This is a genomic window from Bacillus sp. AFS073361 (assembly GCF_002567005.1).
Lineage (GTDB): Bacteria > Bacillota > Bacilli > Bacillales > Cytobacillaceae > Neobacillus.
In genome coordinates this window covers 57,672-115,342 of record NZ_NUZU01000015.1, presented here as the reverse complement: position 1 = coordinate 115,342, position 57,671 = coordinate 57,672, and the positions used below count along the sequence as shown (strand labels likewise).

General features: G+C 35.4%; 52 protein-coding genes, 1 pseudogene and 1 riboswitch (1 of these 54 only partly in view). Of the genes and pseudogenes, 3 read left to right on the top strand and 50 right to left on the bottom strand.

What is annotated here, in order from left to right; translation table 11 throughout:
• The 18 genes from COJ96_RS10340 to mgrA all read right to left on the bottom strand — a co-directional run.
• Positions 1–200, bottom strand: partial view of a Sip1-related alpha-galactosidase gene (locus COJ96_RS10340; RefSeq protein ID WP_180230049.1) — the beginning only. 1,954 nt of this gene lie to the left of the window's left edge; only the first 200 of its 2,154 coding nucleotides appear in the window; the start codon lies at positions 198–200; the stop codon falls past the left edge of the window.
• A 36-nt stretch (positions 201–236) separates the two neighbouring features.
• Positions 237–1,214, bottom strand: coding sequence for an ROK family protein (locus COJ96_RS10335; RefSeq protein WP_257148482.1), 978 nt, complete (start codon positions 1,212–1,214; stop codon positions 237–239).
• Positions 1,211–1,855 (bottom strand): D-sedoheptulose-7-phosphate isomerase, encoded by a 645-nt coding sequence (locus COJ96_RS10330; RefSeq protein WP_251457732.1) that lies wholly within the window; start codon positions 1,853–1,855, stop codon positions 1,211–1,213. Before COJ96_RS10330 ends, COJ96_RS10335 begins: the two co-directional genes overlap by 4 nt.
• A 27-nt stretch (positions 1,856–1,882) precedes the next feature.
• Positions 1,883–3,154: a four-carbon acid sugar kinase family protein gene (locus COJ96_RS10325; protein WP_180230048.1), complete on the bottom strand. Its 1,272-nt coding sequence runs from the start codon at positions 3,152–3,154 to the stop codon at positions 1,883–1,885.
• Complete coding sequence (locus tag COJ96_RS10320; RefSeq protein WP_098572858.1) at positions 3,151–3,822, bottom strand: class II aldolase/adducin family protein; 672 nt, start codon at positions 3,820–3,822, stop codon at positions 3,151–3,153. The genes COJ96_RS10325 and COJ96_RS10320 overlap by 4 nt, the downstream gene beginning before the upstream one ends.
• 2 nt (positions 3,823–3,824) lie before the next feature.
• Positions 3,825–6,251, bottom strand: coding sequence for an alpha-mannosidase (locus COJ96_RS10315; protein ID WP_098572857.1), 2,427 nt, complete (start codon positions 6,249–6,251; stop codon positions 3,825–3,827).
• A gap of 31 nt (positions 6,252–6,282) precedes the next feature.
• On the bottom strand, positions 6,283–7,200 hold the full coding sequence (locus COJ96_RS10310; protein WP_098572856.1) for a class II fructose-bisphosphate aldolase: 918 nt from the start codon (positions 7,198–7,200) through the stop codon (positions 6,283–6,285).
• 46 nt (positions 7,201–7,246) lie between these two features.
• Positions 7,247–7,906 (bottom strand): aspartate/glutamate racemase family protein, encoded by a 660-nt coding sequence (locus COJ96_RS10305; protein WP_098572855.1) that lies wholly within the window; start codon positions 7,904–7,906, stop codon positions 7,247–7,249.
• 78 nt (positions 7,907–7,984) lie between these two features.
• Complete coding sequence (locus tag COJ96_RS10300) at positions 7,985–10,021, bottom strand: YyaL domain-containing protein (RefSeq protein ID WP_098572854.1); 2,037 nt, start codon at positions 10,019–10,021, stop codon at positions 7,985–7,987.
• Positions 10,022–10,026: 5 nt separating this feature from the next.
• Complete coding sequence (locus tag COJ96_RS10295; RefSeq protein WP_098572853.1) at positions 10,027–11,319, bottom strand: amidohydrolase family protein; 1,293 nt, start codon at positions 11,317–11,319, stop codon at positions 10,027–10,029.
• A 111-nt stretch (positions 11,320–11,430) separates the two neighbouring features.
• Positions 11,431–12,711: an ABC transporter substrate-binding protein gene (locus COJ96_RS10290; protein WP_098572852.1), complete on the bottom strand. Its 1,281-nt coding sequence runs from the start codon at positions 12,709–12,711 to the stop codon at positions 11,431–11,433.
• 210 nt (positions 12,712–12,921) lie between these two features.
• Positions 12,922–13,812, bottom strand: a complete 891-nt coding sequence (locus COJ96_RS10285) for a carbohydrate ABC transporter permease (protein WP_098572851.1) — start codon at positions 13,810–13,812, stop codon at positions 12,922–12,924.
• A 62-nt stretch (positions 13,813–13,874) separates the two neighbouring features.
• The gene (locus COJ96_RS10280; protein ID WP_098572850.1) at positions 13,875–14,759 is read right to left on the bottom strand and encodes a carbohydrate ABC transporter permease; all 885 of its coding nucleotides are present in this window, start codon (positions 14,757–14,759) and stop codon (positions 13,875–13,877) included.
• Between the two features lie 107 nt (positions 14,760–14,866).
• Positions 14,867–15,886, bottom strand: coding sequence for a LacI family DNA-binding transcriptional regulator (locus COJ96_RS10275; protein WP_098572849.1), 1,020 nt, complete (start codon positions 15,884–15,886; stop codon positions 14,867–14,869).
• A 332-nt stretch (positions 15,887–16,218) separates the two neighbouring features.
• Positions 16,219–16,842 (bottom strand): YesL family protein, encoded by a 624-nt coding sequence (locus COJ96_RS10270; protein WP_098572848.1) that lies wholly within the window; start codon positions 16,840–16,842, stop codon positions 16,219–16,221.
• A gap of 30 nt (positions 16,843–16,872) precedes the next feature.
• On the bottom strand, positions 16,873–18,186 hold the full coding sequence (locus COJ96_RS10265; protein ID WP_098572847.1) for an amylo-alpha-1,6-glucosidase: 1,314 nt from the start codon (positions 18,184–18,186) through the stop codon (positions 16,873–16,875).
• Positions 18,187–18,323: 137 nt separating this feature from the next.
• Positions 18,324–20,774: an alpha-mannosidase gene (locus COJ96_RS10260; RefSeq protein WP_098572846.1), complete on the bottom strand. Its 2,451-nt coding sequence runs from the start codon at positions 20,772–20,774 to the stop codon at positions 18,324–18,326.
• 212 nt (positions 20,775–20,986) lie between these two features.
• Positions 20,987–21,979, bottom strand: a complete 993-nt coding sequence (mgrA, locus tag COJ96_RS10255; protein WP_098572845.1) for an L-glyceraldehyde 3-phosphate reductase — start codon at positions 21,977–21,979, stop codon at positions 20,987–20,989.
• Between the two features lie 155 nt (positions 21,980–22,134).
• Between mgrA and COJ96_RS10250 the strand changes: the two genes are divergently transcribed.
• The gene (locus COJ96_RS10250; RefSeq protein ID WP_098572844.1) at positions 22,135–23,196 is read left to right on the top strand and encodes a lactonase family protein; all 1,062 of its coding nucleotides are present in this window, start codon (positions 22,135–22,137) and stop codon (positions 23,194–23,196) included.
• A gap of 93 nt (positions 23,197–23,289) precedes the next feature.
• Here COJ96_RS10250 and COJ96_RS10245 read toward each other — a convergent pair whose 3' ends face one another.
• On the bottom strand, positions 23,290–23,439 hold the full coding sequence (locus tag COJ96_RS10245) for an anti-repressor SinI family protein (protein WP_257148481.1): 150 nt from the start codon (positions 23,437–23,439) through the stop codon (positions 23,290–23,292).
• 28 nt (positions 23,440–23,467) lie between these two features.
• Positions 23,468–23,551: riboswitch (cyclic di-GMP riboswitch) on the bottom strand.
• A 549-nt stretch (positions 23,552–24,100) separates the two neighbouring features.
• Here COJ96_RS10245 and COJ96_RS10235 point away from each other — a divergent pair.
• The gene (locus COJ96_RS10235) at positions 24,101–24,580 is read left to right on the top strand and encodes a VanZ family protein (protein WP_257148480.1); all 480 of its coding nucleotides are present in this window, start codon (positions 24,101–24,103) and stop codon (positions 24,578–24,580) included.
• Positions 24,581–24,616: 36 nt separating this feature from the next.
• Positions 24,617–25,321, top strand: coding sequence for a DUF421 domain-containing protein (locus COJ96_RS10230; protein ID WP_098572917.1), 705 nt, complete (start codon positions 24,617–24,619; stop codon positions 25,319–25,321).
• A 47-nt stretch (positions 25,322–25,368) separates the two neighbouring features.
• On the opposite strand, the gene COJ96_RS10225 is transcribed toward COJ96_RS10230, so the two are convergent.
• The 31 genes and pseudogenes from COJ96_RS10225 to COJ96_RS10080 all read right to left on the bottom strand — a co-directional run bounded on the left by COJ96_RS10225 (position 25,369) and on the right by COJ96_RS10080 (position 57,464).
• Positions 25,369–26,451 (bottom strand): nucleotidyltransferase domain-containing protein, encoded by a 1,083-nt coding sequence (locus tag COJ96_RS10225; RefSeq protein WP_098572842.1) that lies wholly within the window; start codon positions 26,449–26,451, stop codon positions 25,369–25,371.
• Positions 26,452–26,471: 20 nt separating this feature from the next.
• On the bottom strand, positions 26,472–28,280 hold the full coding sequence (locus tag COJ96_RS10220; RefSeq protein ID WP_257148479.1) for an ABC transporter ATP-binding protein: 1,809 nt from the start codon (positions 28,278–28,280) through the stop codon (positions 26,472–26,474).
• A gap of 19 nt (positions 28,281–28,299) precedes the next feature.
• Positions 28,300–28,755, bottom strand: a complete 456-nt coding sequence (locus tag COJ96_RS10215) for a signal peptidase I (protein WP_098572840.1) — start codon at positions 28,753–28,755, stop codon at positions 28,300–28,302.
• Positions 28,745–29,020 carry a PqqD family protein gene (locus COJ96_RS10210; protein ID WP_098572839.1) on the bottom strand — a complete coding sequence of 92 codons (276 nt, stop codon included), beginning with the start codon at positions 29,018–29,020 and terminating at the stop codon, positions 28,745–28,747. The genes COJ96_RS10215 and COJ96_RS10210 overlap by 11 nt, the downstream gene beginning before the upstream one ends.
• Entirely contained in the window at positions 29,017–29,802 is a 786-nt protein-coding gene (locus COJ96_RS10205; protein WP_098572838.1) for a hypothetical protein, read from the bottom strand. Before COJ96_RS10205 ends, COJ96_RS10210 begins: the two co-directional genes overlap by 4 nt.
• A gap of 88 nt (positions 29,803–29,890) precedes the next feature.
• Positions 29,891–30,151 (bottom strand): hypothetical protein, encoded by a 261-nt coding sequence (locus COJ96_RS10200; RefSeq protein WP_098572837.1) that lies wholly within the window; start codon positions 30,149–30,151, stop codon positions 29,891–29,893.
• 257 nt (positions 30,152–30,408) lie between these two features.
• Positions 30,409–31,125 (bottom strand): metallophosphoesterase family protein, encoded by a 717-nt coding sequence (locus tag COJ96_RS10195; protein WP_098572836.1) that lies wholly within the window; start codon positions 31,123–31,125, stop codon positions 30,409–30,411.
• Positions 31,126–31,567: 442 nt separating this feature from the next.
• Positions 31,568–34,216 (bottom strand): right-handed parallel beta-helix repeat-containing protein, encoded by a 2,649-nt coding sequence (locus COJ96_RS10190; RefSeq protein WP_142332980.1) that lies wholly within the window; start codon positions 34,214–34,216, stop codon positions 31,568–31,570.
• 133 nt (positions 34,217–34,349) lie between these two features.
• Positions 34,350–35,426, bottom strand: a complete 1,077-nt coding sequence (locus COJ96_RS10185; RefSeq protein WP_098572834.1) for an acyltransferase family protein — start codon at positions 35,424–35,426, stop codon at positions 34,350–34,352.
• A gap of 265 nt (positions 35,427–35,691) precedes the next feature.
• The gene (locus COJ96_RS10180) at positions 35,692–37,236 is read right to left on the bottom strand and encodes a lipopolysaccharide biosynthesis protein (protein WP_098572833.1); all 1,545 of its coding nucleotides are present in this window, start codon (positions 37,234–37,236) and stop codon (positions 35,692–35,694) included.
• Entirely contained in the window at positions 37,233–38,171 is a 939-nt protein-coding gene (locus tag COJ96_RS10175) for a glycosyltransferase family 2 protein (RefSeq protein ID WP_098572832.1), read from the bottom strand. The genes COJ96_RS10180 and COJ96_RS10175 overlap by 4 nt, the downstream gene beginning before the upstream one ends.
• Before the next feature lie 28 nt (positions 38,172–38,199).
• Positions 38,200–39,231, bottom strand: a complete 1,032-nt coding sequence (locus COJ96_RS10170; protein ID WP_098572831.1) for a glycosyltransferase — start codon at positions 39,229–39,231, stop codon at positions 38,200–38,202.
• Between the two features lie 187 nt (positions 39,232–39,418).
• Positions 39,419–40,618, bottom strand: coding sequence for a glycosyltransferase (locus COJ96_RS10165; RefSeq protein WP_098572916.1), 1,200 nt, complete (start codon positions 40,616–40,618; stop codon positions 39,419–39,421).
• Between the two features lie 18 nt (positions 40,619–40,636).
• Complete coding sequence (locus tag COJ96_RS10160) at positions 40,637–41,827, bottom strand: glycosyltransferase (protein WP_098572830.1); 1,191 nt, start codon at positions 41,825–41,827, stop codon at positions 40,637–40,639.
• Between the two features lie 55 nt (positions 41,828–41,882).
• Positions 41,883–42,305, bottom strand: coding sequence for an FAD synthase family protein (locus COJ96_RS10155; RefSeq protein ID WP_098572829.1), 423 nt, complete (start codon positions 42,303–42,305; stop codon positions 41,883–41,885).
• Positions 42,286–43,464, bottom strand: coding sequence for a CDP-glycerol glycerophosphotransferase family protein (locus COJ96_RS10150; protein ID WP_257148478.1), 1,179 nt, complete (start codon positions 43,462–43,464; stop codon positions 42,286–42,288). Before COJ96_RS10150 ends, COJ96_RS10155 begins: the two co-directional genes overlap by 20 nt.
• Before the next feature lie 71 nt (positions 43,465–43,535).
• Entirely contained in the window at positions 43,536–44,573 is a 1,038-nt protein-coding gene (locus tag COJ96_RS10145; protein ID WP_098572828.1) for a glycosyltransferase family 2 protein, read from the bottom strand.
• 84 nt (positions 44,574–44,657) lie between these two features.
• The gene (locus COJ96_RS10140; protein WP_098572827.1) at positions 44,658–45,008 is read right to left on the bottom strand and encodes a helix-turn-helix domain-containing protein; all 351 of its coding nucleotides are present in this window, start codon (positions 45,006–45,008) and stop codon (positions 44,658–44,660) included.
• 38 nt (positions 45,009–45,046) lie between these two features.
• Positions 45,047–46,228, bottom strand: coding sequence for a DegT/DnrJ/EryC1/StrS family aminotransferase (locus COJ96_RS10135; RefSeq protein WP_098572826.1), 1,182 nt, complete (start codon positions 46,226–46,228; stop codon positions 45,047–45,049).
• Positions 46,229–46,879 carry an acetyltransferase gene (locus COJ96_RS10130; RefSeq protein WP_098572825.1) on the bottom strand — a complete coding sequence of 217 codons (651 nt, stop codon included), beginning with the start codon at positions 46,877–46,879 and terminating at the stop codon, positions 46,229–46,231. It lies immediately after the preceding gene.
• Positions 46,876–47,490: a sugar transferase gene (locus tag COJ96_RS10125; RefSeq protein WP_098572824.1), complete on the bottom strand. Its 615-nt coding sequence runs from the start codon at positions 47,488–47,490 to the stop codon at positions 46,876–46,878. The genes COJ96_RS10130 and COJ96_RS10125 overlap by 4 nt, the downstream gene beginning before the upstream one ends.
• 34 nt (positions 47,491–47,524) lie before the next feature.
• Positions 47,525–47,668, bottom strand: a complete 144-nt coding sequence (locus COJ96_RS28560; protein WP_180230046.1) for a YwzD family small protein — start codon at positions 47,666–47,668, stop codon at positions 47,525–47,527.
• Between the two features lie 4 nt (positions 47,669–47,672).
• Positions 47,673–48,749: a UDP-glucose 4-epimerase GalE gene (galE, locus tag COJ96_RS10120; RefSeq protein ID WP_098572823.1), complete on the bottom strand. Its 1,077-nt coding sequence runs from the start codon at positions 48,747–48,749 to the stop codon at positions 47,673–47,675.
• 28 nt (positions 48,750–48,777) lie between these two features.
• Complete coding sequence (locus COJ96_RS10115) at positions 48,778–49,977, bottom strand: glycosyltransferase (RefSeq protein ID WP_098572822.1); 1,200 nt, start codon at positions 49,975–49,977, stop codon at positions 48,778–48,780.
• A gap of 3 nt (positions 49,978–49,980) precedes the next feature.
• On the bottom strand, positions 49,981–51,138 hold the full coding sequence (locus COJ96_RS10110) for a glycosyltransferase family 1 protein (RefSeq protein ID WP_098572821.1): 1,158 nt from the start codon (positions 51,136–51,138) through the stop codon (positions 49,981–49,983).
• Between the two features lie 28 nt (positions 51,139–51,166).
• Positions 51,167–52,240, bottom strand: coding sequence for an EpsG family protein (locus tag COJ96_RS10105; protein WP_098572820.1), 1,074 nt, complete (start codon positions 52,238–52,240; stop codon positions 51,167–51,169).
• Positions 52,241–52,311: 71 nt separating this feature from the next.
• The gene (locus COJ96_RS10100) at positions 52,312–53,196 is read right to left on the bottom strand and encodes a glycosyltransferase family 2 protein (protein ID WP_098572819.1); all 885 of its coding nucleotides are present in this window, start codon (positions 53,194–53,196) and stop codon (positions 52,312–52,314) included.
• A gap of 5 nt (positions 53,197–53,201) precedes the next feature.
• Entirely contained in the window at positions 53,202–54,311 is a 1,110-nt protein-coding gene (locus tag COJ96_RS10095) for a glycosyltransferase family 1 protein (RefSeq protein ID WP_098572818.1), read from the bottom strand.
• On the bottom strand, positions 54,296–55,447 hold the full coding sequence (locus COJ96_RS10090; protein ID WP_098572817.1) for a glycosyltransferase family 4 protein: 1,152 nt from the start codon (positions 55,445–55,447) through the stop codon (positions 54,296–54,298). Before COJ96_RS10090 ends, COJ96_RS10095 begins: the two co-directional genes overlap by 16 nt.
• A gap of 54 nt (positions 55,448–55,501) precedes the next feature.
• Positions 55,502–55,624 (bottom strand): annotated as a pseudogene (locus COJ96_RS10085) (UTP--glucose-1-phosphate uridylyltransferase); the annotation flags it as partial.
• Between the two features lie 13 nt (positions 55,625–55,637).
• Positions 55,638–57,464, bottom strand: a complete 1,827-nt coding sequence (locus COJ96_RS10080; protein WP_098572816.1) for a polysaccharide biosynthesis protein — start codon at positions 57,462–57,464, stop codon at positions 55,638–55,640.
• Positions 57,465–57,671 lie beyond the last annotated feature (207 nt).

Here is a 57,671-nt window from a genome sequence, read left to right as displayed (position 1 = left end):
TCATCATTATCGCTATAGGAAGAACGATATTCAGTATAAAAACCCAGATGGTCTTCTCCTGCGCTCTCTTCACTTGTTTTCAATTCTAAATTTTGAAGGGATTGATTTTCCAGATTAATAGACACTTGAATCTCGGAAAGAAAGGTTTTATTATTCAAACGGCATTGCAGCTCGTTATGATTTTGCTGGAATTGAAACATCGTATAACTCCTTTTGTTCATTTTTTGTTAAAGAACTTAACCGTTGATTTCTAGTCCATATTTGGCAACAGAAAGCGCTGCCAGGTCACCTACACTTTCTCCTAAGCCAGAAGGAACCACAGTACAAACATCGAGAGAATAAGAAAGTGCTTCCTTTCGAAGTTCTTCCATGACAATTGGCTTCAACAATGCTTCCTGGCGCAAATAAATGCTTCCAATGATAATTCTTTCTGGATTTAGCATATCCACTAATAAAGCCAGACCTCGACCTAATTTTTGTCCAACAATGCGGTAGATCTCAGTGGCAAACAGATCGCCTGCTTGAGCCGCTTCACCAACTGTTTTTGCTGTAATTGCTGCAATTTCATCTTGATTAGAACAAACAGAGGTCACTCTTCCCTGATTTAACCACTCTTTTGCCTTCATCTGTGCCAAGCGGGCGATTCCGCCGCCACTGCAGAAGCCTTCAAATGAGCCTGCCTTTCCGAATCCAATCGGACCATCATCCTCTAAACGAATATGCCCGACCTCGCCAGCGAAATCATTTGTTCCTGTATATAAACGACCATCCAAAATAAAACCTGCACCCATTCCTGTACCGAACGTTAGAAAAATCATGTTGTTCGTGCCTTTTCCTGCTCCCCATTTCCATTCAGCCAATGCACAGGCATTGGCATCATTTTGGAGAGAAACGGGAACTTGAAAACGTTCTTTTAATAGTGAAACCACATCAACCCGATCCCAGTTTGGTAGATTTGGGGGCGACAATATCAAACCCTTTTTACTATCAAGCGGGCCTCCACAGCTGATTCCTATGGCTTTCAGTTCCATTTCATTTTGTTCCTGCAATAACTTTTCTAACTCATCCATCATTGTTAAAAGGGCTGAGTCAGGTGTCCCCGGAGTAGGAAAGCTTTGCTTTGCCACTACCTTAATTCCTTTTTCATCTTCCACTCCTAATACAACGGCACATTTTGTACCGCCAATATCTAAACCGGCTAAAACGGGAATCATCCAAAAAACGCCTCCTCTAATAAAATACAAAGGGTATGGTAAATCGGGAGATGTCTTTCTTGTATATCAGGTGTGGAATCAAAGGGTACTGAAATGGTTACATCGCATAACGTTTTCAATTCTCCACCGCCTTTTCCAGTGAATCCAATGGTTACTAACCCAAGGGCTTTGGCAACCTTTACCGCATGATTTATATTTTTGGAGTTACCCGAGGTACTAAAGCCGATAAATACATCACCTGCTTTACCATATCCGTACACTTGTTGGGCAAAAACCATATCTGGGGCAACATCATTGGCGAATGCAGTCATGAGTGCTGAGTGACTTACCAATGAGATTGCAGGGAGAGCCCCTTGTAAATTTTCTCCCAGGTAGTAATCGCCACCTGAAAAAGAAGCTAGTTTATCTTTCATCTCTTGTGATAATGGACGTTTTGACATAAAGCCCTTCATTAATTCACCAACAACATGCTCACAATCAGCCGCACTGCCGCCGTTACCTGCTAATAACAGCTTTCTTCCTGACTGATAAGCCTGTTTAATCACTTCGAATGCTTCCTCTATACTTGTTTGGCATTCTACTAATTCCGGATACTTTCTAAATAGCTTTTCTAAGTTAGCATTCATTAAATTGGCATTCATTGCTACATCCCCTATTAAATGGTTAGTTTAATTTTCTTTCAGGTGCTTTATTGCCTTAGCAAAGAAATCCTTACTTCCAAAGCTTCCTGACTTCAGTACGAGCATCCGCGTTGGAGGATCTAACGTAATACATGAAGGAAGACCTGGTTCAATTTCTCTCCATACAGTCAATCCCTCGACGCCGAGCCGGCTGCAAACAGAAGCAGATGTTTCTCCTCCCGCTAATAACAATCGGTTAACTTTTGTTCTTTTTAATGTCTCATCTACTACAAACGCTAAGCTTTCAGATACCATTCTTGAAACGGAAGTATTGGTATAACCCAAACTTGTACCTAGTTGTTTTGTTTCTTGGACTATCTCTTGAATATTAGAGGAGTGAACAAGAACATCCTTGCCATCATTTAACCGCGTGACAAGATTCGTAATAAGTTCCTCTAAATGGGCATCCTTTTGATCCGAAAAAAGAATCGGTGATTTCATTTCAAAAACAGGAAGTCCGCGCTGTTTCATTTCTTCTACTTGATGAAAGGTTTGCGGCATCAAGCTGCCGGCCGCACACAATACCCCTGATTCCAATTTGGGGATGGAGATCGAACCAGTGCCTTTTTGAGCTTTGTTCATGACGAGGGCTAATTCTTCTGCAATCCCTGATGCACCACAAATAATTTTTTCATTCTTTATTGCTTTAGCAATGACTTGTAACGAAGACTGATCCTTGACATCAATAATTAAGTACTGGCAATGGGAGCGCATTGAATTAATTTTTTGTTTCAGTTTTTCACTGCCTTGTTCAACAATCTCATGATCAACTAGTTCCACTTTTCTTTCTGTCTGCGCTTGTAAAATTCCAACCAAATCCGAGCGATGCATCGGATGGACAGGATCATGACGAAACTCAGAATCTGCTAATTTCTTTCCATGAACAAAGTGCTGCCCATGTATCGTCGTTCGGCCGTTTTTAGGAAACCCAAGAACAATCACCGCAAATTCGCTTTCAAGCGCATCGAGCATTGCATCAAATTCCGCACCAATATTTCCTCTAAAAACAGAACAGGTCTTATTGAAAAATTGTTCACAACCAAGAGTCTGGAGACTTTTGGTACTTGCAAATACTTTCTCATAGGCCTCTTCAGTTTGATCCAGACGTGAGTTCGTATCGATGATTAATACATCTGGTGGGAACGTTCCCATTTTATTGCGAAATGGATAAGGAAATACTACTGTCTCCCAATCTGACTTTGCAAACATAATTCCAATATCATTTGCTCCGGTAATATCATCCGCAACGATTCCAATCAATGTTCCCACTTCCTTCTTGGCTTATATCCTGAATCCACAAGAAAACTTTGGACCTTTTCCTCAGAAAGTTCTTGAATGTGTACACCAGCTTTTTGCGAGATTACTAGCATTCGACATGCCATTTCTAATGTTTGCAATGCCATTTTTGCTTCTTTTAAGGAAGTATCGTAAACAAGAACGCCATGATTTTCTAATAGAAGAATGTTTGCCTTTTTCGCTTGTTCCCGAACAAGCTCACCAAGTTCCTTTGAACCAGGGTGTGCATAAGGCACCCTCTCAATCTTTTCCAAATAATACATGCCTTCAACAAACCATGACGAAGGAATTTCAATGTTTGAAGATGCAACCAATGTGCTATATAAAGGCGAGGCATGCAAAACAGCGCCAATCTCTGGACGAGTTTCATAGATAGCGAGATGCATCGGAATTTCCTTAGAAGGTTTTCTGCCACTGCCTATACCTTGGCCTGTTTCAATCGAACATTCGGCAAAATCCTCTAAATCCAAATCTCCTAAATACGTTCCGCTCGCCGTAATTAAAAACGAACTTTCCTCGGTTTTGGCACTGATATTCCCTGAATTCCCCCAGGCGAGCTCATATTGCATCATATATTTCCCTGTTTCTCTTAATTGCCTTTTTAAATCTTGTTTTTTATCGAAAATAACCATTGTTATTCATCCCATTCAATCAAATTTGTCTCTCTGACAGGTTCATTAATATTCTTGGGAATACGGAAGGTTTTAATTTCAGAAGGCTTAAAGACAGCCTTGAACTTCCGATCAAATTTTGGCAAGGTGATTTCTGCTTCCGTTGGCAGTTTATTTGTTTCATATAATCGAATGATTAAATCTTCATTGTCTTCTGCCTTTTTAATTGCACTTACGAGCACATTATCAGCAGTTACAGTCACATAAGAATCATTTTGTGGTAACGAACCTTTATGGAAAGTCTCAATAATTGAGATTGGTTTACAAATTAGCTCCGCTGCCCTTTTCGGTGTTTCTGCCTCTTCCCAGCTTCCCTCATGAGGTAGTAATGAGTATTCAAAACGTTGTATACCTTGATCAATAAATGAGTATTCCCCGTCCTCTTCTGGTACGAGTGGATCATGATGAGCGTAGATCGGGCTTCGTAATACGGTTAATGCAAGCTCTTTATTATGAATGCTATAGCTGGATTTTGCGTCATTCATGAGACTTAATCCATAAACTCCCTCATGGTTTGGTGTAACACCAGTAACATCAACCCAGCTTTGCCCTGGCTCTTCTTCACCATTATGTTCTCGTTCAATTGTTCCATATGGAATTTCATAAGTCTGTTTTCTAAAGATCGAATTAATTGGAAAAACAAGCTTAAGCATCTTAAATTTCTCGCGCCAATCAACGGTTACTTTTACATCGATTTGTTCCTTTTCATGATACATTGTAAAGTCTTGGATTAAGATAGAACGGTTGTATTCACTTTTCACGCGGATCACTGATTTAACCGGCCCATGCTCAGCAAGATATACTTTTACAGCCTTGAAGTCACCAATCTTTTCATTAAAATGAAGTGTGTCATGACTCCATGTATCAGTTTTATCGTTGATCACTACCGGCCTTGATGCTGGACCTGAAAATACTTCATGCCCCGTCTTTTTGTCAAATAGACTAGAAATCCAACCAGTTTCAGGATCAAACTCCATTTTAAAGCGATCATTTTCCATTGCATGTGAACTTGCTGTTATTGGTTCCACTTCTGTTTCGATACCAGGTAATTCTGAATAAATCCGATAAACACGGTATCCCATAGCTGGTAAATCAGCTAAAAAATTTAAGCGGTATCGTCCGCCCGCTGTCGCTTGAGATTGTACCGTTTGAAACGGAACTGCCTGGCCTTGGTCATCGATTAACACTGATGTTGGTTTAATGCTGCCAATTTCGATTTCGACATTCACTTTGCTATTCCAGGCGTGTGGATTAAAGACAACAATGGGCCTCATTCGCTCATCCTGCTCAATGTCTATCTTCCATGAAATAGACTGGATAGCATTATTCAGTGCCCGGTCAGCAATAGCCAAGGCTTCTCCGTATAAATTCCGCGCGTCCTCATACGCTGGCTCAATGCTTGTTCCCGCCAAAATATCGTGGAATTGATTAAATAATACATTCTTCCAAGCCCTGTTAAACTCAGCAGGATAAGCTTGTCCTGTTAACCAAAATGCAAGAGCTGAATATTTCTCAGCCGTTACCAGCATATTTTCTGCCTTTCGATTGTATTGCTTTACTCCTGAATGGGCTGCATAGCAGCCGCTCGCATGATGCTGCAGGTCATCATGAACAACTGGCAAACCCTTTGTATCCTTCACTTTTTCAAAATATTCTTCAGGAGTGGAGAATACTAGATTAGGAAGTGCTGGATCCTCATTTAAACGATAAATGCTTTCAATATTTTCCTTTGTTGGTCCGCCGCCATGGTTTCCAACGCCGTAAAAAATCATCTGGTCTTGCACGTTCCCTTTAAACTCACCTTTACAACGCTTGACAATCCGATCTAGTTCTTTACCCCATGAATTATATTCATGCATAATTCGAAAGGCCAACACGCGTGAGCCATCATCTGATTCCCACCAAAATAGATTACTTGGCAGCCCTTTTTCATTGGGGGCCGGCCGCATGAAGACATAAGAGTCCATTCCGCTTTTTTTCAAAATTTGGGGCAGCATTCCATGATGACCAAAACTATCAACGTTGTAGCCAACCTTGGCTGTTACACCAAATTTTTCTTGAAAATAGCGCTGACCATAAAGTCCTTGTCGTACAAAGGATTCTCCGTTTGGTATGTTACAATCCGGCTGAATCCACCAGCCGCCAACAATTTGCCAGCGTCCTTCTTTGATTCGCTCCTTAATTTCAGCAAACATTTCAGGTTCATTTTCTTCTACCCATTCGTACATCGAAGCTGAACTAGAAGTGAAAATGAAATCCTCGTATTCTTTCATTCGATCCAAGGCAGACCGAAACGTAGCTTTTGTTTCTTGAAACCCTTCTTGCCATTGCCAAAGCCAAACCGGATCTAAATGAGCGTTCCCAATCATATGAAATGTCTTATCTTTCATTTCCTCAACCCCTGCCCTTATTCTCGTTGTTCTATTGGTTGAATTGACTTGCTTTGTTATCACTTAATAGAAATTGTGTGATTTTCTCCGTAACGGTTTCTCCAACCGCTGCCTGGCCTACTTGTAAAATCTCAACTGGTAAATGATTACACTCTTCATTTGTCAATCTTTCTTCACGTCCAATCGCTTTTAAGAAAGAAAGTTCGAGATCGGTGGCAATATTTACTTTACTTACCCCGCCATTTGGCAATTGAAATGCCTTTTGCATCATTTCACTAGGTACACCTGATCCTCCGTGAAGCACGAGATGTACAGGAGTTAATTCTCGAATAGCGCTTAACCGTTCGAAATCAACCTTTGGTTCACGAACCATATACACACCATGTGCAGTTCCGCATGATACAGCTAATGCATCAACACCTGTCTGCTTAACAAATTCAGCCGCTTCAACCGGGTCCGTATATAATTCTTCATCATGATCGGTTTCGATAAAATCAGTGGTTCCAATCATTCCAAGTTCTGCCTCCACAGAAACTCCTTTGGCGTGTGCATATTCGACGACTTCCTTTGTAATTTTTACATTTTCCGCAAATGGTTTTTCTGAAGCATCAATCATTACTGATGTGAAGCCAGCAGCAATGGCATCTTTAATTACTTGTATGTCTTTTGTATGGTCAAGATGCAAAACTACTGGGACAGTAATTGCTAACTTTTCAAGCTGTAAATAAAACTCATCTGCAAATTCAAACGGAGTAATTCCGTAACGTTCTAATTCTTTTTGTGAAATTTGAACAATCAGCGGGGATGCTGAATTTTGACCCGCTAGTAGAACTGGTGCAATCATGAGTGTATAGCGCGGTGAAAAGGATCCTGTTGCATAGTGAAATTTTTCTGCCATTTCAAGTGCTTTCGTTAACGGGAGGACATTTGTTGGTTTTAATTGATTCATTCGTCGTCATTCCTTCTATTATGTATTTGTAGTGGTTTATTCGTTTTTATTTTTGAAGTGTTCGCTTAACTGCATCCATTCCCAATTCAGGACTTGTTACAAAGAGACTTTGCTCTTCCTCTGTAAAATTGGACACGACCCTTGCCATCGATGCTTGAGCTAATACAACAATATCGACTTTTTTAGCCAGCTCCCTTAAGGCAATTGCTAGATCTAAATCATGTCCTTCCTTATCATTAGCCATTAATTTCTGATAGGCAGATGCCACGAGGATTGGCTCAATTACAACTGCTTTCCCTTTTTCACTGGCTTTTTGTTTTAACAACTCTAAGGTTGGCTTTAGTGTCGTTTCCAATGTAGCTGCTACCCCGATTTTTTCAGCTGAATGAATTGCGAATTCTGCCATCGCATCATCAATCCGAACAATAGGAGTAGATACTTTTGGTTGTGTAAAAGAAACAAGTTCTCCAATCGAAGAGCATGCATTTAAAATACAATCCGCCCCCTGCTGCTCCGCAATCTTTGCATAACTTTCCCAGCGTTGGGCGATTTCCTGTATTTTTCCGCCATTCTTGCTTAACTGCGGCAGGATAGAGTCATCCACCAAATTAATAATCTCGCAATCTCCAATCATCTTGGCAGCTAACTCTTTCAAAGGCTCGATCGTAACAGGAGTCGTGTGAATAATCGCAAGTTTTTTTTTCATACCAAGTTTCCTCCATTTAAATAGTAATAACAAAATTAACCATCATGGGAAGCCAAGATGGTTAATGGAATTTTCAGATTAAGACAGTTGTAATGAGTGGTTAAAAGGTAAGGCTTCCTGGGTGGCATATAACACAAGACCTACACACCAAGAATGTGATAATGTCAGCATCATTCCCTTTGGCTGAAAACAATTCGTATTATAAAAACGCTCGGTTACCATTCCTTTGTAAGCATTAAAATCGCCATCTTTCCTTGCAATAAACTGCAGGAAACATGCAATATGATCCCTTGTCCGGTCTAAGTAATAGGAATCATCTGTGTACCTCCATAAACGAAGCATCTCAGGAACACAGAATAGCCCATAATTATGTAAATGCTGATTAGAAGGTGATGCCTGGTCCGCACCACGTGAACGAAAATCATATTGATGCAGAAATGTTTGCTCTGGAAAGGCAAGGTTGTAAGTCCATCGGAAGGTCATTAACCAATCAGCCGCATGTTTGGCAAGCTTTAACCATTTATCGTTTTTGTCATTTTCATAGAGTAGTACATAGGCAACCACTGCATTATAAGCATCTTCAGAAGTTGGAGTTAAATGAACATCCTCTGGTGCCCCGTAAATGTATTCGTCCAGTACGAAATGTTCATAATAATGCCCCGCCTTTACTGCCGCAAGGCGATACTCTTCTTTTTCAAAGAAGTTGCTTCCTTCAAGGAGTGAAGCGATCCATAAAATTCCTCCTGCCCCGTCCCATTCTTCGACATCACCTGTTTCAAAATGGTAATAAGACCCGAAATTTCCATCAGATCGTTGATTCTTTACAGCGAAGTCTAAGTTGGATTGGACTGCTTTTTCCCAATCTGGATGACTTACCCCTGCTTCCTTTTCAAAGGCTAAGGCACGCACCAAAAACAATGTGGCTTCAGAGATTGTTCTTGCCTGCAGCCAGGTATTCTTGGGATTCCAGCCAGTTCCCCAGCCCTTGCCAAGTACCCATGATGCCCAGAATGTTCCACTCGGAGCAAGCGCCGAAGCAATATTGTTCATTACATCAATGGCAGCATCAACATATGGTTGATGACCATTCTTTCTGCCATAGGTAAGCAGGGCGTATGAATATGGCGCACCGCTGACCCATCCCACATGCATATGGGGACGATCTCCCATTCCTTTTACATTATTATTAAACTCACGGTCAAACGCAGCCGTTTCGGCTAAAATACTATGTTCTGGCATATAGTGCCAACGATATAAACCATGGGCAGTTAATTCTGATGCCTCCTCAAGACCCATCCAAGGATTTAAAGCGTACTCTTGTTGGTGCTGCCTGTACATTTCACGGACGAATGGATCATATGAATGTAAATCAGATGAGGCGGTATAGATTTTAAACTGTAAATGAACGGTTTCCCCTGGCTTAAATGTGTACAAGGAAATGTCCTTTGGCTGTGGAATCGGTTCACCAACAAATGTGACTGGTTCTTCTTTATATGGAAAATTAACCCAAACCGATGTAGTAGAGTCATTTCCTCTGAATCCTAGGCTAGTTAACCCTACTTCACTCATTTCATCGACACAAAGTGCACCGCACATTTCATCATTCCAGGCAAAAACAGCCGGCAGTGCGGCACGGTCTGAACGAAATGACCAATGATCCGATACCATCTCCTCATGATTGCCATCCCGGTAATCATATCTTGGATATTTCCTGGTATTATGCTCGAAGCGATTTTCTTTATAAAAAGCGCCAGGAATCATCCAAGTCGGCTTCCCGCTGCCTGCTAAATTGCCATTAACCTGTAACCCGTAATTACCGGATGTTTCTTTTTTATAGGTTACCTTTAGATTCACTTGAATAAAGCCACATCCAGATTGAGCATTCTTCCATTCCGATTCAACAGAGATGTACTCTCCATGACCCGAAATGTGGTAGCCCCCAACAATTTCTTCAACATGGTCGATTTGAATGTTTTCAATCGTCTTTTCTTCATCATATATATCAAGAAGGGAGTCAAATTGAAGGTATGCATTTCCGCTTTTCCGTTCCGAAGTATAGACCTGTATTTCGGTTTGTTTCTTCCCGTTTTCAAGTATGTTAATAAATGTCCCCACTGAAATCACACCTTTAGTTTGTAAAGTTCAATCAAATTCTCTCTAAAAATTCTTCTGGCAAATTCAACTGCTTCTTTTTCTGTTAAAAGTTGATCCTGCACTTTTTCTACTAAGACATCGCCCACAATTTTGCGTGCTAGCTTTTGATGTGCATATGTTCCTTCAACGAAGTTGTAATCTCCGCCAAAACCAAAGATCTTATTTTGCGGAACCATCTCAATCATTTGGTGCAGGATTTGCTTGGCTATCGTTGGAGAGATGGCATACACCCAGGTAAAATCCGCATACACATTCGGATAATTTTTTACAATACTCAGATATTCCTGATGGTATGGAAGCCCGCAATGTAATAGCACAAAATTTGCTTCCGGATAGGCTGCCAATAGCGGAATGAGATCCGTTACCTTCGAGTTGGTAATAATATTGCCATTGCCCGAAACACTGGTTTCATGGTGCCCTGTATGAATTTGAATTGGTAATTCATAGTTGATGGAGCATTGGATAACGTGATGAATTAAGTAATCTTGTAAAATGACCGATTCTTTTTGCGACATAGGTTCATCTATAATAGAAGAAAGCAGGGTGTTAAAGCATCGTTCTGCCTCATGGAAGGTTGGCTTTAGCGTCTTCAGCGTCCTCCAATAGGCATGACCTAACTTAACAGCAACCATTCCTTCATTCACAAATTTATTTAATAAGGCATCCACAGCATGAAGATAATCTTGGAATGTCTGAACGTGCTTTCCAGTCTGTCTTTCAATAACCTGTACATCCTTAATGGTTCGGAGTTTAAAGGCAAAATCTAAAAACATGACAGGTCGAAAAAGGGAAAAATCAACATTGGTCGTAAAAGGCAAAGTAATAGCTAAATCAATTCCCGATTTTTCATTCAAAACTTTCCTATACCAGGTTTCATCATTTGTAGCTGCTAATACTTTTTCATTTAAAGCTAATATTCCATTTACAGACCAGTCATCCATACCAAATAAATCGTGGACTGCTGTTTTTAATAACCGTGCATAGGTTGTATTTTGCGTTTTGTGATAATACAACAAGAATTGTTCCGCTTTCTCTTCTGCAGTTAATGGTGAATTTACGTTTAACAAGCCTCGTTTCATTCCTGCAGTGATCAAGTCTGATTCTAAATAATGAAGCAGACCAAAGAAATCTACTTTATTTTTCTTTCGAATTTCCATCGGATCAATATGTTCATGTCCATCGATGATGCGAATTTTATTTATTTCCTCATGTATACTGCTCACAGGTGCTGCTCCTTCCAAAAGTAAAGGATGACTCAAAAGAATACGCCCCCCTCCTTAAAACCGCTCCATATCGTTTTTTCAAACAACTTAGTGCGGCAGGGGGCTGCCATTTCATTTTTAAGTCATCCTCTGCTTAACAACAAACTATTAATCTACCTTAAGTTCTGGGAATGTGTTCTTAACTTCTTTCTTGAATTTCTTAATGACACTATCAATTTTTTCATTATTTTTTATTCCTTGGCCAGCTACTTTTCTCCATTTACTTAACACTTCTTCACCATATTTATCGGACTTATAGTCAGGAATATCTTTAACAGTATCGTAATATGGTTTTAATACATTTTGATCGCCAAACATTGGAGATTTATAAGTATCCAAGTTGTCTTCATATACTGATAATAATCCAGGCATATTTCCTGTAACTTCTAGATTATGCTGCTGCCATTCTTTGCTGGCAATAAACTCAATAAACTTATAAGCTAACTCTTTGTTCGGTGATTTTTCATAAATAGATCGGTAGGTTCCACCCATGTAAAACCCTTTTGGAGTTCTTGCAACACCATATTTATTTACTGCCTTATCATTTTTGTTATCGACCATGAAGCTTGCCCATGCTGGCATTGCAGTTAACACAACACTTCCGTCATTAATGGCATTACCCCAGCCTGCAGAGAAGAATTCTAATTTTGCATCTACATCATTATTAAAAATCTCTTTTTGTAATTCATAATTTTTCTTCCAAGCAGAATCAATCGTTAATTTTCCATCTTTCACCCATGGCTTAGTATTATAAGCTTCGATGTTATAGATATCACCAAAGTGAGATATTAAGTGAACTTTTCCGTTACTGTCTTGATTTACTTTCTTCCCTAACTCAATAATTTTGTCATAGGAATCGACCATTTGACTGATTTTTTCTGGATCATCTGTTCCGAGGTATTTCTTTGCATTTTCTTTGATATACCAGAAAGCACCTGGTGAAGAGTGATCAGATATCGCTTTTACATCTCCCTTAGAATCTCTTCCTAATGCTTGTACGTATGGTACATAATCTTTTACAAGGTCTTCTGCACCCATGTCTGAAAGGTTTACAGCAAACTTAGAATTGATAAACTTGTCAATATAGCCTCTTTCTAAGTCAAAAATATCTGGGACATCTCTGCCTGATTGTAGGACGTTTAATAGTTTCGTTTGGTATTGATCCCCAGGGAAGATTTTTACTTCAACATCAGCATCCGGGTATTTCTTCTCAAATTCTTTGGCCATATCTTCGACTTGACCAAAGAATGTCCAAATGGTTAATTTACCTTCCACTTTATTATTATCTTTATTCATACTGCCTGACGCAGTCTCCTCACTTTTCGAACAGCCAGCAAATAATGCTAGAACAAGAACAGAAGCAAATAAGATAGAAAGCCACTTTTTCATATAGATTTACAGCTCCTTTTTTTGATATAATGAAGGTCTAATATTTTTCTTATCGTCTTCATTAGGTGGCTAAGACCGTCAATTCTTTTACACCTATGAAAGATGGATAAGGTAAGCATTTCTTCAGTGGAGGAGTTCCACTCTTTCACTGAAGGATGTACTTGCACTGAGGTCTTTTTTCTACAACACCTCCAACAAGATTAAAGATCATTATCCTTTTAGTGCCCCCGCAGTAACACCACTAATAATCTTCTTAGAAACGATAGAGAAAAAGATTAAGATTGGTATAACTGAAATGACAATTCCTACATACATCGCTCCAAAGTCTGTTGAAAATTGAGACTTTACACTGGCTATCATTACAGGTAAGGTCTGCAGCTCATTATCAAAAAGAATAATCATTGGTGTTAAGAAATCATTCCACTTTCCAATAAAAGAAAAGATTCCTAGTGTTGCTACAGCCGGCATTAGCAATGGAAGGACTAACCGGTGGAATATTTTTATTTCACCACACCCATCAATTCTGCCTGATTCGAGAATTTCTGTCGGAATACTTGAATCACACATTTGTTTCATGAAGAAGATCCCAAATGCGTTTGAAATGGATGGAAGGATAAGCGGCCAATACGTATTTAACATATGGAATGAATCCATAAGTTTAAAAAAGCCGATAATTCCTAATTGACCCGGAATCATCATCGTCCCTAGTACAGCAAGAAACAGAATATTTTTTCCTTTATAATCAAATTTTGAAAATCCATAACCAGCTAGAGCCGAGAAGTATAAATTTAGTGCTGTTGAAGTAATCGTTATAAACAGCGTATTAGCAAAACCTCTCCAAATCGGCACCGTATCAATCAAACGATGATAGTTTTCTAGAAACTCAGAACCAGGAAGAAGAAGCAGTTTCCTAGCAATATCTGAATTCGCGTGGGTTGAAGTGACCATCATACTATAAAAGGGTACCAGACATGTGAATGCGACTAGCAGCAATAAGAAATACACAGCGAATTTGCCTAAATATTTACTAATGTTTCTCTCTTTTTTCGTTTTAACTTCATTAATTGTAACGTTATCAGCAATGCCATTGTTAGCTATCATAAAGGGATCTCCTTTCCAATTCCTCGCCGAAGTGCTCCTGTTTTTCTTCTACTTGTCTTATTTTACTGTTCAACTTTGTTCATTTTTGAAAACTTAATCGAAATCAATGAGAAGATTAAGATGATAACAAAAATAGCATATGCGATGGCGGCTCCATAACTATAATCGAAGTTTTTGAACGCTGTTTGATATAAGTACATAACCATTGTCAGCGTAGAGTTATCAGGACCATTTCCTAACATTAATGGGGCGTCAAACAATTGCAAACCACCGATAATGGAGGTGATAAAGGTAAATAACAGGACCGGTTTTAATAATGGCAGGGTAATCTTTGTAGCGATTGTAAATTTCGATGCTCCATCTACCTCAGCAGCTTCATATAATTCCTCTGGTATCGATTGAAGACCTGCGATAAAAACTAACATGTTGAAGCCAAAGTACTGCCACATAATAACTCCCGCGACAATAATTCTGGATAGCCAGGGACTATTAAACCAGTTTACTGGGTCATCGATGAGTCCAATACTCATTAAAAGTTTATTTACACTCCCTGTTTGCCAATCGAACATTAAACTAAACAACACTCCGAGTGTTACCGGTGTGATGATATTTGGAAAATAGTAAACCGCTCGAAAGAAATGCTTTCCTTTAATGAATTTCTCATTAAGAATCATTGCTAAGGCTAAGGCTAGAATCAATTGCGGAATAATGGATAGTATCCAAATGATTAACGTATTCCCAATCGCCTTATAAAAGAAAGTATCATGGATTAAGCGTGAATAATTCGCCAATCCAACGAATACAGGATCGGAGAAACCATCCCACTTCGTAAAACTTAGATAAAGAGAGTAAATGATTGGTGCTAAGCCAAAAATAAAAAATGAAACGAAAAACGGAACTACAAAATAAAAACCATATTTGGATTTGTTTATAGATGATTTCCTCATTTTTTCACAGCCTTTTAAACTTTTTTGTGCCTCCAATGTTTGTCCGTATGTACCAATCCATTAATCTAGTTTCACACTATATCGATGGATTGCCTTTTCAGTAACTTTTATCTCATAACCGGATTTGATATTTTCCTGCATGAATCACGGATAATCAGTTCTGGTTTTAACAAATGGCGTTCTGAGATGTATTCCTCAGAATTTCCCATGCGCTTAAATAATTCAGACGCTGCTTTTTTCCCCATTTCCAAGAACGGCTGTTTTACAGTTGTTAATGGCGGGTAAGTCCAGCTTGCCAGTGTGATATCGTCAAATCCTGTAATCGATAGATCTGCCGGAACATTATAGCCTCGTTCCTGTACTGCCCTTAGGGCCCCAATGGCCGTTTCATCATTTGAAGCTAAAACAGCTGTGAAATCACCTATCGTTAATAAATGATTCATAGCATTATATCCGTCCTCATTAGACCAATCTGTTGGAACCACCCAATTAGGATTAACAGTTAATCCTAAGTGTTCCATCGTTTCAAGGTATCCGGCTAAGCGGCACTCCGTTGCAGCTGCGTCTTTTGGCCCTGAAATATAAGCTATTTTTTGATGGCCAATTCGATGGAGATAACGCACAAGCTCTGAAATACCATAGTAATTATCAACATCCACCGAAACCAAATCCTTCACTCCGGCCGTATCACCAAAAACAACAACAGGAATCCCTGCGTTTGCTATTTCCAAAAGATCTTTAACATCTCTTTTCATAAAACTAATTAAGATGATCCCATCTACGTGCCCCTCAAAAACTAAGTTTTGAAAATATGACTCTGTGTATTTATTGGAGGTCATACTGTAGAACACACAATTAAAACCATTTTCCTTTGCAACTTCTTCAATCCCCTTAAAAATGGATGAATAAAACATATTGGCAATACTATCAACCACAATTCCTATGGTTTGTGTCTTATTGACAACCAATCTTCTGGCATTTTCATTGCGGTGGTAGTTTAATTCCTTAATCGCTTTTTTTAACGCTTCTTCTGTTTCTTTTTTTATTGGCAGACCATTTAGATAACGGGATACCGTACTCTTCGATGTATTAGCTAGTTTAGCAACATCTATAATTGTTGGATTCACTATATTGGCCTCCTTTCTATAAGTTTTGTCTCTTTATTATGTAGGAACGTTCCCACAAAAGACCAAACCAAATGTTGTTCTTTGAGAAACTAAATTAACTGACTATTACTAATAATATAAAAACAGGAACCGTTTACATTACGCATAAAAAAAATATGATAGTTAGATCATGGCTAGTAAAAGGCTTGTTACTAGTAACTTGATACCCTAAAATGGGAACGTTCCCATTTTAGGGTAAGGAATTTATTAATTAATTTAATTTTAATGCCTATCACTATTATTGTCAAACAATTCTTTTTTATTATGATAGAAAGCAAGTTAACTCGAAAAACTCATCCTTTTTTGGCCGCCTGTGTTCTAGTAATCGTCAAGTAAACATACCACATCCAAATATAACTAATAACACTTCCGCTAAAGATGAGAAAAAGTGAAGGTACTTTCAATAGCAAGTAATAGATTACACAAGAAATAATAAAAATACCCGCTGTCCTTAGTGGAGAAGCAACACTATATAAAAAGCTATATTTTACGTAGTCAAAAAAACGATAGTGAAAATGAACAAAAATAGGGAAAAAATAAATGGCAGTAGTGATAAAAAAATATGAGATAAAGATCGTTACTATTTTCAATAGTGAGCTGCCAACTGAGTCTCCCATGGTAAAGAAGTGGAAGTCAACATATAATAACCATCCCATCGCAACGAAAATTAATCCAAGTCCATTTACCTTTACAAATTCGGTTTTATACGTCTGCCAGAATGTTTTAAAAACAGGTGCATCCTCAGCTCCCATTACCCATTTTCTAACCACAGAAAACATGGCTGCTGTTGAAGGAAAGATACCAAAAATCCCTAGCCCGACTATTGTGAACAAAATCCACAACAATTGCAGATAGGCAAATTGCATCACGAGTTCCGTAATCCGATAGATAAAACCTTTTATGCCCTTAGTATTCATTCATAATCATCCTTTAATATATAAGAAAATTTAATAGGATACCCATTGGTGTTCACTATTAAAAATATTTACCTTCTGATTTCTAACAGCATTCTCTGCAAACAGATACATGGCTGCCGACCATGATTGACCTGCATATCCCATCGGTCTTCCTGATTGGCCATGGAACCATTCGTTAAATTCCCACTCATTTTTCTTACCTGCTTTATTCATGCTTGCTAATTTCTCTAATTGATAGTTTGCTTCATCAAACCTTTTGGCCTGAATTAACGCGGTAACATAGAATCCCCCAATAAACGGCCATGCACCTCCATTATGGTAATGATGAGGCAAATTAAGATTCCGAACGCGATAATAATCCCGCCAATCCTTTTCCCCCTCGCGAATAGCTGGATACAAGGCCTGAACTGGATAAGGCTCATTGATGCCGCAGCCATGAATATAATCCAATATTTTATTTGCTTGTGTTTCATCCGCAATTCCAAAGACGATTGCCAGCAGGTTGGCAAGTGTATCAAATCGGTCCGCATAATCGCGGAACCCCATATACGGTAAATAAAATGGTCTTTCTACCAATTCCGTTTCGACCCGCTTAATTGGATAAATCCATTCTTTTCGCTCAGCTTTTACCCAGTCCATCTTTTCCTGATTATCCGGAGTAATCCACAGAAGAATATTAATTTTTTTCTTAACATCAGCTGCATTTTCATAATAATAGCTCGAAGGGATGTTTAACGCATCAGCCATATGTCCCATACACTTCCAGGCCGCTGCATATAAAACATTATCGAAAAGAACATTATAGCGGTTGGCAAACAAATCAGCCCAGTCCATTGCCTCATGAACCTCTAATAACCCACACTCATTCGAATCTTGATATCGAAGCCAAAGCAGTGCCTTTTCTAAATTCCCCCACCATTTTCGTAAAAATTCTTGATCGTTCATTTCCTGGTAATACGCATAATGACCAATAATATACCAAATATTCCCGTCTACACAACCCGCGTGGATAGAATCTTCCACTGCTTGTCCACTTTCACCTTCAACACCAAGTTTTCCACCATGTGCAATTAATGCGGGATCTAATACATTTGGAAAACCAACATTATGAGGAATCTTTCCCAGTTCACTTTGAAACTGTCCTAATGTCTCCAATGACCTGCGATGAATCGTTGGCCCCTCCTCACTGCTGCAGGCTAAAAGACCCAGTCCGCAAATCATACTGTCTCTTGCCCAAACTTGCTGGTAAGCAGTACTTGATCCCAGTAAACCAAGTTCTCCCCCGTTTTGCAACAAAATTTTTTCTGCCTTTTCTCTGCCCTTTTCAACTATTCTAGCATCCATCAAACTGCTTCCCCCAGTCAATTTATTATAGATGGATAAATCCATGTTCTTATTACTAAATGATTTTTTTCAAAAATTAATTATTCCACTTCCTGTGGCGCAGCAATCATGTAAACGGTGAATTATTTCGCTGCGCTTCATACGGTAACCAGTGCCTGATTGAGATTTTCAATTAGATTGGTTTCATAAATAGGCTCTTTCTGATTTTTCGGAATGCATAATGTTTTGATTTCCATTGGTCCAAAATGCAGTTCCATAGCTCTTCCCCAATTTTTCAATTCGACTTTTGCGACCGTTTCTGCGTTATTCGTTTCAACTAAACGAATAATCAAGTCATCATGATTCTCCGCTTTCTTTAAAGCAGAAAGAATAATATTTGGTTGATCTATCGAAATAAATGAATCTTCTTGCGCTAGTGAACCCTTATGATACGTTTCAACAATCAGTTGTGGTTTTTGATTTAATTCTAGTGCATGCTTTACCGTTTCAGCCTCTTCCCAGCTGTTTTCATGTGGTAACAATTGATAAGTAAACGTTTGAATCCCTTGATCAATAATCGGGTAATCCTCGTCCAAGTCAGGGATGAACGGAGCATGGTGCGCATAGATTGTGCTTCTTAGAACCGTTAAGTTAACTGTATTCCCTTTGACATCGACGCCATATTTTCCATCATTAAGAATACTTAGACCGTAAATCTCTTCCCTTTGCTTACTAATTGTACCTGTTACATCAACCCAGTTTTGCATCGGTTTTTCGTTCCCATCCGACTCACGACTAGTATGCCCAAATGGAATTTCATAGGTAGTATTCCGCTGATTAAAGCTTACAGGAAACTTGATTTTTAAAGTTTGATAGCTTTCTTGCCAGTTTACTTTCACTTTGACTTCTATCTTATTGGATTGCTTATACATAATAAAATCTTGAACAATTGTTGAAGATTGAAACTTTGATGTTACCCGGATAACCCCTCTTACTGGTCCTTCTTCAAGCTTCTTAATTCTTACCGGCTTGAATACCCCTGATATTTCATCAAAGCGTAACGTCCCATGTCCCCATGTATCAAAAGTGTCATTTAAGACAACGGGAATAGCTGCGTCATTCTTAAATACCTCAATTTGCTTAACTTTGTCAAATAAGCTGCGAATCCCGCCAGATTCTTGATCAATAACCAGCCTGAAACGATCGTTTTCCATTTCATTTTCGCTAACTTTTACAGTTTCAAACTCTTTAGCTGGCGTAAGTGCACGAAGTTTATATGTGCTATATCCTAATGGAGGCAGTTCTGCCAAGAATACAACTCTTTTTCGATTTGGAATCTTTGCGATTGGATCAACGATTTGGTATGGTATTTCATTCCCGTTTACATCTTCGATAATGAACTCTTCTGGGAGCAGATAGTTAACAAATAACCCATCTTCAATTTCAACATTCACCCTTACTGGCCAAGAATGCGGATTGAAGATAACCATTGGCTTCATTCCTTTTTCTTCTTCAATATTAATATTCCAACTTAAGGATTGTAGAGCGTAATTCATATTTCTTGAGGAGATACTAATAGACTCCCCATACAAATCTCTTGCATCATGATAAGCAGATTCAATGCTTGTTCCCGCTAAAATATCATGAAACTGATTAAATAAAATCCCTTTCCAAGCCTGGTTTATGTCTGGAGGGTAGACTTGTCCCGTTGTCCAATTCGCAATCGAAGAGAATTTTTCTGCCATTAATGTGAGATTTTCAGAATAACGGTTTAGCTTCTTCACTTCCGAATGAACTGAATAACAACCAACGGCATGGTGGAGCAGATCATCATGAACAACAGGCAGTGTGTCCTTAAGGCTTTCCACATGTTCGAAAAAGTCATTGGGTGAACTAAAGATAAGATTGGTATCATCCATCGTTCCATTTAATTTTTCAATAATTTCTATGTTTTCTTTGGTTGGTCCCCCCCCATGATTGCCTACACCATAAAAACACATTAATTGATTAAACGAATGTTTAAGCTCGTTCTTACAATGCATAATATGGTTTTCGAGATGTTCAAAGGTACAATATTCAAAAGGAATCCGAAAGGCTTTTACTCGGGAACCGTCCTTAGATTCCCACAAAAACAAACGGCTTGGAAGTCCTTTTTCCTCAGGGCCGGGTCTCATAAATACATAGGAATCCATCCCGGATTTCTTTAATATTTGCGGCAGCATACCATTATGACCAAAGCTGTCAACATTGTAGCCAACCTTTGCTGTCACGCCGAACTTTTCTTTAAAATAATTTTGACCAATCAATCCTTGGCGGACAAATGATTCGCCACTTGGAATATTGCAATCGGGCTGTATCCACCACCCCCCACAAATAACCCATCTGCCTTCTTGTATTCTTTCCTTGATTTCTTCAAACATCTTCGAATCGTTTTTTTCAATCCATTCATAATAAGCCGCAGAACTGGACGTGAATATAAAATTCTCATATTCTTTTAAACGATCTAATGCAGACCGAAAAGTTGCTTTCACTTCTTGAAAGCCTTCCTGCCAGCGCCAAAGCCAAACCGGATCAAGGTGTGCATTTCCAATCATAAACATATTCTTCATGTAGATTTTCCTCCTGATTGATTGATAATCCTAGTTAGATTACTATTCTTTTCAGTTTTAACTGCCTCTAGTAATCGTAAAAATACCGCTTTCATAAATATTGTTTACGATTGGAATTATTATAGCATCTTAACATTAGTTTGTGTATTCGATAAACTAAGCAAGTGAGTTAATCACCTAAAAAAAGGATGAGCAATAGCCCATCCATCCTCTTAGTGATTAAGAATATCCTCTATCCTTGCTAATTCTTCCTCTGAAAAATCAAGGTTATTTAATGCAGCAACGTTTTCCTCAATTTGACTCACTCTGCTTGCTCCTATTAAGACAGAAGTAACTTTTTCTCCGCGTAAAACCCAAGCAAGCGCCATTTGTGAAAGACTCTGACCACGCTCTGTTGCAATTTCGTTTAATTTTTGAACACGATTCAATACTTCTGAAGTTACATGCTCCTCACGTAAGAACCCTGTAGAGCTTGCTGCACGAGAATCGGCTGGAATCCCTTTTAGGTATTTATTTGTTAATAAACCTTGCGCTAACGGACTAAAAGCGATTGAACCTACCCCGTTTTCCTGAAGCACATCCTGTAAGCCATCCTCTATCCAGCGGTTAAACATCGAATACTTTGGCTGATGGATTAACAAAGGTGTTCCTAACTGATTTAAGATTTTGATAGCTTCTGACGCTTGTTCAGCACTATAGTTAGAGATTCCAACATATAACGCCTTGCCTTGACGAACAATAGAATCTAATGCCCCCATGGTTTCCTCAAGTGGTGTATTGGGATCTGGACGGTGTGAATAAAAAATATCAACATAATCAAGTCCCATTCGTTTTAGACTTTGATCTAGACTAGATATCAAGTATTTTCTTGAGCCCCAATCCCCGTATGGACCCGGCCACATCGTATAGCCCGCTTTTGAAGATATGATCATTTCATCACGGTATGGAGCAAAGTCTGTTTTTAAGATTCTACCAAACATTTCTTCAGCCGAACCTGGCGGCGGACCATAATTGTTGGCCAAATCAAAATGGGTAATCCCTAAATCAAACGCTCTTTTCAGCATTGCCTGTCCATTTTCATATGTATCCACACCGCCAAAGTTGTGCCAAAGTCCAAGTGAAACGGCCGGTAGTAATAACCCTGAACGGCCACTCCGATTATACTTCATTGATTCATAACGATTTTCTGCAGCTTGGTAAACCATGTGGGGTACCCTCATTTCTATTCGCTTTTTGATAAAACTAACACCCAAACTATACCATATCAAATTAATTTTCAGTTAATTCAGGTTCTATATTTGAGTAATAAATAAAATTTCTGCTAAAATAAACAGACTACATTTTTCGAGGAGCCAAAAAAATGACAAACAACCAAACATTTATCGGTTATATTGGAACATACACCAAGGGCGGCAGCGAAGGAATCTATACGTTTAAACTAAATACGGATAAGAAAAGAATCGAAGATATTCAAGTTGCAGCTGCACAGTTAGAGAATCCAACTTATGTCACGATCAGTAAGGACAATCGATACCTCTATTCTGTGGCTAAAGAAGGAGAAAATGGAGGCGTAGTTGCTTATTCCATAAACAGGGAAGGCGGTTTAACCGAGCTCAATCGTCAGTTACTTCAGGGCTCATCGCCTTGTCATGTGAGTGTTGACAGTAACAACCGTTATGCATTCAGTGCTAATTATCATAAAGGATCGGTAGAATCTTATTTAATTAACCAGGAAGATGGAACGATTCAACCAGCTGCATCGGTTATAAAACACGAAGGTTCTGGTCCAGACCCAAGACAAGAGAAACCGCATACCCATTATGCCGGCATCACCCCTGATGAGAATTATCTAGCAGTGGTTGAATTGGGTATTGATGCTTTAATTACTTATGCAGTCAACAGTGATGGGACACTTTCAAAAGCGCACTTTCTTCCATTAAAGGCTGGAAGCGGACCAAGACATTTAGTTTTCCATCCAAACCAAAAATTTGCATATATCATGACAGAGTTTAGTTCGGAAGTGATTGTTTTATCCTATCATTCGGAAAATGGTCGTTTTACAGAGAAACAATATATTTCTACGCTTCCTGAAGATTTCACCGAGAATAATCAAGGAAGCGCCATTCATATTTCATCTGATGGACAGTTTGTTTACGCGGGTAATCGTGGCCATAACAGTATTGCTGTTTTCCGTGTAGACCAAGAAACGGGAGAGCTTAGCTTTGTTGATCGCACCTCCACTGAAGGGGATTGGCCGAGAGATTTTATGTTCGACCCAACAGAGAAATTCATTGTGGCGTCGAACCAAGAGTCCAGTAACCTCGTCTTGTTTTCGCGTGATGAAAACACAGGAAAACTTGCATTGATTCAGGCTGATATCGAGGTTCCGTATCCGGTTTGTGTGAAGTTTTTAAATTATTAAAATTAAAAAAACAGCTTAACAAATNNATTTGTTAAGCTGTTTTTTTTAATCAATTGAATATTGCGAAAATTAAACACTCAATTACCCCTCTTATTAATTATATTCCGGTTTAATAGTCTTTAATCCAAGGGAGCGATTTAGGAAATCCCTAATTTCATCAATAGAGAGTCCTATCTTTTTAGCTTCATTAATAAGATCTAACCATTCTGTATCAATATCTTGTTCAACGGTTAATGCAGACAAAATTAACCCTCCTAAAATGATTACTATTTTAGGTAACTCAGCCATCCTAGTTAAAAACCTTAGACCTGTAGCTTTGCGTCCCAATCTTTCGAAAGGTTTGCCTTTGTCATTCATAGTATTAAAGTATTAAATTATTATAGAATAAACTAATAGTACTATAGTCTTGATAGAAACTAAATGAAAATATTTCCAAAAATATCGACAGAATTTCGACAAAATTTATATAAACCAATTAATCGTAGTTTAGAAGTTTTAAAACACATTTCTCACATGTTACCTGACCTATTTCAATAAATTTTATTTTTTTAAGGGTCTTCCTATTAATAATCCGATCCTTGTTAAAGACTATACCGCATGCACAATGATAGGAATCCTTCACAATGTGAATCTTGTTTCTTTCTTTTATTAGTGGATATATCATGATTCCCCTTCTTTTCTATTTATTAGTTCCTAAAAAAGAACTTCCTTTGTTCATTATAAAGAAATTGTAGAATTTTGTAAACGGAGAGGAGTTAATTTTACCCAGATAAATTTCATTCACCTATAATACGAAAGTGGTAGATTATTGGATTATTTTAATGTGAATATCCCGGTTTGTTCTTTAAAAGGAACAATGGTAAAATGTAGATTAAGAAATAATAGTTAGTTAGGAGCAAGTATTTTGGACCATCAACCGATACAAGGTAGCTGTAGAATCGATAAGAAAAGAAAGACACAGAAACGATTTCTTTTCATAAAAGTCCTATTGATTATTTTATGGGGCCTATTTTTGTTGGTAAATACCTGGACTGAGAGTATAGAGCGACTAATATATTTACATTCTTTTGGATTAAAGTGGGTTTCAAATCCTGATTTTTTGTCTTTTTTTTATTTTAATGATTTAACTTTGATTCATCCTGAATTTATTAAAATTAAATTAGGACATTTTGTTGGTTTTGCGATCATGGATTTTCTTCTCCTCAATCTAATAAGAAGTCACAAATATTCTATTGGCATATCCATTATTTTTGCGTTTTTTACAGAATTCCTGCAATTGTTTTTTGGTAGAGATGGACGGTTTTACGATTTAGTTATTGACTCATTCGGTATTGTATCGGTATTTTTTATATTAAAATTGCTTAATCGTGACAATAATAAGTAGGACGATTATTGGTAAGGGAGTGACTATTTGCCTTCAATGGATTTTTTGCAAGCTCAGGAAACTCTTAATTTCATGGAGTGGATTTTAAGAGCTGTAATTGGATTCTTCTTTATGCTCATTGTTGCTAAACTAATAGGACAGCGCGCGATTTCTCAATTAAGATTACTTGATTTCGTTATCGCCTTAGTTGTTGGTAATATTATTGCCCATCCATTATCAGATGAGCACCTTGGAATGAAGGGTGCAATGACTACAACCATCGTATTGGTGGTTCTGTATACCGGTGGTTTATTTATCAGTTTAAATTCAACCCGCATAGGAAAGTTTCTAGACCCTGATCCATTTCCTCTTATTAAAGAAGGAGAAATTCTTTATAAAGGGTTAAAGAAAGCAAGAATTTCAATTGATTATTTATTAGCAGAGTTGAGAAAAGAAAAAATTGAGGATGTAAAAAAAGTAGCGTTAGCGTTATGGGAATCGGATGGGAAACTTTCCATTTTCTTAGATCCGCAGTATGAGGCGATTACGCTATCCACCTTCCAGATGACAACGAAGCCTTTTGATCTCCCACAGACCGTTATAAGAGAAGGCAAGATTGTTCATCATACACTAGAAGAAAAAAACAAGGATGAAGGGTGGCTTGTTGATACCCTTATGCAAACACATCAAACAGGGATTCGAAATGTTTTGTTAGCCACAATTGATGGGGAAAACAATTTGAGGGTATTCTTTTATAAATAATTGGATATGAAAGAAACATAAGCCATCTAGTTAGGTAGATGGCTTAATTAATGTGGCAATACCGCCTTTAATAGACTTGTAAGTCTCTTCTTATACAACAAGAGGTACATTTTCTTGCCTTGTGACTGCTCATCTATTTGTGAAGATACTTCATATTTTGATGGCCAAAGCCAGTTTCCGATTTCAATCAATGTATGTTTGACTGTATCATAGCTAAAAAATTGATAATCGAGGAAATCCCAGTACTGCCTAAATCCCTTTAAAGTTTGGGATCCCCTAAGGGTATGATTCACTTTAAATGGGAACATCTTAATTTCGTCTAAGTGTGGAAATTGCTGATAAACGATGGATAAGGTCCTGATGTTCCGCTTTAAGGTTTGGTGAGATTCCGCGAGCTGTATGAAATGGTCAAAATCAATCTCCTTCCTCTCCTTGTCAATGACTTGAATAATATCCATAAAATATTTCATTGAGTCTAAATTATGCCGCCAGCCGTGAAGGCAAATCATATAAAAGGTATGAAGTGGGGAAAGTTCTTTAATATACCCGGATTGGCTCACGGGTACCGACTGCTTCCAAAGATCATTTATATTAAACCTCGAGGTACTTCTTTTCACCAAATCCCAATGTAATTCCACCACTAGCGGCGTGGGCGAACCAGGTAATTTCTTGCTAAAACTACAATGAAAATGACCAGGTATGAACTCTTCTTCCACCGTAAAACCTAATGATTTAACAGATTCAATGGCGATAGTAAGATCCTGAATTCTGACTAATAAATCAATATCAGAGGTAGCCCTTGCCCCGATGTGGCCAAAATATTTCTCAGCAAAATAAACCCCTTTTAGCGCAATAACATCTATCTTTCTCTCCTCAAACAACCTTAATAATTGATCTGTTTGATTTTTAATAAAAAGATTTTGATACAATCCTTTATTATATTCTTCTTGAAGATGAAATTGAAAAAACGCAGGCGTTTGCTCGAGCCTCCCCTGCTGTTTTAATAAAAAATAAACCTGGGAGGCAATACCGTCATCTTCAATATCCTGAAGAACTTGATGATAAAACACTTCATCCTGAGGCAGTGATTTCTTAATATCATATAAAAATCTCACTAACTCTAGACTCACTGGCCTCATCTCCCATCTTATTAGTTTGAAACTAAAGTCAAAGGTGTTTCTTTTTTTGAACTATACGATGTTTCGTTGAGCTTTTGATATAAACCTTTTTGTCCCATTAACTCCTCATGTGTTCCCTGTTGAACCATTTTCCCCTCATTCATCACCATGATTACATCAGCGTTTTGGATGGTCGACAAGCGATGGGCAATAATAATTGTCGTTCTGCCTTTCATCAATTCATCCAGTGCTTCTTTGACGTAATATTCTGTTTCCCCGTCTAAAGCTGAAGTAGCTTCATCTAATAGTAAAATCGGCGAATCTTTTAAAATGGCTCGAGCAATGGCGACTCTTTGTTTTTGGCCTCCTGATAATTTAACTCCATTTTCACCAATTTGGGTTTCGTATCCGTTAGGAAGCGAGAGAATGAAGTCATGAATCTCAGCATTGATTGCCGCTTCCACCATTTCTTTCTCCGTCACATTGGGACGGGCAATCAAAAGGTTATCTCGAACGGTTCCAGCAAATAAGAAGGTTTCTTGTGGGACATGGGCAATCGAACTTCTTAACTCTGAAGCGGAGAACTCTTCTATGGATTTACCAGCAATTTTAATTTCTCCTGATTGCGGCTTATAAAATCCCTGTAATAGATTAAACAGGGTACTCTTCCCCGCTCCACTCGGACCAACTAACGCCACCACTTTCCCAGCAGGAATCTCTAAATGAAAATGTTCCAAAACATTTTTATTTTCCACATAACTAAAGGTCACGTTATGAAACCGAATCGAATGGACTTGGTTCAAGGTGGGCTTAAACGAAGGTAAATCTTGTAGATCAGCTGGTGTTTCAAGGACAGCTAACACCCTTTCAAGTGCGGCAACAGACCGTTGAAAGCCAGCCCATAAACTAGCCATTCCCGTAATTGGATAAAATAAGTGCCCAACTAAGTTTAGAAACGTTAACAATGCTCCAACGGAAAGCATTCCTTTGGAGACAAAAAGGGCTCCGACAGACAGGTTAATCATAAAAGTAATCGAACTTAAAATTTGACCGCCCGAATTATACCAGCTTTGAAGTTTGCCATTTTCAAGCTCTAATTGAAATAATTCCTTATTTTGTCTGACGTACTTTTTATACTGCAGTTTCTCAAGTGTAAAGGAACGAATAACGGTAAAGCCATGAAAAGTCTCATTTAGGAGGCTATTAATATTTCCTACCAACCGGTGGATCAATCTCCCATTTTTCCGAAGTAACAAGCCGAATACAACACCAGATAATGTCGTGATTGGGGCGATGATAAGACTTACTAAACACAGTGTCAAATTAATATTTACCAAATAAACAAATACGACAATATAAATTATTGGCAGCCTAACTAGACTGATAAGATTACTGCCAATCACTCCATCAACACCATGGATATCATTAGAAAAATGGGACATTAATTCACCGGAGCGAATATTGGATGTTTCTGAAGCAGGCAGTCTTAGTACATGGTGAAAAAAATGGTTCTTAATATCCATTTTCACCCCATTCGTCGCAAACAAATTAGCGTAAGTATAACAAACACTTGAGACAATACTCAATATAATAAGTAATCCACCATAGGGTATGAAGGATAAAATCTGTTGATACCCACCATGAATAGCTGCATCAGTAATCTGACCATAGTACCTTGCAAAAGCGATCGTTAAGTAAATATCCAACCCTAATAATAGAAGAATAACAAGATAGGCCTTCCAACGTTTCATGATAAAGGGCAAAACAAAGGAAAAGGCCCTGCGCATATCATTCATGGTAAAATATTGTTTAATTAAAGAATCTATCCGTTCCTTCATCATATGGACACTCCAGATTTTATTAGAATTGTAATTTGAATTTCCTATTTATATATTTTCTAAGCATGCCTGATAAGAAAGGAAAGGTAAGAATCATTTTTCCCCAACAGCGAGCAAGAAAATGTTGCGGGATTATTGTCAGTTGTTTTTTTTGCACACTTGCTAGTTTACCAAGAATAAACTCTTCTCTTATAAGTTGATCGTAACCAAGGTTTGTATCACCTTTAAATAAGAAAAACAGTTGGTTATCTATATTTGTTACGTTCACAAATCGGTGGGCGATTAATTGACCAGTTTGCGAATAAAACAGAATCACATCGCCCTTCTTTAATTGAGAAGATGGACATGGGATAAACCTACAGAGATTACCTTGTTGTATAAATGGATACATACTATTTCCGTGGGCAGGCAATTCCAGCCAGCCGTCCTTTTTGATCGTCCGTTTGAGCAGTGATAAGGTATGATTGTCAATCAACATGTTCAATCAGCCCGCACTGAACGAGATTGGCTAAGAAATCTTCCATGTCCTTTTTTACTTGCAGCTCATTCTCTATTGTTGCGAACTTAGCTAACAAAGATTGCGTTAGGGAATCAACTGTTTGAACCTCAGTTAGCAATGACCAGCAATGTCCACCCTCATCATTTAATTTGGTAATGGTATATTGGTCAGTATTCAGGATAATCCATTCGCCATCTAATTCGGTAGCTTCATAATTTCCTTTTTGAATATATTGAGTTGTCATGATATTAACTCCCAAAATGTATTATTTTTTTGAAAATGAAGTTCATAAACTGGTACGTTCTTTACTAAGTCGGTCATTAACCTCATTATAGTTTTCGTCTCTTCATCACTATAGGGCCAAAAGAAGACTTTATCCATTAAATGCAGTAAAGCATCAGATTTAGCAGACCTAGTTCTCTGATTTTGTAGTGCTTGGTAAAGTAATTGAACGCTAGCTAATTCTACATTCCCCTCAAAATGATCTGCTTGCAGTTCACTTCGGAATGGTGAATTAAACACAGTAACTTTATTTGAGGTAATTTTGACAAGGGTAGCCTCATCCGAAAGAAGAGGTCTTGGATACGACAGTTTGGCTGCTGTTGATTTACCTGCCCCCGATTGACCAGCAAAGATATGGGCCTTACCATTTTCTATTGCACAGGAGGAGTGGATCAACAGTCCCCAATTATGATAAACGATGAAAGCACTATATAAATTTGTTAATGCATGTTTTAAGGCGAAATCATTATAAACAGAAATAGTCGCAGACCTAAACTCAGTATTAACCTCAATTAAGTAATCGGCTCGACGATACTGGATTTGGCTTTCATTCTTGATAATCTCTACTTCGTAATCTTGAAAGGGAACACCATAGCCTTCTTCAATTTTGATGATCAAATCAGGCAGCTCATTTTCAGCACATATGTCGGAGTGAAAATTTTTTTCAAACATATTATTTAATTCTTTAGATTCACAGATTATATGTATATAATGGTCGCCAATTTTTGTTATTAATTTGTTCATTATTGGCCTCCTACAAGGAAAAGTTGATATTTTTGGAAAGGGAAGTCAAGGAATAAATATCCCCATGTTCTTCCCTTCTCCACTGAAATTAAGGGTTAACATTTGGATTACATTGACCTACCCCGATATTGCCATTACCATTACCATTACCATTATTATTGCCATTGCCAGGGGTTCCTGCTCCACAAGGAATATCATTAGGGTTGCCTGGTGGGAAATTAATTCCACCATTCCCTTTACCAGGATGGTCGTGTTTTCCTTTACCAGGATTCCAGCTTTGAGCTGTTTCAAAACGTATAGGTTGATGGCTTAAGACGGTTGGTCTAGAATAGACTTTTTCTATAATCATTATTTCACCTCCTTAATGCACGATAATTGTTCATTATAAAGAACAAAAATGCTAAAAAAATCCCTTATCAGAAAGGTTAAAACATAAATAATATATATATAGTTCTGTCTAAAATTATAACTTAAAGGAAATTCTTATTAAAGAACAACCATTCGACAAAATTCTACTTATTATAAAAAGCCAGCATAAAATATAAATATAACATTAAAATTTTATGCTAGCCAATAATAAAAAGAGAAGGTATATGCCTCCTCAAGCTAAATACCAGCATTCCTTAACATTTTCTTCATTTGTTCTATGTTAGGATAATCTGACTCAGTAAATTGGTTAATTACTTTATTTACATCGTAATTCACTCGCACAATGGATGTTCGGAAACTTTCTTCATGAATTTCAAGTATTGCGTAAGACGATTTTGCTAAACCATCAAATGGCAAACCTACACTTCCAATATTAATTATACATTTACCATTAATGTACCTTATATACGGCTTATGAATGTGGGCGTATATGTATATATCTGCTTCGCTGTCCATCATTTTCTCAGCAATTACTTGATCACTTTCATTTGGGTTAACCACTTCAAATAAACTATTGGGCGTTGCGTGGTATGCATTAATTTTTATTTTCCCAAATTCCAGCTTTAATTCAGTGGGTAAATTCCTTAGGTAATCAATACTAGTCTTTTCTATTTGTGATAACGTCCAGTCTCGTTCTTTACTCATCATTTCAAGAGCACTGTCGGGGACCTCTCCTTCTTTAATCCCACGTACCACCCACTCATCAGCATTTCCTTTTATAACCTCAGTATTTAAAGATCTAACAAGATCCAAAGAACGCTGCGGTTCTGGTCCCCTAAAACATAGATCACCAAGAACAAAAATCTTTTTTACATTTCTTTGGTTAATATCTGCTAACACTCTATCGAGAGCGGTTGCATTGCCATGTATATCGGAAATAAATGCAATCCTCATATTAAAACTCCTCCCTTATTGAATCGAGAATTTTATTTTTACTATTTCTAATCCCTATTTTTTTGGAACTGAAATAAAATTCTTATCCTATATACTTAAAATAGACCTAATTTCCCCTTTTTAAATAATAAAGATTAAGTTAGGTTAGATTTTGTTAGCGGATAGTATGTTTCTATTAGATGCTAACCTTGATTTATTTATTAATTCAAATAAAAAGCACCCATTAAGGATGCTAAAAAAAGATTTATTGTTTATACCCGGTCTCTTTTCCATTATAGTACTTATCACCTTACTTCTAACTTCTTATAACTCATAGAAGCAATGTGTACGGTGGTTATAAATACTTACTATAAATTCAAATTTAATGCATTAAAGAATAAGATAAATCTTATTAGGTTCCGGATGGAGCATTTGATTATTGTTAGAAATATCAACTTGACTGTTAAAAAATTTGTCCATACTTTTTAAATACTGCACCTGCAGGACCTAATAATTTCCATATAATAATTAATCTCTTTGTCCAAATTACTGCCCCATCTGTAACACTAGCCATCCCACCCCAAACAGGTTCCGTTGCCCCAGAATTTCCGGGTGCAGTACATTCATAGTAATATGTCCCATCTGATGATGATGGTAGAATAATATCCCCTGCAGCATAACTCTTAGATTTCCAACCAGTCAAACCTTTCATGTCGCTAACTGTTGCATTCTCCGGGGCTGTCGGGAATGTTGGTGCAATTTTAGTAGATTTGCCACCAAGTCGATTTGTGCAATAATAGACATAGCCATTTACAGTTATTCTTTGATTCCAGGAATAATTGGTTGAAGCGCTCCAACTACTATAGGTATCTAAGAAACCTTCTTTAGCACATATCCAACCCATAAATCCAGAAGTTAACATATTTGTATTCTTGATTTGTTTTCCTAATTTGAAGAAACCCTTAGAAGGCACTGCTGTCGCCCAATCATACGGATCTATTGCACCATTAATAGTGTTTTTCGTGAAGTATTGCATTTGAGTTTGGTCAACTACATATGTTATGTTTTCCTCTAATGTATTATTTTTTACTATTATTTGGAATGCATCAGAGGTAATACTTGGTGCGTTAACTGCTTTCATGGCTAAATTCGATTTGAACCTATTTCCATCAAGTAAGAGAGCTCCCCCAGTTACATTGCTCCAGAATCCATCGATAATGCCTGAAGAAGTAGAGGTAGCATTAGGATACTCGAAATAGTTATTTATTAACTCAAATCTTCCTTTAGTCAATGCTGAGAAATAAAAGGCACTACTTGTCCCGCCTTTAAAGGTACAGTTGATATATCTTGCTAATTCATTATTAGAACCAGAGAAGTTAAAAAGATTATATGAATCCCATGTAAATGTACATCCTATAAATTCTACTTTTTTATAGGTTACCAAGTTACCAGTATTATTAAATCCACATCCAATATAAGTACCGCTTGGTATTTTAATTCCACCATTGTTGTTTGGTTTTTTAGTATTAAGGAACAATACATTACTGTATGTCCATCCTTGAGTAGCATTAGCATTACCATCGAATAATAAGCTAGTAGATGATAGATATCCTTCAAATGTACAGTTTGTCATAGTTTGCGGAAATGTTCCAGCACTAAATCCAGCACCTGAAATAGCGGTATTATAATCTGAATCAACAGTAAACCTACAATTAGAAACAGACACACAATATGCTTTTGGTCGATCAACATTTAGTGAAGCATTTGTAAAAATATTATTATCAACAATTGCTGGTTCGGTTGTACCATTACCTATACCGATTTTTGACCTGTGTATCTGATTATTACTTATTACACACTCACCATTTATTTGGGCACTTGTATCCTTAAAGTAGTTTCCTTCTATAAAGAGCTTTTTAACACCTGGGTACCCAGTAATTCCAATACCTCTTTCTATTTTATTATTTCTTACATGAAAGTTTTTACCTTTTACGAATATTAGTTGTAAACTACTATCATGTAAGAAGTTATCCTCAATCCATAGGTTTTGGTTTAATGCAAAATTATCCTCCACATCTAAGGCAGCTTGCGGTGCTGTACCACTTATATGGTGAATATCATTGTTTCTAATCCAGACAAATTTAGCACCTTGTATTGCGATACCTAATCTTCGTGTATGATGGATGTGGCACTTCTCTACAAATGTAAATTTAGGTAGTGTCATACACCTTAATGTCAGTCCGTTTCCTGAAGATGAAGGAACATTTGGTTGATGTAATACTATTTTCGCTCGGGTTGCTCCAGCAGGTAATGGAATTTCATCAAAGAAATCAATATTTGTCAAAGAAGAATTAAAAGTCCCATTTGCATTATAGAAAATAATATCAAATGGAAGTGTACCATCGATTTCGGAGCCGACAGACTGGTAACTAACATCTCCGTAGATACCAAAAGTCTTCCATTTAACTATTTGAGTATTAGTAAGGTCTAGGAATATATTAGAACGGATTTTAGTGGAATCTGCTTTTAGGCTCCCATCAGTAGTGCTTATTGAGCCTGATTCAAATGTGATAGCATAAGATTTTGTTGGTGTTGTAGTGGCATATACTAGCCCTTGGCTAGAAAATAAGGATACACCATCACCTGTTAAGTCTAAAAACTCTATATTATCAATTGTGGTAAATAGCGTATTAGTACCCTCACCTTTACTTGGGTCTGTTGTATTTGGAAATAAAATACCCATTCCACCCTCATGTGTTGGTAATTCACCAGGATTACTATAATCATGGTCATATCTGTCACCCTGTATTATCCCATTTGTAACCCTAGAGAATATCTGATTCTGCCTATAACAAATAACAGAATATTTAGGTAATCCATTATTTCGAATTCTTAATGTGGAGCCGTTTAAATTAAGAGTCATAAAATTCTTAGGTTGTATTGGAATGTTTTCGTCAATTAAATACGTTCCTTTAGGAAACATAAATTCAGAATATCCTCGTTGGGATGCCCATGTTAACGCATTATTTATACCGTTGGAATTAGCCGTAGACAATGTTTTATCATTAAAATCAGAAACTGTGTTGGAAACACTCCATACATCTAATTCCAAGATATATGCTCTTGTACTTATACTCAACTTATCGCCTCATTTTTTTATTTATTCACTCCCTTATATACATATTCGAAAACAAGTGTAAGTGCATAGTCTGAAATACTATGACAATGCCTTTTTTATAACGATATTATCCTATTACATTTTTATTATATTTGATAACTGAGACCTTTTTATCCATGAGTCGAATAATTGGTTTATTAATAAAATTTATTATGTAAGATGAAAACAAGCAAAGGATAATTAACCATGCAAGAATTAGGATTGGATATTTGGGACCGAATGTTAGTTTAGGAAAAATTGTCATATAAAAAAACATATGAGTAAACCAAAGATTAGTTGAATGATTTCCAAAAAAATCAAGTACCTTTTTAAACATTGCACTCTTATCAATCAGGTTAAAGAAGCAAATAAACGTTATACCTGTAATAGGTGCAATAATCATTGATTCAAAAAAGGCATGGATAATAACTAACAGGAAAATACCTAATAAACATATTACATTTTTCATAGCAATTCGATTAAACATTATATTAATCTTTGTATAAATCTTCTCTTTGGCAAAAATGGAGCCAATTATAAAAGGTAACTGGGAAGTACCAAGCAGTACAATTGAATTCACAAACATACTAATTTCTGTGCTATCACCAAAATCGAGAACATGATTTATACGCTGGATATATGAAATTAAATAGATAAATCCTGAAACCAATAATATTAGAATAGAATTATATTTCTTAATTACTATAAATAGCAGAGGTGCTATAAGCACTAGAATGATATATGTCTGTAAAAACCACCATGCACCATTATAGGAACTTGATAATACGAAAAAGTTGAGAAGAAATTTAGTAAGGGTTCCTGGGAAAATTTCTGCATTCCCTAATAAAAAACCAATCATCACAAAAACTACCAGTACTATCCAATAGTTAATAAGTAATTTAAGAATCCTTTCGAAACTCCTCTTTAGAATTGATCCTTTTTCCCTATCAATACTTACATATAAGCCATATCCACTTGCAAAGCAAAACATAGGAACACATGCATCGCCAAACAAAGCAATATAGTAAATCATAGGGACTCCATTTACGACTGGGAAGGTCTCATACAATCCATTAACTTCCTTCCTGCAAAAAAGATGAAGGAGCAGCATAAATATTATGGCCACTCCTTTTGTTATTTTCATATCGTTTTTTGTAAACTCCATTTGATTTACTCCTTTAATATTTAGGGAGCTTTTTTTCTTATTTTAGGAAAGAAATAAAACTCAAATTTTTGGAAATTGAACTGTAACCCATTAATATGGACAGTTTAAAAAATAGCAAATGCTGCTAACAGATGATCTCGGTATTGCACGAGGGTACTGAAAAACATTCTATTTTTATAATTTATGTTATTCTCAAAAAATAGGCAACTTCTTGTATAATTTATGCAAGAAGTTGCCTATTTTCATTTCCTACTCTTTCCAGCTATTAACCTACAGATTTTAACTTTCTTTTAATTAAAGGAACTAAACCATTTATTATAGTATTTTTTATTAATTGGAATTCTTTACTTCCATAAAAAATTAATGAGTAAATAAGGTTCGGCACTATTAAACAAATAATGCCATTTGCAACTAATGACATAAAGCTGTTACCAACCACAAAAAAATGAGATATAATTGTAGTAACATAGCAAGTCATAAGTGTTAAAACAGCATATAAGCCGTATTTAACAAAATAACATGAAACCGATTTTTTAAATAAATTCTTATAAACAATTGTTGGCTGAGTCCAAAACACAGTAAAAATGGTACTTATTGTAGTTCCTATAAATATTCCTGCAAGGCCAAAAATCTTCACTAAAATAAGCGATGAAACTAGGTTTATTCCCCCTTCTATTAAGGGAAAGTATTTATCTTGTACAAATAAACCCGCTTTATTTTTAAATGTTGATATTGCGGTTCTCATTCCATCTAAATAGAAATTTATTAATATAATAATAAAAGTAATTTTATCTAAAAGGTACCCATTACCAAGCCACCAATATAGAAATGGCTCCAATAAGTTATATAAAAAAATAACGCAAACGGAAATTATCCAAAAGTTAATCAAATAGGTTATATTAAATACCGAGTAGTTTTTTTCACTATTTTCAGTAGCAATTAAATTACCCACACTTGCCCCAATACCACTCAAGATAGGTTTAGCTAACCCGGATAACTGTTGCATTATCATTGTATAATTTGAATAAAGTCCTACTGTTGCTACACTTATAAAGGAAGATATTAAAATGTTATCAGTTCCAAAAACTAAATAGCCACCTATATTATGTAATAACATGGCCTTTACATTTGTTATTAAATTTTCCTTTGTATTTTTATCAATTGGGTATTTTTCTTTTGTTTTAATATATGGATATCTTTTTTCAACAATTTTACTATTGTATTTGATTTGGATTGCATACAATATAAACTCAATCAATAAGTATAGAATAAAATTCCTCGTTAATATTAGAACCACTATCTTTGCTATAGTAGTTAAAACTTGAAATATTAATTCTACTTTAGCTATTACGTATCCTTTTTGATCAGCATTGATTAATGACCATTTATGAGCATTTAAATAAGAAAGCATATTTTTTGCTACAAATAAAAAATAAATTAATGTAATATTTGATACTGTACTACCATCTTTCATTAAGATATCTAAAAAGGGATATAAGATCAGGCTTAATAAAAAAATAATTATTGCTAATACTCCGTATGCTTTTTTATATAACTGAACTAATGAAATTATTTTATTTCTATCGTTTTCTGCAAGTGGTTTGTATAAATTATAAACAATACTTGTCCCTATACCACTTTCAACTAACGCCATCATAGACAATACATTCGTTAATAATCCATTAACTCCTAAATAATCTATACCGAGACTGTCTAAAAATATTTTTCTTGAAAGAAACCCCAATATAGCAATAATTATTTGAGAAGCAATGCCTATAAATATATTTCTTAATGAATTTTTTGTTCTCATACTAAATTTTCCTTTAACTTTCTTAAAAGTGTTGCTCCTTCTTTTTTTATTACATATTCCAAATGTTTAACCAGAAATACTATTATTTCTTTGGTTTTCAAGCCTCCTATTTTGTTAAACTCATTTATAATAAATTTTGAATTTTTTAATAAGAAAGTAGTTGGATAATCATAAAGTATATTTTTATAATACTCTTTAAAATATTGAACTCCTTTTTCAAATTCAACATTAAATTCGTAATATAAATTTTCTTTATTAAGGTATTCTTTTACACTTGTGTATGCCCATAAATTGTCTAAAATTTTTGCATCTCTGCTGCTTGTCGTTGAACCATTTCTTTTCAAGTAATTATAAGATGCTTTACTTATAATAGTTGCCTTCTTGCATTTTATATATAATTTTGGTATTAGTTCCAAATCTTCATAATATTTACCTTCTGGGAAGAGAAAATTATTATTCAAAAATAGTTCTCTTTTAAAAAGTTTATTACACGGGTAAGCCCTCTTTAATATCTCACCAAGACTAATCTCGTAGGGAATATACTTATTTAAATAGTTCCCATCCTCATCTACTTCTCTAACACCGATTACAGAAAAATCTGAATGTTCAGTTTCACAAGAATAATATAGAGAACTATACATATCTGGATTTATCCAATCATCACTATCAACAAATCCAATATACTCTCCCTGGGAAATTTTAAGTCCTTTATTTCTTGCAACTGCTTGACCTTGGTTATTTTGATGAATTACTTTTACCCTTTTATCGATGTTTGCATATTTATCACAAATAGAACCACTTTTATCATTAGATCCATCATTAATAATTATCAATTCAAAGTTCCTAAACGTTTGATTTAATATAGAAGTTATACACTTGTCTAAATATTTTTCAACATTGTATACCGGTACGATAATTGAAATTTTAGGATCCATCTTCTCACTCCAACCTAAAATAGGGGTCTTATATTTTTATATTATATTTTTTTATTCTTACTAACTTTTTCATACTAAGAAAACATTTGATAATTATTACAAGTATTCTTGCTTTTAATCCCAATATATTATTATCATAGTTTTTAATTGCAATTATAAAATCTCTTTCAAGTGTAAATTGGATAAATTTCTGAAACTTATTGATTATTTTTATGTCTGATTTTAGAACACTTATTATTTGATTCAAATAATCACTGACTGTCTTGCCATTTTCAATTTTTAAACATTTTGTATAAACTTCCTCTTTTACCTTTATACTTTTAAGTACATTTAGTATTTCATTTCTTGCACGTAAATGAGACTCAAAGGCACCTGTTTTTTTATTCATTAAACTCTCAGGATTAATTCTTCTGTACCTGTAGAAAGGCTCATTTATTCCGCAAATTTTATTAGCATTGGAAAGTGCTATTAAATTAAAACAAAGGTCTTCTGCAATTTTAATCCCTTCATTTATTAATATATTATTTTCAATAATAAAGCTTCTTTTATATAATTTATTACACATACTAGCAAAACCCAATATCTTATTTTCTAATAATAATGCTTCTAAATCTTCTTTAATTTGCTTGCCTTTTATTATTGATTTACTTCCTAGTGGTGAAATTAATTTAAGTGTTTCATTAGAAAAATGATTTATCTCAAAGTAGCCACATGCAATAATATCAGCTTCCTGTTCTAACCCTAATGCATACATTTTTTCGTACATATTTGATTCTATCGTATCGTCACTGTCCACAAAGGCTAGATAATCACCTTTTGCAACATTTATCCCTAAATTTCTGGCAGAACTTGGACCACCATTTTGTCTATGAATTACCTGTACCCTTTTATCCCTCCGACCATATTCTTCACAAATTTCCCCGCAATTATCTGGAGACCCATCATTTATAAGTATGAGTTCAAAGTCTGTAAATGTTTGTGAAAGTATAGAATCAATGCACTCTCGAATATATAACTCCACTTTATATACTGGAACAATAATACTAATTTTTAGATTCACAAGTAAAGTTCCTTTCTTGATTAATCAGTATTTATGTTTTTTTACGTGTCATAATTTAGACTTACATCTATAGAAACATTTTTTAGGAAAGTGTTAAGAAGTCCTTTTATATAATTAAATATAGCAGGACCCATAGTAATACTAGGGTAAGATGAAAGTTTCCAAATTACATTATATATTTTGGATTTTAGTTATTACTATTAACAATATCTAAAAACTTCTCAATTTCCTTAGTTGGAGAAATAATTTCATACCTCGAATCTTTTATTATATTTTCCCTTAATTTTTTATCATCAAGCAGTTTTTTTACAGAATTGTACATTTCTATTTCATCAAATTTAATTATTAAACCTGTCTTATTGTTCGTAATTTGTTCATTAGCTCCAGTAAAATTAGTACTAATAATGGGTTTATTTAAATACTTTGCTTCAGATAATGTAATACAGTAACCTTCATGGCGTGAGGGTTGAACATATATATTACATTGCTGCATGAAAGGATATGGATTAGTATTCGCTCCTAATAATATGAAGTCATTCACAATATTATTTTTATTAATTAAATCTTCATATTCTTTCCGTGCACCTCCATCCCCTATACAATACCATCGAACGTTATATCCACTATTTTTCAATTTTGCTAGGACTGGGATAGTTAAATCCTGTCCCTTCTCTTTGGTTAGCCGTCCTACAGTGAGTATTCTAACTCCTTTGAATTTGTCCTCAAATCCAATTCCTTCCTTAGCCATTTTATCGATTGCATTTGGTGAAATTAAATTAAAGAACGTATCTGTTTTTTCCTTAAGAAAAGGTAATTTAGATACTAACTTATCCTTTCCTTGGTTGGAAACAACAAAAATTCGATCAAATTTTTTATATATTTTAGCGGCAAACCTTTCATTAAACCCTATTTTATTCACGTCAAAATGTATCCACTGAACTTTCTTTTTAGCCTTTATCTTGTTTATAACAAAAAAGCTTATGAAGTCCATTGGGCCGGCATAAGCTACTGCAAGATCATATTCAATTTCATTTCCTTGATATCCTTTTAAAAGATACTTAAAAAATAAGCTTCTTTCCTTCAATATTTTGGAAAGTAGGAAGAATAATAACATACTCATTGACTTTATCACTTTACCCGACTTAAGAAAGTTTACAGCGGTTAAGTGAGGGGGCTGATTTAAAATATATTTTATATCCTTGTATCCGGTTAAATATTCAATATGGACATGACTTGGTATTGAATTTAAAAAGCCACCGTATTTCTCTAGCATTAATACTGTAATATCGTATTCTTCTTTTGGAATCTCATTTATCATGTTGAGCAACGCTTTTTCAGTTCCACCCACATTCATGTTAATAAGCATAAATAATATTTTTTTCTTCATATTATTACTCGCTTTCACTTAACTTATTAAGTTATAAAATTTTTCTACTTCCTCAATATTTCCTTTTTTTTCGACGCGTAAGTAATCAACGATACTTTCCCTTAATTCTATTTCATTTATCATTTTAAGTATCCCATCATAAACTGCTTTTGAACTCATATCTACGACTAGACCATTTTTCCCTTCTATCATTTGACTGTAAACGGCGTCAAACCTTGTAGTTACAACTGGAACATTTAGCATCCGCGCTTCTGCAATAGCAATTCCAAAACCCTCAAATCTCGATGTTTGTACATATATATCAGCATTTTTAATATATGGGTATGGATTGGACTTAACCCCCAACAATACAAAATGGTCTGATAAATTATTTTCTATTATTTTTTCCTCTATTTCTTTTATTAATGGTCCCTTTCCTAAAGCATACCATCTAAATTTAATACCTTTTTCTTTAAGCTTTTTGCAAGCCTCAAGTGCTAGATCATATCCTTTTTGATGAGCTAATCTACCAATGGTTAGAATCCTGATTCCATCAAAATTGTCCTTATAGCCTTGCCCAAAATCAGCCATCTTGATAATAAATTCAGGGTTGTTAATATCATAAATAACCTCAACCTTTTTGGAATATGCAGGGAAAGTCTCCAGAAATATCTCTTTAGTAGTATCGGAAACAGCTACTATTTTATTGTATTCATCATAATATTTTTTTTGAAAATCTTTTTCTACTTTATCTAACCTATAACTTACATTCACCCATGCGAACTTTTTCTTAGCTCTTACTTTTTCTGCTACATAGAATGTAGGGATACCTTGGGCATAACTAATGGCAAAATCATATTCTTTAGAATTTTTTTCAATCACATTCGAAACACTTTGCCAAAATACTCGTGCCTTTTGTGCGTTGCTATATTTTTTCTTACGTATTCCTATGGAATATTTCATCCTGGAAGATAACATTTTAAAGTCAACACCCTTTATTGAATCTTTTATTGCCTTCTTTATGTCTAAGGCTGCAAATTCTGTATACTTTAATGGCTTTAAAATCTTCACTTCTGTAGGGAGCAATTCCTCAAGTTCACCACCGTGTCCAAACAGCATTAAGTCTACGGAGTGTTTGGTATAATCTAAAAGCGATAAAAGTGTTACCAGACTTTTTTCTGCCCCTGCACAATCCAATGAATCTATTACAAATAATAGTTGTTTTTTCATTAAGTATTTATCACCTCACTCTTTTTCTAATATTATTTATTAAGGGCTTTAGTTCTTATAAAGTTATTTTTTGTTTAACAAGGGTAGATGAAACACCCTGGGTATAAGGAAAATAAATAATATCTGCCCCAACCATATTGAATTTCTTTTCAACCTCATTAAATAGTGCGTTTCCCTTCCAGTCGTCACCTACAAACATTACGTCAAATTGTAGTAGTTCCCAAGCTAAGAATTTATCCCTATTGGTCTGAGGAACAACCTCGTTAACATATTTTATACCCTCGACAATCTCCATTCTTTCATTATGCGGAATAACTGGCAGCTTATTTTTATATTTCATTACCAATTCATCTGTACTAACCCCAACAATTAAATATTCACATTGTTCTTTTGCTCGTTTTAATATATTGAGATGCCCTACATGAAATAAATCAAATACTCCAGTTGTATAGCCAACTTTATATTGCTTTTCTTTCATAACTATTCCTCCTATTCACGTTAAAGCAAACCTCTTCTATATGCTTAAGTAGGAGCTCACTTGCCACTCCCTTTTCAAATGATCCTACTTGCATAAAAAATTCTGATAAGTTTTGACTGTACATTTCATTATCAAAGTATTCTATTTTATCCAGTAACTCTTTTGTGCTCTCGGCACTAATAAAAGGTAATTCCTTAACATCAAAATATAAATTTCTATCCTTTTTTATATATTCAACTAGATCAGGTATATACAAGAAACAAGGTCTTTGAGTAATAGAAAAGTCAAACATAAGTGATGAATAATCTGTTATTAAAACGTCTGCAATACTTAATAGTTCTTGAATATCATCATAAGAAGATACATCAATAACATTTTCACCAAAACTTAGCTCACTTGACTTAGAAATTAAGTGCGGATGTAATTTGACTAAAAAGGTCCACTCCCCACCAAATTTATGTTCAAACCGTTCAGTAAGGTTTGAGTAGTCCAAGTTGTAGATTTCTAAATGATTATTGTCTTTCCTAAATGTCGGTGCATATAGAACGACCTTTCGATTTTCCTCAATCTTTAAATCATGGAGAACTTTTATTCTTAAATATGTATTATCTTTGAACAGTAAATCATTTCTAGGTGTACCAACTTCAAGGATTTCACCATCATACCAAAATGACTTTTTGAAGATTTTCGAACTAAATTCACATCCAGATAATAATAAATCACATTTAGCAGAATCCTTTTTAGACATTCGAATATAGTTTTGTGGCAGAGCTTCTTCCGCATCTTTTTCTATTTGTTTTAAACGCAGAGAGCTATGCCAGGTTTGAATATAATATTGATTTTTCCTCTTAACATATAAATCTGTCGTTCTAAAATTTGTAATTACAACTTTTGATGTGCATAGTTCATAAAAATACCTAAGTGTCATGATCTTTACCTTTCGAAAACTGTTTAAATGTGCTTTCCCAGTAAGATCATTGAAAGCCCACACCACATCAAATGTTTCCTTAGGATAATTTTTATGGATATATTCTGAAATATATTTAGGGCTACATCCATATTGGCTTCCATAGTAACTAAATAGAAATATTTTATTTTTCTTAATAGGTAGACAGTTGAATAAATAAATCATGATTAGTGCTAAATACTTTTTTATCAAAGTCTAATCCCCTCTTTGAAGGAAATAAAAAAAGCACCCCCCAATTTATAGGAGTTGCCTTACTTATATTCTTATATTCTCTTAATATCCATTCTTTGTAACCCACTAGGCTGAGGAATCACTTTTATCCTCCTTAACAACCTTTTGATAACAAGAAAAAATACATTCACATATGGGTGAATCCTAAACAATACCAATTGTTTTTTTAAATCTTTATCATTGTCCACAGCTTTCATAAAGTTAGTAAAGTTATCCTTTATATAAAGATGTATTTCCTTTCTATACAATCCTCGTTTATCTTTCCCTCTATTTATTAGAAGAATGTTATAGTGAATTAAATTTGTTTTTAAAAGCATCTTAAAAGACTCATCAATTAGATTCCCATAATACTTTTCAATAAAAATGTGCCTTTCTTTTAAACCTTTAATTATATCTAAATTCCTAGTGGAATATGTTGCTACAATACTATCATCCCTTTGGAGGTAAAAATAATAGGGTTTATTTAAACAAACGAAGGTTTGCACTCTTTGCATAACTTGATGGGCCCAAAATACATCTTCAAATAAAACACCTTTTTTAAAAGGAATGTCTTTAATTAGCTTGGTTTTGTAAAGTTTGCCCCAGGCAAAGTTTTTGACCATATTGTTTCTTACAAGTTCATACATTAATGATTTATTATCCAATACAACCGGAGAAGCCTGCTGGTTATATACTCCATTATCAAATAACAGGTGATCATGATAGGCATAATAAAACGCTGATTGCACTACCTCCGCCTGATAATCAACACTTACTCGAACCAGCTCTTCAATCATTTTCCTATCTAGCCAATCATCACTGTCAACAAAAAGAGTATATTCTCCTGTTACATACTGAATGCCATAATTCCTTGCATCAGATAATCCTCCATTTTCCTTATGGAAAACTTTGACCCGATTATCAGATATCGCATAGTCTTCAGCAATTGTTCCACAATGATCAGGGGATCCATCATTCACAAGAATAATCTCTAAATTTGTATATGTTTGTTCCAAAATGCTTTCTACACATCTTGAAAGATATTGCTCAACCATATATATCGGAACAACTACACTTACTTTTTGATTCAATTTGCATCCGCCTACCTTCATAATATTAAATGATAAGGAAATGGTGAAGTCGGCCAGATCCAGATAACTTAAATTAAAAAAAACTTATTTTTTTGCATCCATATTTTGATTCTGCCACTTAATAAATTCAATTAGTTGTTTAAAATCTTTAATTTGACTTTTTTCTATTCCCGATTTTTTAAATTCATTTGCTAAATCGATCCACTCGTTATCTAGTAGTTGATTTTCCTCTTTTATTGAATCTGTATTTATTAATAACTTTAGATCAACATCCAAAACACGTGCTATCTTTCTAATGACTTGGATTGAGGGATTCTGGTTTAAGTTACGCTCAATATTACTTAGGTAGGACTTTGAAATACCAGCACGTTCTGCAAGCTCTGATAATGTAAGTCCTTTCTTCATTCGAATTTCATATATATTTCTTCCTATCATTCTCATACCCCGTTTTTATCTTCTATTATTTTTTGAGATTAAATACATCTCCTTCTTTCATTCCCTTTTAATACCGTATCTTTAATACAATTAATTATTCTCATTTGGTCATCTTCAGTCATATTTGAGCCCGAGGGTAAACATATTCCATTATTAAAAAGTTTCTCAGAGATATTCTCGCTTTCGCCATGTGGATAATATTTAACTCCTTGGAAAATAGGTTGCAAATGAAGCGGCTTCCAAACAGGTCGAGCCTCAATATTCTCTTCGGTTAAGGCTTCTAATAATTCCCTAACAGAAACACCTGCTTCTTCTTCATTTATTGTGAGAGCTGTCAGCCAACGATTTGATAAAGTATTTTCTAGTTCGGGCATAAAGTTAAAACCTGGATGATGAGCTAATTCTTGAAAATATCGTTTAAAAACATCTCTTCTTGCTTTTATTCGTTCATTTAAAACCCCTAATTGAGCCCTTCCCACACCTGCTAAGATATTACTCATCCGGTAATTAAATCCAATATTGCTGTGTTGATAATGCGGAGCTGGATCCCGGGCTTGAGTGGCCAGAAAGCGAGCCTTTTTTAATGCTTCTATATTGTTCGAAATAAGCATCCCGCCACCTGAAGTTGTGATAATCTTGTTACCATTAAATGAATAAATACCAAACTGTCCAAATGTTCCACTTGGTTTTCCTTTATATGTAGAACCAAGGGACTCCGCGGCATCTTCAATTATTGGTACATTATAACAATTGCATATGGAAGATATCTCATCCATTTTTGCACTTTGGCCATACAAGTTCACAACGATAATTGCTTTTGGTAGTTTACCTTCAATTGAAGCATCTTTAAATGCCCTTTCTAAAGCATCCGGAGACATATTCCAGGTTTCTGGCTCGGAGTCAATAAATACTGGAACTGCGCCCTGATAAATTATTGGATTTGCACTAGCAATAAAGGTGAGGCTGGAACAAAAAACTTTGTCACCCTTTTTCACATCTAATAAAGAAAGAGCCAAATGAATCGCTGCAGTTCCTGAACTAACAGCAACAGCTTCATTGGATCCTACATATTCGGATATTTCTTTTTCAAATTCATCAACATTGGGTCCAAGTGGGGCAATCCAGTTGGTTTCAAATGCTTCCTTTATATACTGTAGCTCGTTACCACTCATATGTGGTGACGAAAGAAAAATTTTCTTTTTTTGTGCTGTATCTATCAATTAGTTCACCTCCACACCCATTTGATTAACTTTTTTTACTTTTGCAGGTATACCAACAGCAGTACAATGAGCTGGAATATCCATGATCACTGTTGCACCCGCACCAATAATGGCCCAGTCACCAATCTTAACGTTCGGGATAATTGTGGCCCCCGCTCCAATATAACCACCTTCACCTATTTGGACAGTTCCTGTTACTGTGGTTCCTGGGCAAACATGGGAAAAATCACCTATATTACAATCGTGCTCAATCACTGTGCCCGTGTTTATAATAGAATGAACACCAATTCTTGTATCAGCATTTATTACAGCATGAGGCATGACAACTGTCCCATTGTCTATCATCGCACTAGGGCTAATCACCGCAGACTCATGAATCACAGTTACATAATTCTCATCAGAAAGATTTAATCTTTGAACAATCGATTGGCGAATTTTATTATCTCCAATAGCTATGACAAACTTTATGTCACCAAAGTTATCCACCAATCTTTTAGCTGATGAAATAGGACCAAAATAAATATTTTCATTTAGGCTTACATTGTTGTATTTATCATCTAAAAATCCGACAATTTGATTTTCTTGATAAGATAAAATCATATCTTCGATTACTTTACTATGACCTCCACGACCAACTACTACAATTTTCATCCATGACCCCCTCCAATAGTAGAACCTGACCCTTTAAAGCTTTCCATAGTCGCTTTTCCTGGTTGGTTTATTCCTTCAGTAGCTGCTACTTTGAATACGGTTAAAAATAGGATTTTCATATCAAGTAAGAATGAACGATTATTTACATACCAGACATCTAACTCAAATTTCGCTTCCCACGAAATTGCATTCCGTCCATTTACTTGTGCCCAACCAGTTATGCCAGGTCTAACATTGTGCCTTTTTGATTGCTCCTTTGTATATAACGGAAGATACTCCATTAAGAGTGGCCTGGGCCCAACTAAACTAATATCCCCCTTAATCACATTAATTAACTGAGGGTATTCATCTAAACTATATTTTCTTAGAAACTGACCAAAGGGAGTCAGCCTTTCATAGTCTGGTAACAATTGTCCTTTATGATCTTTTTCATTTGTCATTGATCTAAGTTTATAAAGGTAAAAAGGTTTTCCAAATAATCCAGGACGTTGCTGTCTGAATGTGATTGGAGATCCTAACTTTAACTTTACCAACAAAGCAATAATGAGAAAGATGGGGGAGAAACCTATTAACAAAACCAATGAAACTGTGAAATCAAACAATCGCTTCAATACTAGCCATCCCCTACAAATTCTAAGTTTACATTTAATTTTTTTCTGAAATTATTTGTTGTTTAATTTCTTCTATTATTTCTTTGACTCTAATCTTTTCATTTTCCTGAGCCATAGTAATTGTATTAAATAATAGTTGCTGGAATTTCTGCTGAGTTAATAATTTAGATCCTTCCATTTGTCTACCTCACACGAATAAAAAAATCACCACTATTTATTAAGTGGTGATCTTCTTCATCTTCAATTCTAGTTTCATATCCGTTGGGGTTTTTCATCTGCCATTTCCATGAATCCGCACACATTTCTTCAATTCCCCTCACAGCCACCCATCCAAGCTCTTGCTTTGCTTTTAAAGAGTCAGCATAACAAACTGCTGCATCACCTGGCCTTGCTTCTACAATCTTATAAGGTATCTTTTTCTTAGATGCCCTTTCAAACGATTCTACCATTTCTAAAACGCTATAGCCTTTACCAGTTCCTAAATTATACGAATCAATACCCGTTGATTTTGAAATCTTCTCAAGTGCTCTCAAGTGCCCCACAGCTAAGTCTACCACGTGAATATAGTCCCGTACACCCGTACCATCTTTGGTTTGATATTGATTCCCAAAGACATTTAGTTCCTTTAGTTTCCCTACAGCAACTTGTGTTATATAAGGCATCAGGTTATTAGGAATACCACTGGGATCTTCCCCAATAAGTCCACTTTTATGGGCACCGATTGGATTAAAGTATCTTAATAGTGCAATGCTCCAATCACTATCAGAAATATATAGATCATGTAAGATTTCTTCAATCATTAACTTCGTTCGGCCGTATGGGTTCAATGCACTTAAAGGAAAATCCTCCGAAATTGGAAATCTTTCTGGCATTCCATAAACAGTAGCAGAGGAACTGAATACTAATTTCTTAACATTATGTCGCTTCATTGCTTCACAGAGAACAACCGTCCCTGTAATGTTATTATGATAATAATAAAGTGGAATACTGACCGATTCACCAACCGCTTTTAGGCCAGCAAAGTGGATGACTGCTTCGATCTCATTTTCCTCGAAAACTTGATTTACTTTCTCTTTATCCAGCAAATCAATATAATAATTTTTAAACTTTTTATCGGTAATTTCACTTATTCTGTTCAGGGATTCTGGATTACTATTAATAAAATTATCCAAAACAATTATTTCATAGCCATCATTCAATAATTCAACACAAGTATGGCTGCCGATATAACCTGCTCCACCTGTAATAAGTATTGCCATTTTTATTGGAACCTCCTTTTTTTTAATTCTAACCTATTAGGTTATATAATTTTTCAATTTCGCTTTCGTTTCCATAATCCTTTGAAAGAACATTTGATATAAGTTTATTTCGGAGGTTGTCATCACTTATTAAACTTTCGATTCCCTTTACAATGCCAGTAACATCTTGTGAGGTAATTAATGCATCTATTCCATCAATTGCTTGGCTTTTAGCTGTTGGGAAATTCGTGATAACAACTGGCTTCCCTAGTATTTGGGCTTCTCTAATTGTCACCGCCTTTCCTTCATACCGTGACGGCTGTACATAGATATCACATGCTTTAATGTATGGATATGGATTTGTCTTTTTACCTAGCAGAAAAAACCTATTTGACAAGTCTAATTGATTGATAAGTTCCCTCAAGTCATTTTCGAGAGGGCCATATCCAACCAAATACCATTCAATATCGTAACCAGCATTTAATAATTCTTTACATGCTTTTATTGCATGATCCAACCCTTTTGCATGTGTAAGGCGACCAACAGTTAGAAGAATGGTTTTTCCTGGAATCTTTTTCATTTCTTCTGGTTGAATTTCGTCTGCTTGTTTCCTAATAAATATAGGGGACAAAATATTTTCAATAACCATTGTTTTTTGCTTTTGGGCTGGAAATAGTTCTAGGAATGTATTTGAACATTCTTCCGAGACAGCAACAATATTGTCCAGTTTATTCCACATCTTTGTTTCGAGTTTCTGGTTCAAATGAATATTTGAATAATCGGTATGTATCCATCCAATCCTCTTTTTTGCTTTTACCTTTTCGGCTACAAAATGATGTGGCCATAGAAAACCTATGGCCACATCATATTCTTTTTTTAATTTTGGAAGGTAGGGATTAGCCATTTCCCAACCATATTGAATAACAAGGTAGCCTGGCTCATCAATATTTTTCATTTTCCCATGTAAGGAACCAATATATTTTGCCATGATTCTCGAAATAGCAACTGGATAATGACCTTCTTTTGCTATTTGAGCGATTGGCATTCTGAAGGTTGTATACAGTGGAAGTTCTGGTAATAACTCAGGACCAGATGGTAAGAATGGGAGGAAATCTCCTTCATGTTTAAATAACATTAAGTCCACTTCGTATTGGTTATAATCAATATGATTTAGCAATCCAATAAGACTTCTTTCTACTCCACCTATAGCCAAGTCAAACGAAGAAATCAATATTTTCCTTTTTGTCATTTTTCAATCCCTCACCATTTCGACCGCATTCATTTCATATATATTCAGCCAGTCTTGGATGTTATTTTGAATGTTATAACCCTTACTTACTACCTTATTAATAATCATTTTGTTATCTGGTCTTTTTATTAATAGTCCTTTATTAATTGCCTCACACCAAACCTCAATACTTTGATCAAGATTGATAAATGAAACTAAACCTAATCCCATATCTACTCTATTTGGAATTGCATCTGAAAGAACACAAGGTGTCCCAGAGCTTTGAGCCTCAAGGGCAACAATTCCAAATCCCTCAAATTTCGAAGGGAATAAAAATAAATCAAATGCGTTCATTAAATTTGGAATATCAGATCTAACTCCCAAAAACCTAATATTATCGATAATTCCAAGCCTTTTAGATTCATCCTCAATCTGTTGTTTTAGGGGCCCGTCTCCAACTAATAACATTACAAACCGAGAATCTTTTTCCAACAAACTTTTGAGAACTTTCAAGATAAATAATTGATTTTTTGATTCAGAGAACGTCCCAACATGGCCAATGGTAATCACTTCTTCTGGTAATTGAAGCTCCTCAAGTAGGATTTTTCTGAAGGTTCTATCTACGTTAGCAAATTTCTTAACGTCAATCCCGTTTTTAAGGACTTTAACCTTTCCTTTTTTCAAAACATGTTTACCAAACAAAAATATGGCGGCTTCTTCACTGCAGCTGCAGTAACTTGTCGCTGAAATTTTTATAATGGTTTTAAACACTCTCAAGATAACTCTTTCCTTCAGCCTTTCCCCTTTTTGCCAGTTAGTACTATGAGAATGGCAAATCCTTTGCTTAATTCCTACTAGTTTTGCTGCCATTGTTGGAAAACCACTCTGAAAATCTGTATGGGAATGAACAGCTTGGTATGGATAGAAATGCATGACCCTTACCAATTCTTTTAAATAACGTATAGGGCCAAGCTGACCGAGACTTAATATTCTGTATATTTTTCCACCCATTTCCAAGATTTCATCCTCATAGTCACCTTTTTCAGAACCATGGACAATAAAGTCAAACTGAATCTGAGATCTGTCAACATTCCTGTAGACATTCATAATAAGTGTTTCAGCTCCACCGCGATCCATTGAACTAACTATATGTAAGATTCTCTTTTTTCCAGGCTGCCTCATTTGAAATTTACACTTCCCCTTTAAAACCTTACAGGCTTAAATAGTTACTTTTATAAATGATATTTAAACTAATGACACTTTCATAATAGTAAAATAGAAAATAGGATACTAGTAACCCATAATAGACAAATCTTTGGTCTTTCTCTCGAAAGAGTTTTACAATCCAAGAAACTAAAATTAATTGATATAAGTTAAAATAGATTGAAAATCTTGCAAATATCCAATTTTGAGTAGAAATAATCATAAATACCAATCCAATTAGCGCCATGTTTACAATATAATCACTCTCAGGAAATATTAACCTTAACTTTTCCCGGCCAAAATAAGCAATGATTAGTGGTGCAGCATATACTACGACCCTGATAACATTTGCTCCTCCTTCTTGAAAGTTTTGATAATGACCGTATTGCGTATCTTCAATTGTCGAAAACAGTATAGAGGAAAATTGGTCAAAACCCAGAACTATTAAAATTGCAAAGAACAAAAGGATAAATGTAGCTTTTGACCAGGCTTTATATCTCACAAAAAAATAAATAGGTATTAAGACAAGTGCACTTTCATGTAGAGTTGCTGCAAATAGGACAACTAAAATATATTTAAACCAATTCCCTTCAATCAAAAACTTAGTTGCAGTAAAGATAACCGCGGCTGTCATGACTTGCCTAAGTCCATTCATTGAAACTAGATATAAACCACCTGTTATATAGACATAAATACTGAGTTCAAACATTCTGGAATATTTTAGAAAAATAAATAAAATAAGAGCATTTGTAATTACAGCAGCCGTAAAAATTAATATTTGTGGATCTTCAGAGTAGTTTTTTAAAATCTTTTGTAACAGCCAAAAACCTACATTTTCCTGTTTGCTAATTTGATTCCAACTAAAGTCATTTACCTCATATGCATGTTTGTAAAAGTAAGTATCTCCAATATTTGATCGAAGTCCTGCAACAAATATTAAAGACATTAAAGCCAAAAGACTAAATATTATATTTGGCCTATTAAAAGGCAATGATATAGATATATGGCCTGGAGTAGAGAAGTACCTAGCAAAAAGAGAAAAAATAAAAACAAAAACAAGATTAATCCATAGAATCGTCATTTTCTATTTCCTTTCAAAGGAGCCTTTTAGAATCACAAATAAAACAAAAACTGCTTAGATCATTTTTGATTTTAAGCAGTCCTTGTTTTAGCTGTAACATATAAAAATAATAAAAATCCTAAAGGAAAGGCTAATGTTGTCAGTCCTTTATGAGGACTGTCAGTTAAGAAGCGCCAATTCTTTAACATTAAATTACTTGAAACATAATGGATTGCCTGCCTAAATTTAAATGACTTGTTGGTAAACGTTAACTTCATTAATTCCTTTCTATAAAAGGAAAATCCTTTAGGATTTCTACGATATTGATTGAACATATTTAATGATGATCCATCAGGGAGATATTCAACACAGCAAAGGATTTCATTCAAAAGTATCATTTTGAAATCCTTATCTAGCATATAATATTTGTAAGCCAAACCTACATATTTTTCACCTTGGAACAGTGGATATGGATAAAGTCTTGTTAACTCTGATCGATAAACTAGTTTTTTATCGCCTTTAACCCCATATTTATAATAAAGATCAAACAGTGTTGAACATTCTAATTCGGTAGGAAGTGTAGAGCCAATTATTTTCCCATCAATGTGGGAATCTAGACCAATTATTCCACTGACTTTATCATTCCCATATTCATTCCATGTCGTAATGATTTTTTCAACTGCTTGTTCAGGCATAAAATCATCTGAATCTATACACACATTTAATTCTGTTTCTATAATTTCATATGCTGTATTATGTGCACCGTGCATTCCCTGATTGGCTTGAAAATGATAAATGATTTCTATTATGTTTTCTTCTATCCACAGATTAACTAAGTCCTTAGTGTTATCTGTAGAACCATCATCCACAATTAACCATACAAAGTCCTTATTCGTCTGTTTCTTTAAGCTTTGATAACAATTATTAAGACAGTATGCTCTATTGAATGTTGGTGTAAAAATTGTAAGCTGCTTCATTAATATCACCTCGATACTACACTGTAGAAATCTTGTAACTGTTTTGATGTATCTTTTATATCATAGCCCTTTTTAGACAGAACGGGGACAGACAGAAATCGCTGCACCTTATCTGGTTCAATTTTCTTTATCCTTTCAATCCAAACATCTTTATTTGATATTGGAAAAAATTCAACTAAATTTAAACCCATATCAACCTCTTGTGTAATTGAATCTGAAATTAAGCACGGAAGTCCAGCTCCTTGTGCTTCGATTACTGTAACCGGTAAGCCCTCATAAAATGAAGGAAATATAAATAGGTCAAAAGCCTGTAACAAATGATCAACGTCACTTCGAACCCCAAGAAATTCCACTTTTTCAGTTAAATTGTACTCAGAAACTTTACTTTTTATCTCAAGAAGTAATGGGCCGTCTCCAACTAGAATTAGTTTAGAATTTGGGTGAACCTTTATTACCTCCTTATATATCTCTATAAGAAATAAGTGATTTTTTGGTGTTGAGAATCTACCCACATGTCCAATGATAAGGCTCTCATCGTTCACTTTTAATTCCGCCCTAATCTCACCTCTTATCTTTGGGGAAAATTTAAATCTTTCACACTCAATTCCATTTTTCAAAATAAGAGCTTTTTCTGATTTATTTTTAAATAACCACTTAGCTGCTTGATTTGAACATGCTAATAACTTTGTCGCATTCGGTAAGATATGTTTTCCGGCGTACCATTTATAAAATTTTGCTATAATACTGCCTTCATTACTTGTACTATGACTATGAGAAATACGATTTGGTATTCCTGCCCTTTTAGCTGCACGAAGGACTAAACCGCTCATCTTATCCATGTGGGAATGGACTATTTTATATTCTTGATGGTTAGCAAAAAAAGTATCTAATTGTTTAATATATTGGAAGTGTCCAACATCAGAAATATAAGGGATTCTGTGGACTTTCCCCCCCATTTGATTAATTTCCTTGTCGAAAATGCCCTCTTTACATGTTAAAAAATCAAACTGAATTATCGATCGGTCAATATTCCTGTATAGATTCATTAAAAGTGTCTCGGCACCACCCCGATTCATATTAACAACCACATGCAGTATTCTTAAGGGGTTGCCCACATTTCTTCCTCCAATCTTTCCATATATAATTTATACATTTTGCTCTGTACATCTAATACTTTATTTGTGCTATAGTGTTGGAATATCATCTTTCGTCCATATTCACCCATTTGAAATCTTAATTTAGCTGCTTGAGCAAGAGTCATAATTCGCTTTGAGAAATCCTCTGAATTATTCCTTATTAACCAACCGTTCATACTATCTTCAATTAGTTCTCTATGCCCTCGATTATCATTTGCTATTACTGGTAAGCCACAGGCCATAGCTTCCATAATATTTACTGGGAGCCCCTCTCTTAGACTAGAGGCAACTGCAATATCACTGATCATTAGTAATTTATCAATATCATTACGAAACCCAAGGAAGTCAACCATTCCATCGACACCTAATCTAAGGGAAAGTTCTTTGCAATCTTGTAGCAGAGGTCCAACTCCAGCAAGTAATAGCTTTGCATTTGGAACTTCATCTTTTACTAGCGCTAATGATTCAATCAATAATTTTTGATTTTTATTCCTATTAAATTCTGCAGCGTAAAACATTAAAAAATCCTGTGTATCATACCCATGTTCTTTTCTTAAAACAGATTTATGTGTTTCATCAACTGGTTTGTAAAAGTCCGTATTCACCCCAACGCCATTAACATGTTTAATTTCTTGGGCTTTAAACCGATGATTCTTTGCAATATTATAATCCTCAGTATTGATCGTAATAAGGCAATCAGTAAACCTAGAGAGGATTCTTTCTATTGGATAATATAGCATCCAGTTTGTGAATGGGGCACCTTTACAAAAATGAAATCCATGGGCCGTATATAAGACCTTTGTTCCATTTCTTCTTGCCTCTCTCGCGGCTAACCTTGTAAGGACTCCACCCATCGGTGTGTGACAATGGATAATTTTATACTGATTATTATCGATTATTGATTTAAGTATTTTATAAGCCACCATATTTTTTGGGTCAAAAGGTGATCTTTGAATCGGGATATTATATTTTCTGTCTACATATGGAAGTTTCATTTCACCAGATGCTGCAACATGTACTTCCCATCCCTGCTCCTTAAACCACTTTAAATATGGTAAATGAAAAGCTTTGAAATGATAATCCACCGTTGCACAAAAAAGCATCTTTTTATTCATTCCTACCATCCACCTTTTATTTAAATCTACTTAATTAGCTCTTTATTCAGAATGGATGATAGATTGGATAGTATACTTATCTACTATTGGCAACCTTTCTTTCGGCATTGCCTTTGTTGCGGGAAGAAATCTTGTTCCTAGCCCCGCTACTGGAATAATCGCTTTTTTTATTTTCATTTCTTACACTCCTCTATACTGGAACTGATAATTTTTGTTTTAGACTTACTTTATAGTTAGCAAGGCTTAGCAATCTTTCCCTAATTTCTTCTTTATTAAGGTTTGAGTATGTTGAGATGATCTCTTCTATTTCTTGTATTAATAGTTCAGAAGCTTTACCAATATAAATTTTCGGATAAATTTGTTGTTCATTGACTTCATCTTCTTTTAATAATTCCTCAAAGAGCTTTTCTCCTGGCCTTACTCCTGTGAATTCAATCCCTATTTCATCAATGGAATTTCCCGAGAGCTTTATTAGATTTTTGGCCAAATCAACAATTTTCACTGGATCACCCATATCTAAAACAAAGATTTCTCCTCCTTTAGCTAGCGAACCAGCTTGGAGTACTAAACGTGATGCTTCCGGGATTGTCATAAAGTAACGAACCATTTCGGGATGAGTGACCGTTACAGGTCCGCCGTTTTCAATTTGCCTTTTAAACAGTGGGATGACACTGCCTCTGCTTCCCAAAACATTCCCAAAACGAACAGCAACAAATTTCGTTTCACTTAAACTGTCCATATACTGGATGATCATTTCGGCAAGCCTTTTGGTAGCCCCCATTACACTCGTTGGGTTCACCGCTTTATCAGTTGATATCATGACGAAAGTTTTTACTCCATTCCAACTAGCCGCCTCTGCTGCATTCATCGTTCCAATTAAATTATTTTTTACGGCTTCTTCAGGATTAGCTTCCATAAGTGGAACATGCTTATGAGCAGCAGCATGATAAACTGTGTCTGGTTCATATGTACTCATTACAAGTTTCATTTTCTCTGCATCCTGTAAATCAGCAATTACTGGAATAAATTCAATTTTTGTATTCTTGAATGTCTCCTTTAATTCCATCTCAATCGAATAGATGCTATTTTCGCCATGCCCTAGCAAGACAAGCTGCACCGGATTAAACCTTGAAACTTGTCGACATATCTCTGAACCAATTGATCCCCCTGCTCCAGTAACTAAAACAACTTTATCTGTGATATTTTCAGAAATACTATTTATATCTAATTCTACTAGCTCTCTCCCCAAAAGATCCTCTACTTGAACATCTCGAAATTGTTTAACAGATACTTTTCCTGTCATCAGATCCTCAAGCATGGGAAGAATTTGCGTTTTTGCACTTGTCTTTGCACATTCCTGAAAAATCATATTTAACTCCTTTTTACTAAGTGACGGAATAGCAATGACAATATTATCAATTTCTAACTCATTAACAGCAGCCTCAATCTCTTTAATTCCACCAATTACCGGTATTCCTAAAATATCAAGTTTATGCTTTTTTTCATCATCATCAATAAAAGCTATCGGATATAAATCTGCATCGTTATTTTTTAATAGTTGTCTTGCAACCATCATCCCAGCCGATCCCGCACCAACAATAAGGGTCATCTTTTTGTTTACTGCTTTATCAAGGTATGAATCCCGGAACATTCGCCAACAAAAACGGGAACCACCAATAAAAGACATATTGAGTAACCAAGTTACTGTTAATAATCTGTATTGTATTTCTTGAATGATAAATTGCTGAACAATAGCTGCAATAAGGATGGAAATTGTTATGACCTTTAAAATACTTAATAACTCTCCAATACTGGCATATTCCCAGGCTTTTTTGTAGAGATGGACTTTGAATGAAAGGAAATAATGACTTAATAAAATGACCACAGAACTTAATACTATCGGAAAGGTAACCACTGCAAAAGTACCATTGACCAAGAAACGACTAAAGAAAATAGCCGTTAAGACTATACATGAATCGATAAAAATGAATAAGGATAATCTTTGTCGGTATGTCATACTGTTCCCCCTTTAATAAAGAATTTTTATTAATAAATCTTCTAATCAACTTTTTTACTTCTTAATTTGATCGCATGTTCTATTAACTGTCTAATCTCTTCAAGTTGTTCTCTTTTAGCATCTTGTTTAATATACCTAACTGCTTTTTTAATTGATTTGGGATAATACATTTCATCCTTACTTCTCCTTAAAATAAAAAATGTTAAT

Coding starts and splice junctions, on each gene's coding strand:
- COJ96_RS10335 (WP_257148482.1), bottom strand. CDS start 1,214: ATGATTCCCGTTTTAGCCGGTTTAGATATTGGCGGTACAAAATGTGCC.
- COJ96_RS10180 (WP_098572833.1), bottom strand. CDS start 37,236: ATGAGAACAAAAAATTCATTAAGAAATATATTTATAGGCATTGCTTCT.
- COJ96_RS10305 (WP_098572855.1), bottom strand. CDS start 7,906: ATGAAAAAAAAACTTGCGATTATTCACACGACTCCTGTTACGATCGAG.
- COJ96_RS10230 (WP_098572917.1), top strand. CDS start 24,617: ATGGATTTTTTGCAAGCTCAGGAAACTCTTAATTTCATGGAGTGGATT.
- COJ96_RS10200 (WP_098572837.1), bottom strand. CDS start 30,151: ATGATTATAGAAAAAGTCTATTCTAGACCAACCGTCTTAAGCCATCAA.
- COJ96_RS10320 (WP_098572858.1), bottom strand. CDS start 3,822: ATGGTTATTTTCGATAAAAAACAAGATTTAAAAAGGCAATTAAGAGAA.
- COJ96_RS10265 (WP_098572847.1), bottom strand. CDS start 18,186: ATGGATGCTAGAATAGTTGAAAAGGGCAGAGAAAAGGCAGAAAAAATT.
- COJ96_RS10110 (WP_098572821.1), bottom strand. CDS start 51,138: ATGAGGCAGCCTGGAAAAAAGAGAATCTTACATATAGTTAGTTCAATG.
- COJ96_RS10195 (WP_098572836.1), bottom strand. CDS start 31,125: ATGAGGATTGCATTTATTTCCGATATACATGGCAATGCAACCGCTCTC.
- COJ96_RS28560 (WP_180230046.1), bottom strand. CDS start 47,668: ATGGAAGGATCTAAATTATTAACTCAGCAGAAATTCCAGCAACTATTA.
- COJ96_RS10250 (WP_098572844.1), top strand. CDS start 22,135: ATGACAAACAACCAAACATTTATCGGTTATATTGGAACATACACCAAG.
- COJ96_RS10330 (WP_251457732.1), bottom strand. CDS start 1,855: ATGAATGCCAATTTAATGAATGCTAACTTAGAAAAGCTATTTAGAAAG.
- COJ96_RS10130 (WP_098572825.1), bottom strand. CDS start 46,879: ATGAAAATTGTAGTAGTTGGTCGTGGAGGTCATAGTAAAGTAATCGAA.
- COJ96_RS10260 (WP_098572846.1), bottom strand. CDS start 20,774: ATGAAGAATATGTTTATGATTGGAAATGCACACCTTGATCCGGTTTGG.
- COJ96_RS10290 (WP_098572852.1), bottom strand. CDS start 12,711: ATGAAAAAGTGGCTTTCTATCTTATTTGCTTCTGTTCTTGTTCTAGCA.
- COJ96_RS10185 (WP_098572834.1), bottom strand. CDS start 35,426: ATGGAGTTTACAAAAAACGATATGAAAATAACAAAAGGAGTGGCCATA.
- COJ96_RS10105 (WP_098572820.1), bottom strand. CDS start 52,240: ATGACGATTCTATGGATTAATCTTGTTTTTGTTTTTATTTTTTCTCTT.
- mgrA (WP_098572845.1), bottom strand. CDS start 21,979: ATGGTTTACCAAGCTGCAGAAAATCGTTATGAATCAATGAAGTATAAT.
- COJ96_RS10165 (WP_098572916.1), bottom strand. CDS start 40,618: ATGAAGAAAAAAATATTATTTATGCTTATTAACATGAATGTGGGTGGA.
- COJ96_RS10285 (WP_098572851.1), bottom strand. CDS start 13,812: ATGATAGCTAACAATGGCATTGCTGATAACGTTACAATTAATGAAGTT.
- COJ96_RS10115 (WP_098572822.1), bottom strand. CDS start 49,977: ATGACAAAAAGGAAAATATTGATTTCTTCGTTTGACTTGGCTATAGGT.
- COJ96_RS10220 (WP_257148479.1), bottom strand. CDS start 28,280: ATGATGAAGGAACGGATAGATTCTTTAATTAAACAATATTTTACCATG.
- COJ96_RS10210 (WP_098572839.1), bottom strand. CDS start 29,020: ATGACAACTCAATATATTCAAAAAGGAAATTATGAAGCTACCGAATTA.
- COJ96_RS10270 (WP_098572848.1), bottom strand. CDS start 16,842: ATGAATACTAAGGGCATAAAAGGTTTTATCTATCGGATTACGGAACTC.
- COJ96_RS10175 (WP_098572832.1), bottom strand. CDS start 38,171: ATGGATCCTAAAATTTCAATTATCGTACCGGTATACAATGTTGAAAAA.
- COJ96_RS10140 (WP_098572827.1), bottom strand. CDS start 45,008: ATGATAGGAAGAAATATATATGAAATTCGAATGAAGAAAGGACTTACA.
- COJ96_RS10215 (WP_098572840.1), bottom strand. CDS start 28,755: ATGTTGATTGACAATCATACCTTATCACTGCTCAAACGGACGATCAAA.
- COJ96_RS10090 (WP_098572817.1), bottom strand. CDS start 55,447: ATGAATAAAAAGATGCTTTTTTGTGCAACGGTGGATTATCATTTCAAA.
- COJ96_RS10315 (WP_098572857.1), bottom strand. CDS start 6,251: ATGAAAGATAAGACATTTCATATGATTGGGAACGCTCATTTAGATCCG.
- galE (WP_098572823.1), bottom strand. CDS start 48,749: ATGGCAATACTTATTACAGGTGGAGCAGGTTATATCGGCAGCCATACT.
- COJ96_RS10205 (WP_098572838.1), bottom strand. CDS start 29,802: ATGAACAAATTAATAACAAAAATTGGCGACCATTATATACATATAATC.
- COJ96_RS10310 (WP_098572856.1), bottom strand. CDS start 7,200: ATGAATCAATTAAAACCAACAAATGTCCTCCCGTTAACGAAAGCACTT.
- COJ96_RS10160 (WP_098572830.1), bottom strand. CDS start 41,827: ATGAAAAAACAACTATTATTTGTAATAGATTCATTGGATTGTGCAGGG.
- COJ96_RS10155 (WP_098572829.1), bottom strand. CDS start 42,305: ATGAAAGAAAAGCAATATAAAGTTGGCTATACAACTGGAGTATTTGAT.
- COJ96_RS10080 (WP_098572816.1), bottom strand. CDS start 57,464: ATGACATACCGACAAAGATTATCCTTATTCATTTTTATCGATTCATGT.
- COJ96_RS10100 (WP_098572819.1), bottom strand. CDS start 53,196: ATGAAGCAGCTTACAATTTTTACACCAACATTCAATAGAGCATACTGT.
- COJ96_RS10280 (WP_098572850.1), bottom strand. CDS start 14,759: ATGAGGAAATCATCTATAAACAAATCCAAATATGGTTTTTATTTTGTA.